The following is a 57,671-nucleotide window of genomic DNA, read 5'->3' as shown; positions in this document are numbered from 1 at the left end:
CTCGGGCGACTTGTCATCGCACATCGTCGTCAATTCCACCGATGAAACGGGCCGCCTGCTGGGCGCCTTGAAAGCCATGAACACCAGCCTGCTGGGCGTGGTGGCGCAAGTGCGCAACGGCACGGATGCGATCTCCACGGCATCGAGCGAAATTGCCGCCGGCAACCTCGACTTGTCCTCACGCACGGAAGAACAAGCCAGCTCGCTGGAAGAAACGGCGTCGGCCATGGAAGAGCTGACCTCGACCGTGAAGCAGAACGCGGACAATGCGCGCCAGGCGAACCAGCTGGCGAAAAGCGCGTCGGAAGTAGCCGTGCGCGGCGGCAGCATCGTTTCGCAAGTGGTCGACACCATGGGCACGATCAACGCCTCGTCGCGCAAGATCGTCGACATCATCGGCGTCATCGACGGCATCGCTTTCCAGACCAACATCCTGGCCTTGAACGCGGCCGTCGAAGCGGCGCGCGCGGGTGAACAAGGACGCGGTTTTGCCGTCGTGGCGTCGGAAGTGCGCAATCTGGCCCAACGATCGGCTGGCGCAGCGAAGGAAATCAAGGAATTGATCGCCGCCTCCGTCGCCAACGTGGACACGGGTTCGCGCCTCGTCAATGAAGCAGGCCAGACCATGGGCGACATCGTCGACAGCATCGTCCGCGTGACCGACATCATGGGCGAAATCACGTCCGCCACGCACGAGCAGACCATCGGCATCGAACAGATCAACATGGCCATTGCCCAGATGGATGAAGTAACGCAGCAAAACGCGGCCCTCGTGGAAGAAGCGGCGGCCGCCTCGCAAAGCATGCAGGACCAGGCGGGCGAACTGGCGCATGTGGTCGGCTTCTTTAAAACCGGCAACCATGTCGCCAGCGCAGCCAAGCTGGCGCCTGTACGCACGGCACCGGCAGCGCACGCCATCGCACGCCCCGCGGCCAAGCCAGCGCCAGTGCGCAAGGCCGTCGCGGCCGCGCCGGCACGCCGCAGCAATGCGGCGGCAGAGAGCGAATGGGAAGAGTTTTAATGCACGAGTTTTAACCCTCAGCAACATCGCAACGGGGGAAGGCCAGGCAGGAAGTTGCTGCCTGGCTTTTTTTCGTCTGCCAATACCACTTTTTTTGCCGTAAAGCCCGCGCAATAGACAAAAGTGCAAAACGTGCGCCGCGCATACGCTTTACAATCCTCGCTCGCTTTACAAAATATTGGTCATCATGAATCAGGCAGAACAGCAGCGCCTCCTGGCTATCCTGGAGTATTGGCACAAGATCGAATTCTTTATCCCGTTTGACCTGAATCAAATCACGGACGTTGAAGACCAGTCCACCGTGCGTCTCCTGCACCGCGAACAGCTGGCGCAATTGCCGCCGCAGTTCGCCACACAATGGCAAGTAGCGTCCGACCGCGAGATCGACGGCTTCTCATTGTTCCTTGGCGTGTTCGACAAGGCTGAAATCAACAAGGCTTGTCCGCCAGCCACGGGCCCGGAAAACATTACCGAAACAGAAAAAACAGAGTTGCTGGGACGCTCGTGCTTTGCCCGCCTGAACCTCAATGCGCTGGGCGAGCCGCAGTTCGACCCCGTGTCCGTGTCGACCTTGCCATGGGCGCTCGGCCGCGCACGCACGCCGGACTGGTCAGGCCTGAGCCTGGACGCCTTCAGCGACAGCCAGCTGGCGCTGCAAGACAGCCTGCGCAACTTCGCGGCAAGCCGCACGCCACAGCAAGTGACGGACGAGGCCGGCAATGTCTCGTCTCCCCTGTCCGGCATGGAAATCGCGGCCCTGGCCGACCTGCTGCGCGACTGGGCCGGTTTCCACCCGTCCGCCGGCCAGCCGCTGGCCGTGCTGGAATTGCGCACGCGCAAGAAACGCGCAACGGCGACGGAAACCGATGCGCTTGACTCCAGCCAGAACCGCAGCCTGGACTTTGGCGACGCGGCGGAGCCATCGATCGATATCCTCAACAGTTTTTACCTCGATGACCTGGAACAGATCATTCGCGCCTTGCGTGGCGGCAAGTTGCCGGCGACGGTCGCCGCCTACCTGACGCCGCTGGCACAGGATGAGCGCATCGACCTGTACAGCCCGGCAGGACGCCAGGCGCTGGCCGCCATGCTCAATCCCGGCAATATGAACCGGGGACACTGGCTGGAAGACGCCAGCTACGCCATGAGCCTGATGCAGCAGTTCGCCATCCACGGCGCGCGCACGGGCTTGCACGAACGGGGCATCTTTTCCGTCAATGGCCCGCCGGGCACGGGCAAGACAACCTTGTTGCGCGAACTGTTCGCCGACAACATCGTGCGCCGCGCCAGCGTGCTGTCCTGCCTGGACCGCGCGGGCGACGCCTTCATCGGCAAGGTGGCCGTGGCCTTCGAAGGCGTGCGCGACCCGATTACCATCGCCCGCTTGCGTCCGGAACTGACGGGCTTTGAAATGGTCGTCGCCTCGTCGAATAACGCGGCGGTGGAAAACATTTCCGGCGACCTGCCAAAACCGAAGCAGCTGGGCAAGGAATGGGCGCGCACGCGCTACTTTGAAAGCGTGGCGCGCCGGGTCGTGGCCGACGGCAATGGCGCCAACCGCGCCCTGGGCGAAGCGGAAGCGCCATGGGGCTTGATGTCCTGCGCGCTGGGCAATAGCGCGAACCGGCGCCGCTTCGTCAGCAATTTCTATGACGACGACCGGGACAAGACCACGGCGCGCAAGACGCCGAATGCGCAGAATATCCGCCAGTGGCTGGCCAGCCACCAGGGTGTGAGCTTCGCGCAGGCGGCGCGCGAATTCCGCGAGACGGAACACGTGGTGGAAAAGGCGCTGGCCGAGCACGCCCAGTACGCGGCCCTGTGGCAAGCCGTGGGCACGTGCTCGGAAGCCGACTTCATCCACAGCAGCCAGCAAGCGCTGATCGCTGCCGAGCAAGAGATGGACGCGGCGCATGGCGCCCTGTCCGATGCGCTGGCGCAGCAGGACACCCTGCTCGCCAGCAAGAAGGAGTTGCTGGAAGAGGAACGCCTGGTGGCGCTGACGCAGCCCGGTTTCTTTGCCCGCTTGTTCCGCACGGCACCGGCACGCGCCTACAAGGATGCCGTCGTGGCCAACGCCGAAGCGCAGCGCCAGGCCGCGCGCGACGTCTCCGCCATCAAGCTGCTGCTGAAGGGCGAGCTGGAGCCGCGCTGCGAGCGTGCCCGCAACAGCCTGCACATCGCCCTGCGCACGGCGCAATCGCGCCAGCGCGAATGGGATGACAGCACGGAACTGCTGCGCCGCGCGCGCATGCGCTTCCCCACCATCGCCGCGCCGGCCACCCTGGACGAGCTCGATGGCGACGCCTTGCAAATTGGCGGCCTGTGGCATGAACCGGCCCTGGCGCGCCTGCGCTCGCGCCTGTTCGCCAAGGCCCTGGCCCTGCACGAGGCATGGCTGGCGGAAGTGGCAAAAAAAGGTGGCCCCGGCTTTGGCGGCAACTTGCTGGCCGTGTCCAAATTGCTGAAAAACAAGCGCGCCTACGACCAGTCGCACATCGCCATGGTCTGGCACAGCCTGTTCATGGTGGTGCCCGTCGTGTCGACGACGTTTGCCTCGTTCGCGCGCCAGTTCCAGGGCATGGGTCCCGAATCGCTGGGCTGGCTGTTCATCGACGAGGCGGGCCAGGCCGTGCCGCAAGCGGCGCTGGGCAGCCTGTGGCGCGCCAAGCGCGCCGTCGTCGTGGGCGATCCGCTGCAGATCGAGCCCGTGTTCACGGTGCCGGGCCGCCTCGTGCAAACCCTGTCCGCCCTGTCGCCGCACACGCAGGATGGCAGTTATGCGCCGACAAGCGTGTCCGTACAGACATTGGCGGACAAGGCCAACCGCTATGGCGCCGTCGTCGGCGCCGGCAGCGCACAGCCCTTGTGGATAGGCAGCCCCTTGCGCGTACACCGCCGTTGCGTCGAACCGATGTTCTCGCTGGCCAACAGCATCGCCTACGAAGACAAGATGGTCTATGGCTTGAGCGAGCGCACACCGCCGGCCGGCGCGCGGGGACTCACGAAAGGCCCCAGCCGCTGGATCGACGCCATCGGCGCCGTCAGCTACAAGCAGGTCGTGCCCGTGCAGCTCGATTTTGTGCTGGAAGTGCTGCTGAAACTGTACCGCCGCGACGGCAAGCTGCCCGACATGTATGTGATCACGCCGTTCAAGGCCGTGCGCAACGAATTGCGTTCGCGCATCGTCGACATGGACTGGGACCGCCGCCTCGGCTACGGCAAGGCGCCGACGGCGCGCGAATTGCGCCAGTGGAGCAGCCAGATGGTGGGCACCGTGCATACCTTCCAGGGCAAGGAGCAAAGCGTGGTGATGCTGGTCCTCGGCGCCGACGACAGCACGGTGGGCGCCGCGCAGTGGGCGGCGGCCACGCCGAACTTGCTCAACGTCGCCCTGACGCGCGCGCAGCATTATGTGTACATCGTCGGCAACCCGCTGCTGTGGGGCCAATTGCCGCATTTCGCGCCCGCGTGCGCGCAATTGCCGCATACGGGCATGCATGAGTTCTTGGTGGAGATGGGCTAATTGGCAGGCGTAGATACTGTTATCCCCGTCAAGCGGCGTGCAAGGCCGGATCAAATATTTTTCCCGACCTGAGCACGCCGAATGCCACGTGCACCAGCTTGCGCATCATGGCGCCGATGATCAGCTTGGGCGCCTTGCCTGCGTCACGCAGGCGCTGACCGAAGCGCCGGCCCCAGGGCGTCTTATGCACCGCCACCATGGCCGGCATGTACAGTGCCTTGCGCAGGAAGCCATGGCCGACCTTCGACATGCGTGGCTTGCCACGCACGCTGGAACCCGACTCGTGCTGGCGCGGATCGAGGCCCGCAAACGCCACCGCCTGCTTGGCGCTGTCGAAGCGCCCCGGATTGGCGTAGTAGGACAGCAGCACGGGAATCGTGCGCTCGCCCAGGCCAGGAATGCTATCGAGCAGCTCGCGCTTGCCGCGTAAATCCGGGTCGTCATCGATATGGCGGCGGATCGCCAGGATCAGCGCCTTGATCTCGGCGTCGAGCCAGGCAATATGATCCTCGATCCCCTGGCGTACCGCCTCGCGCGCCACCTCAAGCCGGTTGCTTTCCTGCTGGCGCATGGCTTGCAATGCATCCAGGCGCAGCACCAGCGCGCGCAGCGATTGCTCTGCAGGCGATGGCGCCAGCCAGGGCTCCGGCTGGCGTTCATGGGCGAAGTCGGCGATCAGTTGTGCGTCGACCTTGTCGGTCTTGGTGCGCACCAGGCGCGAAGCGCCGAAGGCCTTGATCTGGGCCGGATTGATGACACTGACCACCATGCCAAGTCCGGCGAGATATTCGGCAACCCCTTCCCAATAGGTGCCCGTCGCTTCCATGCACACCCTGGGGCTGCCGGCAGCGTGCTTCAGCAGCCATGCGTGGAGCGCGGTGAATCCTTGGTGGTTGTTCTCGACAACCTTGTTACGATGCTTGCCGTTGGGCAGGCGCAGCGCGCAGTCGAGCTTGGCCTTGGCAACGTCGATTCCTAAATTAAACATGCTGTGGTCCTCTTGCGATCTACCTTGCAAATACGGGCTAACCGGCATGCCGGTGCCAAAGATACTGTCCGATCTTGACATGGAGGATGGGTAACTGGAGCGAGATCTACGGCGCTGGCTCGGGGCCTAAGGGCGGATACGGCATCCAGTTACCCGGTCTTGATATGCCTACCAAGATTTTGACAGCGGTCGATACCGTTCGCAATACCACGAACGGCATGAGGGGAATAATACAAGGTCGGATTAGCGCGGCAACGCCGCGCGTAATCCGACATCTGCGCTACCGCCAACCCTACGTCGGATTACGGCCCTTGGCCTAATCCGACCTACGCTGCTGGAACGGGAACATCAGGGTAAACGTCGTGGCGGCCGCGTCGGACGCGACCGTCGCGCTGCCGCCATGCAACTGCATGATGGCTGCGACGATGGCCAACCCTAATCCTGTCGAAGCGGCCGAGTCGCTGCGGGCCGGGTCGGCGCGGTAGAAGCGCTCGAACAGGTGCGGCAAGTGGCGCGCGGGGATGGCGGGGCCGAGGTTGCTCACGCTCAATTCCACACCTGCGTTCGTCGCATGCGAACGCAGCAGTATCGTGCTGCCCGGCGCCGCGTGGCGGATGGCGTTCGACAGCAAATTGCCCAGCGCGCGGCGCAGCAGTTGCGGCTCGGCCGTCACATTGCCGCTGCCGTGGCAAGCCAGCGCCAGCTCGCGCTCTTCGGCCAAGCCTTCAAAGAAATCGGCCAGGCGCAAGAATTCGTCCTGCACGGGTAGGACGTGCTTGACGAGCACCATTTCATCCTGCTGCGCGCGCGCCAGAAACAGCATGCTGTCGATCATGCGCGACAGCCGTTCCAGCTCTTCCACATTCGACGACACCAGCTGTTCATACTCGTGCGCGCTGCGCGGGCGGGCCAGCATGACCTGGCTTTGTCCCAGCAGATTGGTGACGGGCGTGCGGAATTCATGCGCCAGGTCGGCGGAAAACTGCGACAGCCGCGCATAGCCTTCCTGCAGCCGCGCCAGCATGGCGTTCAGGGCGTGGATCAGCGGCAAGAGTTCCGTGGGCGCGCCGCGCGCATCGAGTTGCTGCTCCAGCTTGCCCGGCCGCACGAGGGCCGCATGGGCGGCGATATTGCGCAGCGGCCGCAGTCCCCGCAGCAGCATCAGGCTCGCCAACAGTGCCGCCACCAGCGCGCTGACGGCCACCGAGACGACGATTTGCCAACGGTAGGCGGCGAACATGGCCGTGCGGTCGCCGTAGACCCTGGCGACGGCAATATCGGCCATCTGCGCCGGGTCGCCGATGCGCGCGCTGGCTGCCACCACGCGTGCGGGATAACCGTCGCGGCTGGTCCAGCTGACGATGTCGTTGTTTGTCACGGGCGCATCGACGGCCACGGGAACAGGATGCGCCACCGCCTCGCCGTTCGGGTTGACATCGATCAAACGCGTGCCATCGGCGCGCACGATGCGCACCAGGGAATTTTCTTGCCCGCTCATGGTGTCGCGGAAATACTGGGGCCGCTCGCGGATGATGTCGAGGGTGCCCGCATTGCCCAGCAGCTGCTGGATCTGCCGCAGTTTTCCCAGCAATAAAATATCGTCGCGGCGCTCGATTTCCGCCACGAACGAGCGGTACAGATGCATGCCCAGCCCGGCCGATACGAGCGCCACGATCAGCACGAAGACGAGCGTGACGCGCAGGGTCAGCGAGCGGCGAAGTTGCGCCAGCTTCATGCGGCCGCGCCGCTGTCAGCCACTGTGGGCGCGCGCAATTCGCAGACATAGCCCATGCCCCGCAAAGTGTGGATCAGCTTGGGTTCGAACGGGTCGTCGAGCTTGCTGCGCAGGCGGCGGATGGCCGCGTCGATGACGTTGGTGTCGCTCTCGAAATTGATGTCCCACACTTGCGAGGCGATGATGGAGCGCGACAGCACCTCGCCCTGGCGCCGCGCCAATAAATGCAGCAAGCCGAATTCCTTGGCCGTCAGGGTGATGCGCTGGCCTTGCCGGCTCACCTTGCGCTTCATCACATCGATTTCCATGTCGCCGATGCGGATGACGTCGTCTTCACGCGGCGGCCCGCGCCGCAGCAAAGTGCGGATGCGCGCCACGAGTTCCGCAAACGCGAACGGTTTCACCAGATAATCATCGGCGCCCAGTTCCAGCCCCTTGACCCGGTCCTGCACTTCGTCGCGCGCCGTGAGGAAAATCACGGGCACGTCGGCGCCGCCCTCCTGCAGCCGCAGCGCGCGCAAGACTTGCCAGCCGTCCATGATGGGCAGCATGACGTCGAGCACGATGAGATCGGGTGACTCCGTACTTGCCATGTGCAAGCCGTCGCGGCCATTGCGCGCCAGGCTCACCGTAAAGCCGGACTCGGCCAGGCCACGCAGCAGATAGTCGCCCGTCTTCGGTTCGTCTTCGATGACCAGGATACGCATGGCAGCTTTCTAAGGAGAATATAAAACCATTCTACGCCGCGCGCCGGGCGCCGCGGATGATAAAAATGTCATGCGGCGATCATCTTCTCGTAGGGCAAGCCTGGCCATACTGGCGCCACCTTATCAACGGACAGCCACATGAAAACCCTGTTACTCGGCAGTACCCTGCTGTGCCTGCTGGCCGGTCCAACCCATGCCCAGCTGCGCAAGGTCGATGATCTTTCTCTGGCAATGGCCAACAAGCTGGCGAATGCCGCCATGGCCGCGTGCCAGGCGCAAGGACGGCACATCGTCGTCAGCGTGCTCGACCGTGGCGGCAATGTCGTGGCCGTGCAGCGCGCCGATGGCGTCGGGCCGCACAACACGGAGGCCAGCCGGCGCAAGGCCTACACGGCCCTGTCGACGAAAAACGATACCCAGGCGCTGGCCGTGGCCGCGCGCGGCAATCCCGACATGGCCAATTTGACGACCGTGCCGGAACTGTTGCTGCTGGGCGGCGGCCTGCCCTTGCGCGCCAAGGGCGAAGTGGTCGGCGCCATCGGCGTGGCCGGCGGCGGCGGCGCGCAGCAAGACCGCGCCTGCGCCCTGGCCGCCCTGGCCGCCATCCCTGAACTCGATTCCCCTACCCTTTAAACTGAAAGATACGACGATGAGCACACTGAAACAAATCACCGCCGCCCTGGCCTTCGCCAGCCTGTCCGGCATGGCCCTGGCCGCCGCCAATCCCTTGAGCGTGCACATTCTCGACTTGCAGAGCGGACAGCCGACGGCGGGCGTAACGGTCACCCTGGAGCAAAAGAACGGTGAAGGCTGGCAACAACTGGGCAGTGCCGTGACGAATGCGCAGGGGCGCATCGCGGCCATGTATCCGGTGGATGCGCCCATGCAGGCGGGCGACTACCGCATCGTGTTCAAGACAGGCGAGCACTATGCGCGCCTGAAACAGGAAACCTTCTTCCCGGAAATTCCCGTGCAATTCCACGTGGAAAAGACTGAGCAGCACTATCACATTCCCTTGCTGCTCAGCCCTTTCGGCTTTTCCACGTACCGGGGAAATTAAGCTTGGCCGATGGTCTTGGCCGTCTGCCCGAACAGCACGCTTTTCGCGTCGCCGCTGACGGTCGGCTGCACATTGATTTCCGCCGCCCGCGCATACGCGCGCACGGTGGCGGGACGGGCGGCAATGGCCGCGAACCAGCGCGCCAGATGCGGGAAATCTTCCAGCTTCTGGCGCTGGCGTTCGTGCGGCACGATCCACGGATAGATCGCCATGTCGGCGATGGAGTAGCTGTCGCCGGCCACGAATGCACGGTCCGCCAGGCGCTTGTTCAGCACGCCGTATAGCCGGTTCGTTTCGTTGACGTAGCGCGTGATGGCGTAGTCGATCGGTTCGGGCGCGTATTGCACGAAATGGTGATTTTGCCCCGCCATGGGGCCAAGGCCGCCCATTTGCCAGAACAGCCATTGCATGACTTCGGCGCGTCCGCGCACGTCGGCCGGCAGGAATTGCCCGCTTTTCTCGGCCAGGTATTGCAAAATCGCGCCCGACTCGAACAGCGACAGCGGCGCGCCGCCATCTTCCGGCGCCTGGTCGACGATGGCGGGGATGCGGTTATTCGGCGCGATGGCGAGAAACTCGGGCTTGAACTGCTCACCCTTGCCGATATGCACGGGAATGAGGTTGTAGGGGATGCCCGCTTCTTCCAGGAACATCGTCACTTTGTGCCCGTTGGGCGTGGTCCAGTAATACAGGTCGATCATCGTGGTCTTTCCAGGTAGATAAGTAGGGGCCGGCGAACTTGGCATAACTATTGTCGCGCCGCAACTGATATGCATGGATATAATGCCACGTAAGCGAAAAACAAGGCGGCGCAAGCACCCACTAGCGCCGTCACGCAGGCATCCCGACATTCCCGAGCACAAACAAAGAAAGCCGACCATGCGCAAACTCCTGATCGTCACGCTGTCCGTCCTGCTGTCAGGCTGTGTCCAGGACTTCGCCATCTACATGTTCGATGGGCAAGACCATTCCCTGACCGTGCGCCGCCAGCAACGTTATTTTTGGCAAGATACTGTGGAAGTGCAGCTGATGGCGACGAATCTGCCGCAATGCCAGCGCCTGCATACCCTGTCGACGGATGCGCCGGCCGACATCACGGTCGAGCTGTTCGCGGCCGGCGATGGTATCTGGAATATCCGCATGGGCAAGCAGTTGTGGCAGGCGGAAACGAATACCTGCAATGAGCTGACGGAAATGGAAAACGACCCGAAAGCCGACCTGGGCCAGCCGGTCGGGCAATTCGTGGTCGTCGATGACAAGCTGGAATTCGAACCGGCGCCGCCAGCGGCGGCACCGGCCCGGTAAATCAGCGCGCCGCCAGGCTGCGCAACGGCTTTTTCGCCACGGCGCGTGGCGCGCCAGCCGAAGTGGCCGCCAGGCGCGGCGCCGTGCCCGATTCCTGCGCCGACAGTTTGAAGCGCGCCACCAGTTGCGCCAGCACGGCCGCCTGGTCCTGCATGCTCGACGCCGCCGCCGCCGCCTCCTCCACCAGCGCCGCATTTTGTTGCGTCACGCTATCCATTTCCGTGATCGCCTGGTTGACGTGGCCGATGCCCGTGCTTTGCTCGTGCGAGGCGGCCGTGATGTCGGCCATGATGTCGGTCACGCGCGAAACGGAAGCGACCACCTGATCCATGGTTGTGCCCGCCTGTGCGACGAGCGTGCTGCCGGCCGCGATGCTGTCGACGGAAGCGCCGATCAGCTCCTTGATTTCCTTCGCGGCACCGGCCGAGCGTTGCGCCAGATTACGCACTTCCGACGCCACGACGGCAAAGCCGCGGCCCTGTTCTCCGGCGCGCGCCGCTTCCACGGCCGCGTTCAAGGCCAGGATGTTCGTCTGGAAGGCGATGCCATCGATGACGCCGATGATGTCGACGATCTTGCGCGACGAGGCGTTGATGGTGTCCATGGTGCCGATCACTTGCGCCACCACGGCGCCGCCCTGGCGCGCCACGGCGGAAGCGGACTGCGCCAGCTCATTGGCCTGCACGGCGTTGCCCGCGTTTTGCGTCACGGTCGAGGTCAATTCCTCCATCGAGGCCGCCGTTTCTTCCAGAGAACTGGCTTGCATTTCCGTGCGCGCCGACAAGTCCATATTGCCGCTGGCAATCTCGCTTGAGGCCGTGGCGATCGTCTCGGCGCTATGGCGGATTTCACTGATTGCATCGACCAGGTTGGTTTGCATGGTTTTCATCGCGTACAGCACGCTGTGGCGGTCGTTGGCATGCGTGCGCACGACGCCGCTCAAATCGTTATTCGCGATCTTTTCCGCCACGTCGGCCGCATACTCGGGATCGCCGCCCAGCGCATGGCGCAAGCTGCGGTTGATCACCACGACGACGGCGGCCAGCAGGCCGCATACCAGCACCAGCACGCCCAGCGAGGTCAGCAGTGACTGGCGGAAGGCCGCGTCGATATCGTCCATGTACACGCCCGTCACGATGGTCCAACTCCACGGCTTGTAGGCCACCACGCGGCTCATCTTCGGTTCGGGGGTCTTCTGGCCGGGACGGGGGAAATAATAGTGGACGAAGCCCTTGCCCGTTTCACTCTTGCCGACAGCCACGATGTCGCGGTACAGATAGGTGCCGTTGGCATCCTTAAAATCCGACATGTTCTTGCCATCGGTTTGCGGCGCGGCAGGATTCATCACGACGACGGCGTCGAGGTTGATGATGGACAAATAACCGGTCTCGCCGAAACGCATGCTCTTGATGACGGCCGTGGCCTGCTTTTGCGCTTCTTCCTTCGTCAAGGCGCCGCTGGCGGCCAGGTCGCCGAACATCTTGACGGCACCCAGGCCCAGGTCGGCGGCATTGCTCAGGTCGGCACTGCGTTCTTCGATGCGGATCTTGCGCACTTCCAGGGCGTTATAGACAAAAATAACGGTGATGCACAACAGACTGCAAATCAGGGGAATCCATAACTTCTGCTGGAACGTCAATTTCTTCATGCTGTGTCTCCAACTATCTATATGCGGCGAAAGGCGTGGCCCGCTTCCAGCTCGGCAGGCCAGGAATGCGGCGGCGACGGTGCTCGGACGGCACCGTTCAGACGACACCAGCATACGCTTGAAATACCGATATTTACAATGCTGGGAAGCAATGATTTTTGCCGGGTGTTGTTAATGCGTTGCGACAATTGATGAGAATTGATGCTGCATTGCAGTAAAAAAGCATGCAGATAGGGGGTGGCAAGACAGGCGGGGGGCGCGTGCCTGTGTCAAAATGCACGCCGGATATACGATGAATCACGAAAGCACAGCATGACCAAGAATGAAGCCATGAAACGCATCAACGACCGCCTGGGCAAACCCACCTTGACGGACAAGAACACGCATTTTGCCAGCGTCGCCAGCTATGGCACGGACGAAGGCTGGTGGCTGAAGATCCCCTTCCTGACCTTCAAGCAGGAATTGCATTTCATTCTCAACAATGAAAAAACGAAAAGCTTCCAGCACTTGAAAATCGGCGCCAACCAGATCCTCAGCCCCGGCATGAAATTTCGCAGCACGGGCGGCGCCGCCGACGCCTTCATGTCGGCCTCGGCGCCGAAGCGCCTGGTCGACTTGCTCGACGGCGGCAGCAAGTACAATTTCACCAAGCATCTGGTCAGCGAATACCGCTACTGATGCGCGGCCGTGCCGCCGTCGGCTGGCGGCAGCCACGCCTTGATCAAATGCTGGGCGATGTCGAGCGCGTCGTCGCGGCTGGTGCCGAAATGCAGGGGATAACCCCAGAACTTGCCGAACATCACGGCAAAGGCCTTGCCGGCCAGGCGCTTGGCGGCGCTCGGTTCGACCAGCACCATGCCCTGGATATACGCGCGGATGGCCGCCTTGTTCTGCTTCATCCAGAGTGACGCCCGCTTGCGCTCTTCCTGCGGGTGTTCATGCCCATCCTCGTCAAAGCCTTCCTCGCTGAGAATGACAAACGCCTGGCGGCGCGCCAGCAGCGCGTCAAACTGGGCAAACAGAATATCGGGCTGGGCAGGCGCTGCCTCGCGGCGCATCCAGACAAGGGGAAAAGCGGATAGATCAAGCTGCATGATGATGACTCCTTCAAGGGGTTGCCGTTCCTCCTTACCTTCATCAGAACACTGGCGGCGGCGGTTGCCGTTGAAGCGGGGCTGCGGATGCCCATACGATAGCGCTGGCGGTGCTACGCGTCATTGCATAAAATAGCCACAATATTATTCAATCCAGCCAAAGTGTTCCCATGCCCCATCCCCTCTTGCCCAGTGCGCTGACGGCCCAGTTGGGCCTGGACCCTGGCGCCTCCCTCATGGATTTCGACATCGATGGCGTGTTGCGTCCGCTGCTGGCCGTGGGCCTGGCCAGCGTGTCCGAGGAGGCGGAGCAGGCGCCGCACCAGCACCGCAAGGGGCAGTTGCTGTATGCGACGCGCGGCGTGATTCATTGCGAGGTGGACAGCGGCGTGTGGATCGTGCCGCCCCAGTGCGCCGTGTGGATACCGGGCGGCCTGATGCATTCCGCGCAGGGCGTGGGCGAGGCCCAATGTTATTGCCTGTTTGTCGAGCCGGCCATGGCGCCGGCCTTGCCGGCCGTCTGCTGTACCGTGGCCGTTTCCCCCCTGCTGCGCGAACTGATCGCCAAGGCGGCCGCTTTTCCCACCCTGGCCACGCTGCATGGCGCGCAGGAACGCCTGGTGCTCACCCTGCTCGATGAACTAGCGGCCGCGCCCGTGGAAGACTTGCACTTGCCGATGCCGCGCGATGCGCGTTTGCGCCGCCTGGCCGCCCTGCTGCTGGCGCAGCCAGCCGACAAAAAGACCCTGGCCGAGTGTGCCAGCCACATCGGCATGAGCGAGCGCAGCATGACCCGGCAGTCATTGGAGGAAATGGGCATGAGCGTGGGGCGCTGGCGCCGGCAATTGCACGTCATCCTGGCCTTGCGGCGCATGGCGCAAGGCCACAGCGTGAAGGCGGTGGCGCTGGAACTCGGTTATGAAAACACCAGCGGTTTCGTCACCATGTTCCGCAAGGCCGTGGGCAAGCCGCCGGCACGCTACCTGGCGGAACGGGAATCGGAAAGAATATGAAAAAAGGCGGCATCTGCCGCCTTCGTCACGCATCGCCGCCGAAAAATCAGCTTTCGCGTGCCAAGGCCAAAAACTCCGTGCGCAGCGCCAGGTTCGGCTGCATCTCGCCCAGCATGGCCGAGGTGATGGTTTCTTCGCCCGGCGTACGGATGCCGCGGCTTTCCATGCACAGGTGGCGGCAGCGTACGACCACGCCCACCGATTTCGGTTCCAGCACTTCCATCAGGGCATTGGCGATCTGCATCGTCATGCGTTCCTGCACTTGCAGGCGCTTGGAGAAGCAATCGACGAGGCGCGTCAATTTCGACAGGCCGACGATCTTGCCGTTGGGCACGTAGCCGATGGTGGCCTTGCCGAAAAACGGCGCCAGATGGTGTTCGCAATGACTGTAGACGGGAATCCCGCGCACGACGATCAACTCGTTGTACTGTTCCGCGCCATCTTCAAACGCTTTCAGCAAGTCCACCGGATCCTGACCATAGCCGGACGTCCAGTGCTTCCACGCCTTGGCCACGCGCGCCGGCGTTTCCAGCAAGCCGGGACGCTGCGGATCTTCACCAAAGCTGCTGATCAGCCGGCGCCAGTCGTTTTCGGAGAATTCTTCTTGAGACATGCTACACCACCCTAAAATTTTCAATTGCCGCCAGTATATAGAAAATGCGGCAGGCTGCCCGAGCAACCCCGGCTTTCTATGCCGTTGACGGACGGTGCGCGGCGACCAGCAACGCGGAAATCGACACGCTCGAACTCGCTTCCGGCCACGTATCGCCGGGACCGAACCAGCGCGCTTCGGCAATCTCGTTCTCGTCGAGGCGGATCTCGCCATCGAGGTAATCGGCTGTAAACGCGATCATCAGCGAATGGGGAAACGGCCAGGACTGGCTCATGAAGTACTGCAGCTTATGCACGCGCAAGCCCACCTCTTCCATCACCTCGCGGTGCACGGCTTCCTCGATCGATTCGCCCGCTTCCAGGAAACCGGCCAGCGGGCTGAAACGCTGCGATGGCGAGTGCTTGTGCATGGCCAGCAACACCTGCTCGCCCTTGCGGATGAGTACCATCATGGCCGGCGAAATGCGCGGGTACGCGAGCATGCCGCAAGCGGCGCACGTGAAACAGCGTTCGCCGCGCGTGCGTTGCATGGGCGTGGCGCACACGCCGCAATGGCGGTGCGTGCGCGCCCACTCGGCCAGTTGCACGGCGCGGCTGGCCAGGCCCAAGAAAGCGTCGTCGACGGCATTGAACAGCGAGCGCATGCCGTGCCAGGCCAGGCCGGCACCGACGGGCAGCTCCTCGTCGGTCCAGACCGTCTGGCAATAGCGGCCCTGCCACAAGCCCACGGGCTGTGCGCGGCTCAGGTCGATATCGAACGCGGCCGCCTCGGCGGCCGTGGGCAGGGATAACTCGGGCGTACGCAACAACAAACGCCCGCGGTGAAAGACAAACGTCAGCGTATCTGTGGCGGCCGGGGCCGGTTCGGGCGCATCGATCAGGGGGACAAAGGCATCGGGAGTCTGCAGCATGCTTGGCGGAAATTTGTAAAGGTTGCTCATCATACTCCCGCCGGCGAACGCTTGCGCGCATAGCAGCGGCCGGGCCGCAAAGCAAGCATTCATGGGCCATGACAGTGTTTTTTTTGCGGCACGCCCAATCCGTTGCGTAAATGATACTGATAACGATTCTCATTTACGAAATAGCGCCCAGTTATTACAATATGGCCTATTCCGTCTCCATCGCCAGCCACTTGCCCGCGTGCCCAAGCACTGCGGCGCAGAGCCAGCCAGGAACCACTACCCTGACCTTTTCGAAAGAGCAAGATGGCAATCAAGAGCCGCAAACACGCCCCCACCCGTTTCAACCAGCACATCGGCGCCGCCCTGGCCGTGATGCTGCTGCCCGTCGCCGCCCAGGCGGCCGACCCGGCCGGCCAAAGTGCCCCGGCATCGCAGCAAATGCTGAACGAAGTCAAGGTCATTGGTTCCAAGGAAAATGATTTCAAGGCCGAAAAAGCCTCGTCGCCGAAATACACGGAAGAGCTGGTCAATACGCCGCAAACCATCGTCGTGATCAAGAAAGAATTGATCGAGCAGCAAGGTGCGCTGACCCTGACGGACGCGCTGCGCAACACGCCAGGCGTAGGTACTTTTTTCCTCGGTGAAAACGGCAACACGAACACGGGCGACGCCGTCTACATGCGCGGTTTCGATTCGTCGGGCAGCATCTATGTCGATGGCGTGCGCGACGTGGGCTCCATCTCGCGCGACGTCTTCAACATCGAACAGATCGACGTGCTGAAGGGCCCGGCGGGCACGGACAGCGGCCGCGGTTCGCCGACCGGCTCAATCAACCTGGTCAGCAAGACGGCCACCATGGAAAACAAATTCAATTCGCTGCTGACGGCGGGCAGCGGCAAGCAGAAACGCGCCACGGCCGACTGGAACCGCGTCCTCGACAGCGACTCGGGCACGGCATTGCGCCTGAACCTGATGACGCAGGACAGCGGCAACGCGGCGCGCGATGAAGTCAAGAACAAGCGCTGGGCCTTCGCGCCCACCATCACCTTCGGTATCGGCAAGCCGACGCGCATCACGGCCAGCTACCTGCATGTAGACCAGGACAACGTGCCCGACGGCGGCGTGCCGACCATCGGCTTGCCAGGCTACTCGACACCGGACGTCCCCACGAAGGAGCAACCGGTCATCCGCACCTTCCTGAACAGCGCAGCCAAGGTCGATCCGAAGAATTTCTACGGTTCCACTGCGGACTACGACAAGATCAAGGCCGACATGGGCACCTTGCGCATCGACCATGATTTCTCGCCAACCGTGCAGATCCAGAACACCACGCGCTACGGCAAGACCAAGCAGGACTACCTGCTGACGGCCTTCATGGGCAGCATGGCCAACCTGAAGACGCCGGTCACCACCGATCCGTCGACCTGGACCCTGGCGCGCTCGCTGCGCACCGTAAAGGACCAGGAAAACACGATTCTGACCAACCAGACCGTGGTCAGCGCGCAATTCGACACGGGCGTGCTGAAGCACTCCCTGGTGGCAGGCGCCGAGTTCACCAGCGAAAAACAGACCAACTACAGCTATGTGCCCGCCACCCTGGGCACCTTGCCGGCAGCGAACCTGTACAACCCGAATCCGCGTGACACCGTCACCGGTCGTAACCCCGTGCGTAGCGGCGCCTTCACCGAAGGCGAAGTCAACACGCAAAGCCTGTATGTGTTCGACACCATCAAGTTCGGCGACAAGTGGCTGTTCAACGGCGGCGTGCGTTTCGACCATTTCAACACCACGTATGACGCCGTCGCCCTGCAAACGGCCGTGACCGCGCCCGCGGTACAGCCATTGCCAGTGGGCACGCCGATTCCGACCCATCTGACCCTGAGCGACACCTTGGTCAACGGCAAGATCTCGGCCATGTACAAGCCGACGCCGGACAGCAGCGTGTACGCCTTGCTGGCCACGTCGAAAGCGCCACCTGGCGTCAACTTCGCCCTGAGCGCCTCCGCCAACAGCGCGCAAAACCCGAACTATGACCCACAGGAAACTATCACCAAGGAAATCGGCACCAAGTGGGACTTCCTGAAGCAAAAACTGTCGCTGTCGGCCGCCGTCTACCAGACCACGGTCAAGAATGAAGTGGAACAGGATCCCGTGATCGCGACCCTTTATTACCAGACCGGCAAAAAACGCGTGCAAGGCCTGGAACTGGGCGTGGTGGGCGAGATCATGCCGAACTGGCTGGTCAGCGCCGGCTACACCCGCATGAATACCAAGGTCGAGTCGAACAAGGTATTCACGGCCAGCGGCGACAAGAACCTCACTTACACGCCAAAACAGGCGTTCACCAGCTGGACCTCGTACACCCTGCCATTCGGCCTGAAGATCGGCGGCGGCGCGCGTTACGTGGGTGAAATGCTGCGCGGCACCGACGGCGCCGTCGGCACGCCGGCACGCGTGGATGCCTACTGGGTCTTCGACGCCATGGCAACGTATCCGGTCAACAAGAACCTCGACTTGCAGCTGAATGCCTACAACCTGGCCGACAAAACCTATGTGGCGGCCATCAACAAGTCCGGCTTCCGCTACACGCCAAGCCAGCCCCGTTCGTTCAGCCTGACGGCCAATATCAAGTTCTAACGTCAAGAAAACAGGTATTGCAATATCAAGCCCCTCTTCGGAGGGGCTTTTTTATTGTCCTGATAATCTTGTCTTTTTGGCGCAGCGCCGCCCTGCCGCGACTAGCGTATGAAAAGTCATACAGCGATGGCCCGCCGCGTCCAATATTTCGCGCAAGCGTCCAAAGTTGCAACATCTAAGCAACAAAAAAGCTTCCTCAAATCAACAACTTAAGAAGTTCGGTTCCAAATTCCCATTTCAGGCATATCCTTTGCTATGTACAGGTTTTGCTGCAAATAATCGCTGGCACGCAAGGGCTTGTTTTTGAGAAATATTGACTCCAAGCTTGAGTTGCTCGCAATCAATAATCCGCTCACAGCGGCGTTTCACCGGAGGAGTCATAATGAAAAAGAAACGGCCATTAACCCTGTACATCCTGATTGCCATGATCCTCGGCATTGCCGTCGGTTATGGATGCCATTCCGCTTTCCCCGATGCGGACATGAGCAAGCAAATCGCTGGCAATATTTCCATCGTCACCGACGTCTTCCTGCGCCTGATCAAGATGATCATTGCGCTGCTGGTGTTCTCCACCCTGACGGTCGGCATCGCCCACATGGGCGACGGCAAGACGGCCGGCCGCATCGGCCTGAAAGCCATGTGCTGGTTCGTCGTTGCCTCGCTGGTTTCGCTGGCGCTGGGCATGGTGCTGTCGAACCTGATGCAGCTCGGTACCAACCTGGGCTTGCCATTGCCGGACGTACACGCTTCGACGAATTTGAAAACGGCCGCCTTCACCTTGAAAGACTTCTTCACGCACCTGGTGCCGAAGTCGCCGATCGAGGCCATGGCCAACAATGAAATCCTGCAAGTGCTGGTGTTCTCGATCTTCTTCGGCGGCGCACTGGCCGGCCTGGGCGAATCGGGCAAGACCCTGACGGCCGTCGTCGATCAGCTGGCGCAAGTCATGCTGCGCATCACCGGCACCATCATGAACCTGGCCCCGCTGGCCGTGTTCGCCGCGATGGCGTCCGTCATCACCACGCATGGCCTGGGCGTGCTGGTCACGTTTGCCAAGTTCATGGGCGGCTTCTACCTGGGCCTGATGTGCCTGTGGGCACTGCTGATCGGCGCCGGCTTCGTCGTCATCGGCCCGCGCGTCTTCAAACTGGTCGGCCTGATCCGCGAACCATTCCTGCTGGCATTCTCGACGGCCAGCTCGGAAGCGGCCTATCCAAAACTGCTGACGGCGCTCGACCAGTTCGGCGTGGACCGCAAGATTTCCAGCTTCGTGTTGCCGATGGGCTACTCCTTCAACCTCGATGGCTCGATGATGTACTGCACCTTTGCCGTGCTGTTCATCGCGCAAGCCTACGGTATCGACCTGTCGATCGGCACGCAGATCACCATGCTGCTGCTGCTGATGCTGACCTCGAAAGGCATGGCCGGCGTGCCGCGCGCCTCGCTGGTGGTGATTGCCGCTACCCTGAACCAGTTCAATATTCCGGAAGCGGGCCTGCTGCTGCTGATGGGCGTCGACCAATTCCTCGACATGGGCCGTTCGGCCACCAACGCGGTCGGCAATGCCGTCGCCACGGCTGTCGTCGCCAAGTGGGAAGGTGGCCTGGCCACCGAGGAAGAAGCAGCCGCGGCCAACGCGGCCAGCCAGAACACGGAAAGCCATTGGGGCGAAGCGGATCACGCTAGCAAAGCCTGATAGCGCCATGGCCCGCCACAAGCGGGCCATTTATTTGTTGTCGATGTTGAGTAACAAGCAGTCAGGTAGTGCGATCAGTAGTCATTCCAACTTATTAGAGAGATTTTCATGAAAAAAGTCCTGTTTACCCTGCTGACCCTCGGCGCGGCCTCCACCGGCGCCCTGGCCCAATCGAGCGTGACCATGTATGGCGTGGCTGACGCCGGCCTGGTGTTCGACAAGGATGCGGCCGGAGACCGCCTGAACCGCGTCGCTTCCGGCGTCGCCTCGGGCTCGCGCATCGGCTTCAAAGGCAAGGAAGACCTGGGTGGCGGCCTGGCCGCTACCTTCGTGCTGGAAAGCGGTTTCAATATCGATACCGGTACCTCGGGCCAGGGCGGCCGGCTGTTCGGCCGCCAGGCATATGTCGGCCTGACCGGCAGCGCCGGTGCCCTCACCCTGGGCCGCCAATATACGCCGTACTACCTGGCCCTGCGCGACGTGGCCGATCCGTTTGTCATCGGCCTGGCCGGCACGGCATCGAACATTATGGCGACGAATTATCGCATCGACAATATGGTGCAATACACCACGCCGACCTGGAGCAAGCTGTCGGCCGACCTGGCGTATGGCTTTGGCGAAGTGGCCGGCGACAATGCGAAAAACCGCAGCATGGGCGGCGCCGTGCACTACATCGACGGTCCGCTGAACGTGACCCTGACACACCACCGCCAGGAAAATGCGCTGGCGACCCAGCAAACGCGCAACACCTTGCTGGCCACGCGCTACGACTTTGGCGTGCTGCAAGGCAACTTCGGCTACGCCGACAACCGCGCCCTCGACGACAGCAAGAGCAATGACATCCTCGTTGGCTTCAGCGCCCCGTTCGGCGCCACCAAGCTGGTCGCGTCGTACATCCGCCACAACGACAAGAGCAATGCCAACCGTGACGCCCATCAGTGGGCCATCGGCGCCTTCTATGCGCTGTCCAAGCGCAGCGACCTGTACACAGGTTACGGCCACATCAGCAACAAGAACGGCGCTACCTACAAGGTTGGCAATGCCACGGACGATGGCACCGGTAACAGCGGCTTTAACCTCGGCATGCGCCATACGTTCTAAGGACGTCGGCCAAAATCTACTGCGCGGCGCGCTTTGCGGCCGGCGATGCTCACCGGCTCGGCGCCCCCGTACTAAAGTACGGTTGCGCTTCTCGGCCACAAATCACTGCCGCTCGCTACGATTTTGTCGGACGTTGAGATGTCCGTAAAATAGAAGTGTGGGCCGCCGGATGCACATCCGGCGGCTTTTTTATTTCCGCGATTACTTAAATGCGATACTGTGGGTTCTTGCAAGTTGGCAGCTGATTTTATGAATAGCAGTAGTAAACCCTCCCTTTCCTGGCGCCAGCGCCTGTCGCAACGGTCGGGCCGCGAAACGCTGGCCTGGGGCGTGGTGCTGGCCGCCTGCCTGGCCACCGTCTGGCTCGTGTATTTCTGGACTGAACGCATCGCCATCGGCAAGCTGCAGGCCAGCGGCGCACAGCGCCTCGAGGTGTATGTCAGCAGCCTGGAAAATGCGCTGGAAAAATACGACTTCCTGCCCAAGACCCTGGAGCTGAACCGCGACGTGATCCGCCTGCTGCAGCATCCCGAAGACCCTGTGCTGGTCGATACGGTCAACCATTACCTCGAGCAGATGAATGCCCAGGCGAAATCGTCGACCATTTTCATCAGCAACCTCGATGGCAACACGCGGGCCGCCAGCAACTGGCAGCAGCCCGACAGCTTTATTGGCGACAATATCTCGTTCCGCCCCTACGCCCAGGACGCGCTGCGCGGCACGCCGGGCCGCTTCTATGGCGTCGGCACGACACGGCTGGAACCCGGTTACTTCTTTGCCCACGGCATCTACCAGAATGGCCACATGTTGGGCCTGGCCACGGTGAAGGTGAACTTGGAAACCCTGGAAAAACGCTGGGTGCAGGGCGCCGACAAGGTCATGCTGGCCGACGAGCACGGCGTGATCTTTCTCAGTTCCATGGCGGACTGGAAGTACAAGACCCTGGCGCCGCTGTCGCCCGCCATCGTCGAAGAACTCAACCGCACGCGCCAGTACTATTCGAAGCAGCTCGCTGCCATCCCTTTCGTTTCCGACCGCCAACTCGGCAATGGCGCCCGCGTGATCAGCGTGCGCGAGCAGGAACACGCCGACACGCCGCCGAAGATCAGCTCCAGCGTGATGACGCAGATCAAGCTCAAGTCGCCGCAAGGCTGGACTTTTATTTACCTGTCCGACCTGGCCCAGGCCAAGGCCAGCGCGCGCGCGGCCGCCGCCTTCTCGTGCGTGCTGCTGGGCTTTTTCATGCTGCTGTTCTTTTACCTGCGCCAGCGCCGCGCGGCCGTGGCGCAAAAATTGCGCGCCCGCGAAGACTTGCAGCATGCCTATGACAATCTGGAAGCCATGGTCGAGGAACGCACGTCGGAACTCAATGCCATGACGCAAAGCCTGAGCCAGGAAATCGACGTGCGCAGCAAGGCCGAGCAAAAGCTGCACATCACGCAAAATGAACTGTTTCAGGCCGGCAAGATGGCCGTGCTGGGGCAAATGTCGGCCAGCATCACGCATGAACTGAACCAGCCGCTGACGGCGCTGCGCACCATGTCCGACAACGCCGTCATCCTGCTCGAACGGGGACGGCTCGACGATGCGCGGCGCAACCTGGCGAAGATATCGCAAATTGCGGCCAGGATGGGGACCATTACGGGCCAATTGAAGATCTTTGCGCGCAAGTCGACGACCAGCCTGACCTCCGTGTCGATCCCCACGGCGATCAGCAATGCCCTGTTCCTCGTCGAACGGCGGCTGCAGGTGGAAAATGTGCGTTTTACTTTGCAACTGCCGCCCGAAGACATCTTCGCCATGTGTGAAAGCAACCGCCTGGAACAGGTGCTGGTGAATCTGTACGCCAATGCGCTTGACGCCATGAATGGCAGCGAGGTGCGCAGCCTGCGCGTGGCCGTCGAATGCACGCCCGAACACGTACTGATCCATGTGGCCGACACGGGCCCGGGCCTGTCGACGGAAGTGTATGAGCACCTGTTCGAACCGTTCTTCACGACAAAACCGCAAGGACTGGGACTGGGCCTGGGACTGGCCATTTCCGAACAGATCACGCGCCAGTTCGGCGGCGTGCTGCGCGCCGAAAACGCCCCCGGCGGCGGCGCCATCTTCACCATCGAACTACAGATTGCAACGCAGGAGGAAAAACATGTTTGACGGCTTGAAGGTCTTGCTGGTCGAGGACGACCCCACCGTACGCGAAGGCAGCGAGCAGGCATTGCAACTGGCCGGCCTGGACGTGCTGGCCTTTCACTCGGCCGAGCTGGCCTATAAACTGCTGACGCCCGATTTCCCCGGCATCGTCGTGAGCGACGTGCGCCTGCCCGGCATGAGCGGCCTGGAATTGCTGCAAGCGGTCAAGACGCTCGATGCCAACCTGCCCGTGATCCTCGTCACGGGCCACGGCGACATCACCATGGCCGTGCACGCCATGCGCACGGGCGCCTACGATTTCATCGAAAAACCGTATTCGTCCGACCAGCTGGTCGACGTCATCCTGCGCGCGCTGGAAACCCGGCGCCTGACGCTGGAAGTGCACAGCCTGCGCCGCCAGCTCGAGGACGGCGGCGGCATCGAAGCGCGCCTATTGGGCAATTCCGTGGCGATGCGCGACATACGGCGCTTGATACTCGACGTAGCCGACGAACCGGCCGATGTGCTGATCTATGGCGACACGGGCACGGGCAAGGAAATGGTGGCCCGCTGCCTGCACGACTTCAGCCACCGCCGCAAGCACAACTTTGTCGCCGTCAACTGCGGCGCGATTCCTGAAAGCATATTCGAAAGCGAAGTCTTCGGCCACGAACCGGGCGCGTTTACGGGCGCGGCCAAGCGGCAGGTGGGCAAGATCGAGCACGCGGACCAGGGTACTTTTTTCCTCGACGAAATCGAAAGCCTGCCCCTGTCGCTGCAAGTGAAATTGCTGCGCGTGCTGCAGGAACGCTATATCGAGCGGCTCGGTTCGAACGTGGCCACGCCCGTCGACGTGCGCGTCATCGCGGCGGCCAAGCTGGATCTGGAAGACCTGTCGCAGCAACAGAAATTCCGCAGCGACCTGTACTACCGCTTGAATCTGATCGTGCTGCACCTGCCGCCGCTGCGCGAACGGCGCGAGGATATTCCCATCCTGTTCGAACACTTCGTGCTGGCCGCCGCCGCCCGCTACAACCGCGCCGCGCCCGTCGTCTCGAGTGCGCAGATGCGCAACCTGATGGCCCATTCGTGGCCAGGCAATGTGCGCGAACTGCGCAATATCGCCGACCGCTTCGTGCTCGGCATCGCCGGTGGCGCCTCGAGCCTGCTGGCGAGCGGCCAGGCCAGCCCGCTGTCGCTGGCGGAGCAGGTGAACGGCTTCGAACGCTCGCTGATCGAGCAGGAACTGCGCGCCTATGCGGGCAACGTCAGCGAAGTGAGTGCGGTGCTCGGCTTGCCGAAACAGACCTTGTACCACAAGATGCAGAAGTACAACCTGGTGGCGGAAGGGTTCCGCTAGGGAGCGGCATGCTGGCAGGCTTGTCAAAAAGAGCAGCAATATATTGCCGCATGGCATATATTGTTTCTTTTGATAATTTAAAATTCATAATGAAAAACCTTGCCGTCCTGTTTTCCCTGCTACTCAGTGCCTCCGGTTTTGCCCAGAATGCCGCCACCACCGAAGCACCCGCAGCTGCCGCTACCGAAGCGGCCAGCGCGCCAGCTGCGCCGGCAACATCGACCATCAGCCGCCTGCGCCTGTTCGGCCAGAATGGCGCCACGGCCTTCCTGTACCGCGACAGCAGCTGCATCCGCGGCATGTTCAGCGATGGCGTGGAAAAGGCCAGCGGCGGCATGGGTTCCGCCTTCGGCTCCCTGATCGGCAGTGTCAGCAATGCCAGCCTGGGCATCGCGGAGACGGAAACGTCGAAAAACCTGTCGCGCAAGGATGGGATTTTCTCGAAAGCCTATTTCCGCGAATATGAAGTTCCCGCCGACAAGCCCAGCAGCCTGAGTATCGGCTTCCGGGACGTTTCGCCATTTTATGTGGTCAACGGCATCAACTATGAAACGGTGTCGCCCAGCTGCAGTGGCGACATCACCTTCACGCCGCGCGCCGGCGAAGATTACGAAGCGGCGTTCTCGTGGGAAGGCAAGCGCTGCAGCATCAGCATCAACCGGATAGTCGCCAAGGACGGCAAGACGGAACTGGTGCCCGTGCCCGTCACGCGCGCCCCAAGCTGCTAAAGCGCTCAGGCGGCGCCGACGAATCCCGTGCGCAAGGGCGTGACCCAGTCGGGCCGGCCGTTGGCCAGCGCCAGCCGGGCCGCCTTTTCCCAGTCATATTCCACGGCGTATAACTGCGCCGTCCAGCGGCCATCGGTTTCTTGTTCGGCAATCGCATAGCGTGCGTGCGGCGTGCCGTTTTCCATCACGTGCGGATAGCCATGATCGTCGTCGTAGGCCTGCAAGCCGACGCTGCCCGGGTTGACGATCAGCCGCCCATCATCCAGGCGTACCTGGCGCGGCATGTGCGTGTGGCCGCACAGGATCAAGGCCGCGTCGGCCTCACCGGCGCGTTCGGCCACTTCTTGCGGCGTGGCGGCGCGGCTGCCTTGCGGCGTGACGCTGTCGAGAAAATACACGAGGTCGCTGGCGGGCGTGCCATGCACGAGCAGCACATCGTGCCGCAGGCGCAAGGTGGCGGGCAGCGCCGCTATCCACGCGAGTTGTTCCGGCAGCAGTTGCGCGCGCGCATAGGCGTCCGACACGCCCATGCGGGCCGGATCGCCCAACAGCTGGCGCTCGTGGTTGCCGCGGATGGTGGGCAGGCCGAGCGCCATCAGGCGCGCCGCCGTGGCGCGCGGCTGCAGATGGCCCGAGACGATATCGCCAAGGTTGACGGTCACATCCACGCCACGCCGGGCGATGTCGGCCAGCACGGCGTCAAGCGCGTCGAGGTTGCCGTGGATATCGGATATGGCGGCGATTCTCATGCGGTGTCTCCTCCTTGTGTAGACCATTCTGCCCGCATCTGCCGTTGCAGGCAATGCTGGTGTGCGTACCAGCTGTTACACGCGGTAGGACAAGTCCGACGGCAATTTGCGCCGTGCGGCTACGTAAGTTAAAAGTAACAATTGCTACCATTTCCTCATTGCACTGCCGCCCAAAGCGTCGCGACAGTTTTCACTTTATTTTGAGGAGTTGCCCCATGTCTGCCATGTCCGTGTCCACCCGCCTGTCCCCACCACGCCCGCACCACCTCGCCTTGCGCGGCGCCATGATGCTGGGCGTGCTGGGCATCGCTACGGCGGCCGCCACTGCACGGGCCGAGCCATCGCCCACCCTGGATCGTGTCAGCATTTCAGTAGGCGCCTTTGCCGCCGATCCGCGCATCAATATCGGCGCCGACACGCAATTTGGCCGCATCGACGCGCCCGAATCGAAGCCTGGACACACCACAATTCCCCGCGTAAAAGCGGACTTGCTGATCGGCGACCGCCATGGCCTGGCGTTCGATTACTACCGCTACGACAAATCCTACACGCCCACCTTGACGGGCGAAACCATCATCAATGGCCAGCCCGTCACGGGCACGGCCACGGCGAATGCCGATCTGAAGCTGGACCTGGCCAAGCTGGCGTATAAATGGTGGCTCGGCAGCGGCAACGACACCTTTGGCATCGGCCTGGGCGCCGCCTACTACCATGCCAACCTGAAAGGCACGGCCACCGGCGTCGTCAATGGCGAAACGGCCACGGCGCGCGATTCCATCGGCGAGCACGCGTTTGCACCGCTGCTGGAAGTGGGCTGGCGCCATGCCTTCACGCCGGACTTGCGCATGTACGCGGAAGCGTCGGGCATCAAGAAAAACGGCGGACGCATCAACGGTCACATCTACGGCGGGAATGTCGGCGTGGAATGGTTCCCGTTCAAAAATATCGGTTTCGTGGCCGATTACGGCATCTCGAAAATCAAGCTGCACCGCGACAGCGAACGCGATGCCGACCTGAACATCCGCCTGACGGGACCGTCGGCGTATGTGAAAGTACGCTTCTAATCCAGCTCAGGCCGCCGGTTTCAGCAAAGTCAGCTGAAACTGCGACAAGTCCGGATCGTCCCACGCCTCGACCCTGGCAAACGGCAGGCGCGCAAACGCCTGCCGCCAGAACGCGCAGGCGGCGGCATCGGCGCGGAACGTCGCCACCATCCACGTTTGCTCGCTGCCCAGCAGCACGCGCCGCACCACTTCCAGCGCCAAGCCCCGGCGCCGGTACTTATTCAAAATAAAGAAATCGCTGAACTCCTGCACCGGCAGCTTGCCCGCCATGCCGGGCTCGGTGATGAAAAAGCCGGCCAGCGCACCGTCGACCTCGATCCAGACGGCCGCATGTCCGGGCGCATGCACATACTCGGCCAGCCCGGCATCGCACACGTCGTAGCGGCCATCGGCCAGCACGTCTTCGCCGCTCCAGGCGGCGTTGTCGTAACAGTACAGCTGGAACAGCTGCGCCAGCGCCCTTTCTTCGCCGGGGGCAACGGCGCGCAATGTCATGTTCTGGGCTATCGGCATGGTCCGTCTTTCCGACGCATGGCGTCGCTGAAATGGCGAGTGTAGCACCACGTCTCTCCTCCCTCCTCCCCGCCGAGGAAGCCCAGAAGAGGACCCTGAAACGCTATCTGCAGGGCAAGAACGGCCCGCTGCATCCCCGTTCATGGCATCAACGGTACACCAATCCCCCATCGATCAGCGGCGCCTGCCCCGTCATGTAATCGGCATCGGGCCCGGCCAGGAAGGAGACGAGCCCTGCCACGTCGTCCGGCGTCTCGGCGCGTCCCAGCGCGATGCCATCCACATATTTTTTATACGTCGCGCCCAGCTCTGCACCCGTCACTTCGGCCATGCGCTTGTCGATCTCGGTCCACATGTCCGTGCCGACGACGCCAGGGCAATACGCGTTGACGGTGATGCCGTCGGCCGCCAGTTCCTTGGCCGCCGCCTGCGTCAGCGCGCGCACGGCAAACTTGGTGGCCGAGTACACGCCCAGCAAGGCAAAGCCGTCATGCCCGGCGATGGAGCAGGCATTGATGATCTTGCCCTTCTGCTTGCGCTTTTTGAAGGTCTTGGCGGCCGCCTGGATGCCCCAGAGCGTCCCTTGCACATTGATGCGCATGATGCGGTCGACCTCTTCCGGCGTGACGTCGAGCAGCGGCTGCACTTGCGCGATGCCGGCATTGTTGACGATGATGTCGAAGCCGCCCAGTTCCTGCTCGGCAAACGCGACCGCTTCGGTGACCTGAGCGAGCTGCGACACGTCGGCAATAAAGGTGACGGCGCGGCGGCCCAGCGCGCGCACTTCGGCGGCGGCCGTGTCCAGCTTTTCCTGGTTCAAATCCACCAGCGCGATATCGGCACCATCCTTGGCCAGGCGCAAGGCGATGGCCTTGCCGATACCTTGCGCGGCCCCCGTGACGAGCGCGACTTTTCCGGAAATACCCATGCTGCGTTCCTTTCAGAGTAGTGAGAAGAGACGCTTCAGCCTACCTGAATTTCGTCTTTTTCCGCGCCTTGAAACGTGCGCGCCCGGAAAAAGCACACAGGTCAAGAAAGGAGAAAAGAAATGCACCGGCACACGCTATGCGAGCGCTGCCGTACTGGCCAATGGCGGCACCTGGGGTAACATGGACAGCATCGCCGGCGAGCGTGCTGGCACCACTTCAAAGGACGTCCCCATGCCGCATCGCCACCTGCCCATCCGCGCCAGCCTGCTGCTGGCGGCCCTCGTTTTCACCACGCCCGCCTGGAGCGCCGACCCGGTCCACAAGGAAACAGTGGAACTGACGGCAGGAAAAACCGTGCACAGCGTGAAAGGCAAGATCAAGGGCTACGCCACAGCCGAATACAAGGTGACAGGCAAGGCCGGCCAAACCCTCAGCGTCAAGCTCAAGACCAATCAACCGTCGAATTACTTCAACATCCGCCAGCCAGGCCAGGATGAAGCCCTGTTCATCGGTTCATCCGGCGGCAATAGCTACCAGGCAAAACTGCCGGCCGATGGCGAGTACACGGTACAGGTTTACCTGATGCGCAACGCGGCGCGCAGGAATGCCGTGGCCAGCTACAGTCTGGAGATGGGCTTGCGCGATTAAGCAAGAGAGCAGCCGACGCGGTCGATACGGCCCGCATAACAGCCCCGCTTGGCATTGTGAACATGAATATAACTGACGTCCGCATTGGCGAATAGCCGTGCAATGAGGGCTTCCATGGCAGTGCCGTCCACCACGTCGGCATCGAGCATCATGCCATCGGCAGCATAGGCGCGCAGCGACAACAGGCGCAGCCGCATCGATTCCGGCACCTGGTTGACGGCATCGTACGCTTGCGTGGCGCCCTCGCGGACAAAAATGGCGTGGCAAGCCCGGTAAGGCGTCATGGCGGGCTGGCACACATGATTCAATAACAGCACGGTCTCGCCCAGCTCGGCGTCCATCAGCGTTACACGGTCCGGAAATCCGGGGTGTTGGTCGACCACCTGGCGCCGCATGCCGAGCGCCGTTAACTCGGCATCGGACAAGGAAAAAAAGGGCAGAAAAGGTTCGGGCGACAAGCCCGTAATACGAAAATCCATGCTGTTCTCCGGCGTCGTCAAAACCACCATCAGACCAGCATCGGGACGGCGCCGCCATCCGCTTCTTGCTATGGAATGTGACCATGCGTCACGGATCGCCTTCTAGCGCCCGTGCGCATAAAAAAAGCCTGCTTCACGGCGGAAGCAGGCTCTTGTCGACAGTGTCTGACGGCAGGCGTCAGAACGGCGTATTTAGAACGGAATGTCGTCATCCATATCCGAGAAGTTCGGAGCTGGCTTCGGTGCCGGGCGTGGCGCCGGTGCCGGAGCTGGACGCGGGGCTGGCGCCTGGCGCGGGGCCGGGGCGTCGTAACCGCCGCCACCGCCACCACCGTAGCTGTCATCGCCACCGCCGGCGTCGCCGCCCATGCCGGAACGGCCGCCCAGCATTTGCATCTGTTCCGCGATGATGTCGGTTGCGTACTTCTCGACGCCGTCCTTGTCCGTGTATTTACGGGTTTGCAGACGGCCTTCGACGTAGACGGACGAGCCTTTTTTCAGGTATTGGCCGACGATTTCCGCCAGGCGGCCGAAGAACGAGATACGGTGCCACTCTGTCAATTCTTTTTGTTCGCCCGTGTTGCGGTCCTTCGATTTGTACGAAGTGGCCACGGCGATGTTGGCGATCGCGTCGCCGCTAGGCATGTAGCGGATTTCCGGGTCACGGCCCAGATTGCCGACGATGATGACTTTGTTGACTGATGCCATGAATAACTCCTGATGAACTGCAGCGGGAGCCGGTGTCCCGCGCGTTAGTTTAGTGTACTAAACGAGGATTATAAGCGACCACGCGACGCAAAGCACCCGCTTTCTGGCGGACGCCTTCTCCCGTGCGGCAGCACGTTTTTTTCACGGCAGAGGAAAACAAGAAACTTGAATACTGGTATTATATACAGTATTCAAACGTCAGTACGCATCTGCATCAAACTTTGTCAGGGCACGTTCGCCCGGCGGCGCAATCCGCCCATGGACGCCTCAGGCATGCAGAGCAAAACCCGGCTATAGTTACAGGTTGACCCGTTGTGGCTCCTCATCCGCACCCAGGCACAATGCGCCGGCCGCACCACTCACTGAAAGCAAGGCAATCACATGGAACAGATCCGCATTCGCGGCGCTCGCACGCATAACCTCAAGAATATCAATCTCGATTTGCCGCGCAATAAGCTGATCGTGATTACCGGCTTGTCCGGCTCCGGCAAGTCGTCGCTGGCCTTCGACACCTTGTATGCGGAAGGCCAGCGCCGCTATGTCGAGTCGCTGTCGGCCTATGCGCGCCAGTTTTTGCAATTGATGGAAAAGCCCGACGTCGACCTGATCGAAGGCTTATCGCCGGCCATCTCCATCGAACAGAAGGCAACGTCTCACAATCCGCGCTCGACCGTGGGCACCGTGACGGAAATCCACGATTATCTGCGCCTGCTGTATGCGCGCGTGGGCACGCCCTACTGCCCCGACCATCCGGAAAACGCGCTGGCCGCGCAATCCGTGTCGCAAATGGTCGATGCCGTGCTGGCCATGCCGGAAGACACCAAGCTGATGATACTCGCGCCCGTCGTCGCCAACCGCAAGGGCGAGCACGTGGATCTGTTCGAGCAGATGCAGGCGCAGGGCTTCGTGCGCTTTCGCGTACAGAGCGGCACGCATGCGGCCAAGATCTATGAAGTCGATGACCTCCCGAAACTGAAGAAAACGGAAAAACACACGATCGACGTCGTCATCGACCGGGTCAAGGTGAACCAGGAGATCAAGCAGCGCCTGGCGGAAAGTTTCGAGACGGCCCTGCGCCTGGCCGATGGCCGCGCCATTGCCTACGAAATGGATACCGCCCAGGAGCACGTGTATTCCAACAAGTTCGCCTGCAATGTGTGTGGCTATTCCCTGCAGGAACTGGAACCGCGTCTGTTCTCGTTCAACAACCCCATGGGCGCCTGCCCGGAATGCGACGGCCTGGGACACATTGAATTCTTTGACCCGAAACGCATCGTCGCGTTCCCGAACCTGTCGCTCGCTTCGGGTGCCGTCAAGGGCTGGGACCGCCGCAACCAGTTTTACTTCCAGATGCTGTCGAACCTGGCCGCGTATTACGAGTTCGACCTGGACATGCCGTTCGAGCAGCTGGACTTGAATGCACAGCAAGCCGTGTTGTATGGTTCCGGCAAGCAAGTGATTCCGTTTACCTATGTCAACGAACGGGGCCGCACCGTCATCAAGGAACACACGTTCGAAGGCGTGGTCAACAATCTGCAGCGCCGCTACCGCGAAACGGATTCGATGGCTGTCAAGGAAGAACTGGCCAAGTTCATCAATGAAAAATGCTGCCCCTCATGCGATGGCGCGCGCCTGCGCGTGGAAGCGCGCTTCGTCAAGGTCGGCACGGGCAAGCAGCAGCGCGCCATCTATGAAGTGGCGGGAAAACCGCTGCGCGAGACCCTGGAATTCTTTGAAAAGCTGAAACTGACGGGTGCCAAGAAAGAGATCGCCGACCGCGTGGTCAAGGAAATCATTTCGCGCCTGAAATTCCTCAACAATGTGGGCCTCGACTACCTGTCGCTGGACCGCAGCGCCGACACGCTCTCCGGCGGCGAAGCACAACGCATCCGCCTCGCGTCGCAAATCGGCTCCGGTTTGACGGGCGTCATGTATGTGCTCGATGAACCGTCGATCGGCTTGCACCAGCGCGATAATGACCGCCTGATCGAAACCTTGAAACACTTGCGCGACATCGGCAACAGCGTGCTGGTGGTCGAGCATGACGAAGACGCCATCCGCACGGCCGACTACATCGTCGACATGGGCATCGGCGCGGGCGTGCACGGCGGCGAGATCATCGCCGAAGGTACCTTGCAAGATATTCTCAAAAACAAGAAATCGCTGACGGCGCAATACCTGAACGGCAAGCTGAAAATCGCCGTGCCAGCCAAGCGCCACGCCAGCAATCCGGAAAAGCAGCTGGTCATTACTGGCGCGACGGGCAACAATCTGAAAAAGGTATCGCTGAGCTTGCCGGTGGGCTTGATGACGTGCGTGACGGGCGTGTCCGGTTCGGGCAAGTCGTCGCTCGTCAACGATACCCTGTATCCGGCCCTGTCGCGCCATTTGTATGGTTCGCAGACGGAACCGGCGCCGCACGAGTCGATCAGCGGCCTGGAACACTTCGACAAGGTCATCTCCGTCGACCAGGCGCCGATCGGCCGCACGCCACGCTCGAATCCCGCCACGTACACGGGCTTGTTTACGCCGATCCGCGACTTGTTCTCCACTGTGCCGACGGCCAAGGAACGCGGCTACAGCGCTGGCCGCTTCTCGTTCAACGTCAAGGGCGGACGCTGCGAAGCGTGCCAGGGCGATGGCGTGATCAAGGTCGAAATGCATTTCTTGCCCGACGTCTACGTCCCGTGCGATGTGTGCCACGGCAAGCGCTACAACCGCGAAACCCTGGAAGTGCAATACAAGGGCAAGAACATCACGGAAGTGCTGGGCATGACGGTGGAGGAAGCGCATGAATTCTTCAAGCCCGTCCCCTTGATCGCGCGCAAGCTGCAAACCCTGCTCGACGTGGGCCTCGGCTACATCAAGCTGGGCCAGAGCGCCACCACCCTGTCCGGCGGCGAGGCGCAGCGCGTGAAACTGTCGCTGGAACTGTCCAAGCGCGACACGGGCCGCACCCTGTATATCCTCGATGAACCGACGACGGGCTTGCACTTCCACGACATCGACTTGCTGCTGAAAGTCATCCACCGCCTGCGCGACCAAGGCAACACTCTGGTGATCATCGAGCACAACCTCGACGTCATCAAGACGGCCGACTGGATCGTCGACCTCGGTCCGGAAGGCGGCGCCGGCGGCGGCCAGATCATCGCCACGGGCACGCCGGAAGACGTGGCCGTCAATCCGGCCAGCGTGACGGGTAAATACCTGGGGCCGCTGCTGAAGCAATAAGCTGCAGCACTTAAAAAAACGGCGCGGATTGCTCATGCAATCCGCGCCGTTTCTCTTTTTACTAGCACCCCAGTCATTGCCGGCGTGTCATTTATCGCACGCCAGTCTTTGCCGGCGTGTTCTCCCCCACTACAACTCTCAACACCTGACAAGCTACTGCGCGGCGCGCTTTGCGGCATGCGATGCTCACCGTGCTTCAGCACGGTTGCGCTTCTTAGCCACAAATCACTGCCGCTCGCTACGCTTGTCAGATGCCGCTTTACGCTAACTTAATTACGCACTCAGCCGCTTTTCCAGCGCAGCCTTGTTATCCGCCAATTCCTGCGGCAGATGATACGCGAGTTTTTCAAACAACTCCGTATGCAATTTCAACTCTTCCACCCACGCGGCCTTGTCAATCGAGGTGATGGTGTCGAACTGTTCTTGCGTGAATGGCAAGCCATCCCAGTTCAGGTCGCCATACTGCGGTGTCGTGCCGAACAGGTTTTCCACACCGCCCGCCTTGCCTTCGATGCGGTCCAGCATCCATTTGAGCACGCGCATGTTGTCGCCAAAGCCAGGCCAGACGAACTTGCCAGCCTCGTCCGTACGGAACCAGTTGACGCAATAGATCTTCGGCAGGGCAGCCGGGTTCACTTTGCCCACCTTGACGCCCATGTCCAGCCAGTGCTGGAAGTAATCGCTCATGTTATAGCCGATAAATGGCAACATGGCAAATGGATCGCGGCGCACGACGCCCATCTGGCCCACGGCAGCGGCCGTCGTTTCCGAGCCCATGGTGGCGGCCATGTAGACGCCTTCGATCCAGTTGCGCGCTTCCGTGACCAGCGGCACAGTGGTCGAGCGGCGGCCGCCGAAGATGAAGGCCGAGATCGGCACGCCGGCCGGATCGTCCCAGGCCGAGTCGATGACAGGGTTTTGCGTTGCCGCCACAGTGAAGCGGGCGTTCGGGTGCGCCGCCTTGGTACCGGACGCCGGCGTCCAGTCCTTGCCCTGCCAGTCGATCAAATGGCTAGGTGCTTCCTTGGTCAAGCCTTCCCACCAGACATCGCCGTCGTCCGTCAGCGCCACGTTGGTGAAAATCGTGTTGTCGCGCATGGACGCCATGCAGTTGTAATTGGTTTTTTCGTTGGTACCCGGCGCCACGCCGAAGTAACCCGCTTCCGGGTTGATCGCATACAAACGGCCATCGGCACCTGGCTTGATCCAGGCGATATCGTCGCCGATGGTGGTCACTTTCCAGCCATTAAAACTTGCCGGCGGGATCAGCATGGCGAAGTTGGTCTTGCCGCAAGCCGATGGGAATGCTGCCGCGACATAATGCTTCTTGCCTTCCGGCGATTCCACGCCGAGGATCAGCATATGTTCGGCCAGCCAGCCCGGGTTGTTGTCCGATGCTTGCGCTTCCTGGTAGCCCATGTTCGAGGCGATGCGCAGGGCGAAACATTTCTTGCCCAGCAAGGCGTTGCCGCCGTAGCCGGAACCGAAGGACCAGATTTCGCGCGTTTCCGGGAAATGCACGATGTACTTGGTGCTGTTGCACGGCCATTTCACGTCGGCCTGGCCGGCAGCCAGCGGTGCGCCCACGCTGTGCACGCATGGAACGAATGCGCCATCGGTGCCCAGCACGTCGTACACGGCACGGCCCATGCGGGTCATGATTTTCATGTTGACGGCGACGTAAGGCGAGTCGGACAGTTCCACGCCGATGTGCGCGATTGGCGAGCCCAGCGGGCCCATCGAGAATGGCACGACGTACATGGTGCGGCCGCGCATGCAGCCATCGAACAGGCCGTTCAGGGTGTGGCGCATTTCGCCAGGCTCGGTCCAGTTATTCGTCGGGCCGGCCGCTTCTTTCGTTGCCGAGCAGATATACGTGCGGTCTTCGACACGGGCCACGTCGCTCGGGTCGGAGCAGGCCAGGTAGGAATTCGGGCGCTTGTCGGCATTGAGCTTTTTCATGGTGCCGCTGGCAACCATTTCGGCGCACAGGCGCTCGTACTCTTCTTGCGAACCATCGCACCAGTAAATGCGGTCCGGCTTGGTGAGCGCGGCAATGTCGGCCACCCAGTTGATCAGTTTCTGTTGTTTAATATAAGCTGGAACGTTGAGTGCGGCGACGCCACCCATGACGGGCTGATTCATATTACCTCCAATACCAATAAAAGAAATTCTGGTCGTTCCGGCAAGACAGGCAGCATCGTTGAGAGGTGGCTGCGGCTCACTGCGGGCGGCGTGCTCACGCGGGCAGGGCTCTGGTGTCGTGTCCGCCGCGGCGCTCGCGCCGGCGGCATTTACCTGGATCATGCTCCCGGACTGCAGGAACAGTTTTGCGCTATCACTATAATCAGGAAGCTGCAAAAGTGCCGGCGATTGTACACCCGCGTAACGGCTATTCTCGCAAAAATGTAGGAGAATAGCTTGACTAATGTAGTAGGCTATTCGGCATTTCCCGTATCCTGTTATTTCCCTACCAAATCCTCACTAAAATCGGCCATCCACCATGAAAATTGCCATACTCGATGATTACCAGGATGCCGTGCGCGGCCTCGATTGTTTCCAGTTGCTCGACGGCCACGAGGTCAAAGTGTTCAGCAATACGGCGCGTGGCCTGGGCCAGCTGGCGATCCGCCTGGCGCCGTTCGACGCGCTGGTACTGATCCGCGAACGCAGCAGTTTCAACCGGGCCTTGCTGTCGAAACTGCCGAATCTGAAACTGATTTCACAAACGGGCAAGGTCAGCGGACACATCGATGTGGCGGCCGCCACCGAGCTGGGCATCGCCATCGCGGAAGGCATCGGCTCGCCCACGGCGCCAGCCGAACTGACATGGGCGCTGATCATGGCGGCGCAGCGCAAGATCGTGCCGTACGCACAACATTTACAAGAAGGACTGTGGCAGACGTCGTCGCTGGAACCGGCACGCAACACGCTCGGTACGGTATTGAAAGGGCGCACCCTGGCGATCTGGGGCTACGGCAAGATCGGGCAATTGCTCGCCGGCTATGGCCGCGCCTTCGGCATGACCATCCTCGTCTGGGGCAGCGAAGCGAGCCGTGCGGCGGCCGTGGCGGCCGGCGATACGGCCGCCACATCGCGCGAGGCCTTCTTCGAGCAGGCTGACGTGCTGAGCCTGCATTTGCGCCTGTCCGACAAGACACGTGGCCTGGTAACAGCCGAGGACCTGGCGCGCATGAAACCAAACTCGCTTTTCGTCAACACCAGCCGCGCCGAACTGGTGGCCGAAGGCGCGCTGGAAGCGGCCCTGCCGCAGGGGCGCCCGGGCGCCGCCGCGCTGGACGTGTTTACGGACGAGCCGCTGCCGCCAGGCTCGCCATTACTGCAGCTGCCGAACGTGCTGGCCACGCCCCATCTGGGCTACGTCGAGCGTGACAGCTATGAACTGTATTTCCGCTACGCCTTGCAAAACATCGTCGATTTTGCGCAGGGTCAATGCACGCGCCTGCTCAATCCCGAGGTGTTGCAGCACGCGCGGCAAGTTCCTCAGGAACGCTGAAAGCCTTTCAGCAAGTCCGGCTCGCCCGTGATGCGAATGGCGGGCGCCGGCAGCACGTGTCGGCCACGCCACAGCCCGGCCCAGCCGGGCGGCCAGGCGATCTGAGGGCCTGCATATGGCGCCACGCCGGCGCGCACGGCCACGACCGGCACGGGCGGCATGTCTTGCAGGGGCTCGCCTGCGGTGCGCTGCATATCCAGGCTGTACATGTAATTGGGCAATAAAGCGTCGCAGACGCGGCCAAACCACTCGCTATGGTCGTCGTCGCGACCCAGCGCCTGCGCCAGCCCTTGCGGGTCGAAGCGGGCCAGCGCATCGATCAGCTCGCCAGTGGTGGCGCCCGGGGAATCGCCCCAGCCCATCACGGGGTTGACGTTGTAGTCGGCACCCGAGCCATACCAGCCTTCGCGCCAGGGCCGCTGCATCCAGTCGCGCGGCCCCGTAAACAAATGCCAGCGCCAGTGCAGGCCGGACGGCTTGGGCCAGGAATACAGATACAGTTTTTGATAGCCTGCCTGGTGCAGTTCGCGCACCATGGCCATCAGGCGCGCGTGCGGCATGCGGTCCGGCGGCGCGCGGCGAAACAGGATCGCTTCGCCATCGGCAAACTGCACGTCGTCGGTCGACAGGTTCAGGTCCAGGGTACGCGCTTCGCTGCCGAAACGGGCGGCGATCCAGCCGGTCAACAGATTGACGGACGTGATCACCCCGTAACCGCGGTGGCGGTGAAAAATGACGGTGCCGGGAGCGAGCGCTTTCATACGGAGTCGGGGGTGGCAGGCAAACAAAGAAACCAGTGTACTCACAGATGGCCAAATTTTCCAGATGCGATCTGCAACGGCCCGCAGCGGGCCCGCCATTCACGCAACGCTGCCAATCCACGCTATCATGCGCGTCATTCTCCACTGACATCGTGACCACATCATGACATTGCGCATACTCGCCACCGGCGGCACTTTCGACAAGCACTACAACGAATTGAACGGCACCCTGGGCTTTTCCGACAGTCATTTGCCGGCAGCGATCGCCCGCGCGCGCATGACGGCGCCCGTGGCGCTGGAGCAATTGCCACTGCTCGATTCGCTCGACATGCAGGATGCGGACCGCCAGCGCGTGCTGGCCTCGTGCCGCGCGGCGCACGAGAAAGCCATCGTCATCATCCACGGCACCGACACCATGCGCGAAACGGCCCAAGTGCTGGGCGCGGCGAACCTGCAGCAAACGGTGATTTTGACGGGCGCCATGATTCCCTATGAAATCGACAACTCCGATGCCCTGTTCAATCTGGGCTTTGCCTGCGGCGTGGCGCAAACCTTGCCAGCCGGCGTGTACGTGGCCATGAATGGCCAGATCTTCGCCTGGGACAATGTGCAAAAGAATCGCGCCGCCGGCGTGTTCCAGCCCTTGTAAGCCGATGGCGGGGCGCAAAAGCCGAGCGGCCAACGCTCTGACTGACACTCTGTCACAATTCGACCAGCCCGCTTTCAGCGGGCTTTTTTACGTTTTTTCGCTTTGCATAAATTCCGCAATACAACCTTTTTCATCTAATTATTGCTGGCAAAACATCAAATTGCCAATACAGTAATTTTATGTTGCAAAAAAACGCCATCGATCATTTTTAAAAACGTAGATATTTATAAATATAAAATCCATATTTAACATTTAAATCAAATATTCTTCAGTATCTCGAATTTATTGCCAAATCCGACACGGTTGAGGTGCATTTTTTCTTGCTGAGACGACATAATGTTTGCCTCGACAAGTTAAAAGTGCATTTATAACAATATTGCGCTAAGTAGTCTTCCACCTCCCACCGACGTGGTTCCGCCTACCGTACACGAGCACCGCAGACCATCTACCCGATGGCTATATCGGTGCTCGTGTGCCGCTTGTCGTTATTAAAACTACTACGGAGTAATTGTTACAATGGCATTTAAAGAAAAAATTGGCGTACGCAGCGTACGTCTGGCCCTGACCGTCCTGGCAGGTAGCGTCTTGTTCTCCGGCCAATCCATGGCGGACGAAGCAATCCAAAAAGTTGAAATTACCGGTTCGAGCATCAAGCGTATCGCCGTCGAAGGCGCCTTGCCTGTGCAGCGCCTGTCGCAAGAAGCGATCGCCCGTACTGGCGCCACCACCGTTGCTGATCTGGTACAAAGCCTGCCAGCAATGCAAGGTTTCACCATCGGCGCCGTTGCCGCCGGTTCCAACTCGGGTGGCCGCACCAGCGCGTCGATCCATGACATCGGCGAAAGCTACACCCTGGTTCTGCTGAACGGCCGCCGTATCGCGCCACAAGGCTCGGGCACCTCCGTCAACCTGAACGCCATCCCAATGAGCGCCGTTGAGCGCGTCGAGATCCTGACCGACGGCGCTTCGGCCCTGTACGGCTCGGACGCCATTGCCGGCGTGATCAACTTCATCCTGAAGAAAAACGTCCAAGGCGGCACCCTGGAAGCCACCTACGGCGGCCCGGAAGATAAAGGCGGCAACGCCTGGAACACCAACGTCACCTACGGCTTCGGCGATCTGGACGAAGACCGCTTCAACGTGCTGGTATCGTACCGCCACGATGAGCAATCGAAGCTGAAGGCAACGGACCGCAAGTTCGCCCGTTCGTCGTACATTCCTGTCAGCTACGGCGGCAAGAACTACATCTACGACCGTACCAGCTCCTCGACGGCACCGGCCAATGCCACGGTTGCGTTCAACGACAAGAACACGCTGCCAATCACGTTCAGCCCGTACCTGGCGGCCAACAAGGGTTGCGCGCCAAACAACTACGTCATGGCAAACAATGACCAGGCTTGCGGCTTCGACGGCGGTTCGACCGTTGAAATCGTTCCAGAATCGAAACGCGACAGCCTGTTCGCACGCGGCACCTACAAACTGACGGAAAACCTGAATGCGTTTGCCGAAGTTGCCCTGTCGCGCTACGACCTGACCGCACGTATCGCCGCCAACCCGGTGCCGATCAGCATCGCCAAGGGCAGCGCGCTGTACAACCAATACGTCCGGCCTAACCTGACGCCAGCGCAGCAAGCGGACGTCAAAACCGTCACCGCCAACTACCGCATGGTCGACTGGGGCACCCGCGCCAGCAACACCATCACCGACACCAAGCACTTCGTGGTCGGCGTGGAAGGCGAAGTAGGCGAGTGGAACGTGGAATCGGCCCTGACGTGGTCGCAGAACGCGATCGACGAGCGCTATGTGGGTGGCTACGCCAAGAACGCCGAGTTCAAGGCCATGCAAAGCAATCCATTGTTCAACCCGTTCCTGCCAGCCGGCAACGCAACGCCAGCACTGCAGAACCTGATCGACAATTCGCAATTCAACGGCTCGATCCGTACGGCATCGACCACCATGCGCGGTATCGACGCGCACGGTTCGCGTGAACTGTTCACCCTGCCAGGCGGCAAGGCGAATATCGGTATCGGCGGCGACTACCGCGAGTACAAGTACGAGCAATCGCCAAGCGCCGGCGCCGACACCAGCACGATCTACAACTTCAACACCTCGGCTCGCTACGACCTGAGCCGCGAGACCTATGGTGTGTTTGCCGAATTGCTGGCACCCGTCACCAAAACGATCGAAGTAAGCCTGGCCGGCCGTTACGATACCGTGACGAAGATCGACAACGGTGTCGTGAACAAGTCCATCGGTAAAGACCAAAGCGCCAGCACCTACAAAGTGACGGCACGCTGGCAGCCAGTCCAGCAATTGCTGGTACGCGGTTCGTACGGCACGGGCTTCAAGGCACCAAGCATGCTGGACATCGGCCAGCCGCTGGTCAACAACGGCTTCACCGCAAAACCATGGAACTGCCCGTTCCCAGGCGATGCCATGTGCCGTCCACCAGCAACCCAGTACAACCAATTGGCTGGTGGTAACGAAAACCTGAAACCGGAAAAATCGAAGCAGTACACCGTCGGTTTCCGTATCGAGCCAAGCTCGGCGTTCTCGTTCGGCGCCGACCTGTGGGATGTGAAGATCACCGACGCGGTTTCGGCCGTAAGCGAATCCCAGGCCTTCAACAACCCAAGCCTGTACCGCGACCTGTTCGGCACCTACACCGAACCATCGACCGGCAATACCTACTATGCATTCAAGTCGCTGTCGCTGAACATCGGCCAGACGCATAACCGCGGTATCGACTGGGACATGACGGCACGCAAGAAGTTCGACTTCGGTAACTTCACGGCGAACCTGAGCGGCACCCACATGCTCAAGGCCGACTACACCGTGCCAGGCACCAAGGACCAGTGGACGACCAACATGAACTACTTCGGCATCACCGATGCAGTCACGTTCCGTAACCTGGCCAAGCTGAACCTGAGCCTGGAAACAGGCAAGCTGACCAACAGCGTCGTCGTCAGCTACCGTAACGGCTATACCGACGCTTCGGCCGAGGTAATGGATGCAGCGACCAAGAAACTGGAGAAGATCCGCCTGGCCGTGCCTTCGTACACCACCATCGACTGGCAAGGTCGTTATGTGTTCGACAGCAAGAAGTCGATCCGCGCCGGTATCAAGAACCTGTTTGACCGCGCACCGCCATTGTCCCTGCGCACGTCGTCGGGCCACCAGGTTGGCTTCGACCCACGCTACGCCGATCCAATGATGCGTTCGTTCTACATCACGGGCCAAATCAAGTTCTAAGTTGACTCCGTCAATCTGAACTGAATGGCAAAGGGCCTTGCAACTGCAAGGCCCTTTTTCTTATGCCGCGCCTGCGGCCTGCGCAGGCAAAAAAAAAGGAGCCGCAGCTCCTTTTTTCGTACCGGCATGACGGCTGTTACGCCGTCGCTTCGCCGCCCAAGGCTTCGACCACGTCGGCCATCAGCTTGGAGAGCTCGCCCGTCATCAGCATCACGTCGCCGTCGAAACGCTCTTCGTCGTTCTTCGTGCTCGATTCCGTTTCCTTGATCACGTCGAGCGGCTTGACGCTCTTGATGGCCAGCGACTCCGTCAGCACGAACGAGATCTTGTCGTTCCACGTCATGGCCAGGCGCGTGCACTGTTTGCCGGCCGCGATGTGGCGGCGCACGTCGTCCGCTTCCAGGGTGTGGCGCACGTAGCGCACGGTGGCCTTGCTTTCGCCCGTGGCGCGCAATTCCGTATCCATGTCGACCGTGAAGCCGGCAGGCGCATCGTCGGCCTGCAGCCATTCCGTCATCACCGCCACGGGCGAGCGCTGCACGCGCAGGCTTTCCAGCGGCAGTTTGTCGACGGCTTTCAACAGCAGCTTGATGACTTCATCGGCTTTCGCCGGGCTGGCGGCATCGACCACCAGCCAGCCATTGACGGGGTCGATCCACGTCCAGACGTTGCTGCGGATGCTGAAGGCGCGCGGCAGCAGTTCGTCGGCCACGCGTTCCTTCAATTCCTTCATGGCTTTCTTGCCTGGGGCAAAGCCTTGCGCTTCTTCCATCTCGGCGGCGCGGGCCTTGGCGACCTGGTTGATGACGGTCGCCGGCAGCAGTTTCTTTTCCGTGCCCAGCAAGATCAGCATCTGTTTGTTGACCACGTGGACCAGGCCGCCGTTCGGGCGTGGCGTATCCCAGCCCTGGCGCATCAGATCCATGCTGGTCGCCGGCGTAAATTTGTTCGAGGACAGCGCCTCTTCCAGTTGTTCTGGCGTGTAAGCCCACGGTGCGGGCAGGCGGTAAATCTGAAGATTCTTGAACCACATAGTTTTTGTCTTCCGTTTGTTTCAGTAGTGCCAGGGGAACGCCATTCTACACTTTCGACACGGGAATGCCGTCAAAAGCGCGGACTGGCGCGGTGTTGTTGCTGCGTGGGGAATACCGCTACAGGGCGGGAAACAGCTCCGCCTGGGCCGGCGCCTGCCGCGTCACGAGGGCCGGGTCGGACAAGGTCGAGATGCGCACGCCCAGCAGGCGGATTTTCTTGTCAAACGGCACGCGCCGCAGGCAGTCGCGGCTGGCGCGCAGGATGGCGGCGGCATCCGCCGTGGCACTGGGCAGGGTGATGTCGCGCGTGACGGTGCTGAAATCCTCGAAACGCAGCTTGATGCCCACCGTGCGCCCCGCCAGCGACTGTTTATCGAGGTCGCCCGCCACGCGCGTGCACAGGCTTTCCAGCTTTTCCGACAGGGTGGCGCGGTCGCGCACCACCTGCAAGTCGCGCTCGAACGTCGTTTCGCGGCTGACGGACTTGGTTTCCCGGCTCGTCTGCACGGGCCGCTCGTCGATGCCCAGCGCCGCCTGGCGCAGCCAGCCCGTGTACAGGTCGCCGAACTGCGTGCGCAGCATGGCCATGTCGGCCCGGGCCAGCTCGCCGATGGTGAAAATACCTAGCGCTTCCAGCTTGGCCGTCGCTTTCGGACCGATGCCATTGATCTTTTTCGCCGGCAAGGGCCACACGCGCGTTTCAATATCCTCCGGGTTCAGGATGGTCAGGCCGTCCGGTTTTTCCAGGTCGGAACAGATTTTCGCCAGCAATTTGTTGGGTGCCAGGCCGATCGAGCACGACAGGCCCGTCGCTTCGAACATGGCCGCCTTCAGGCGCGCCGCCATGGCCGGCGCCTGCTCGCCGTATTCGGTGAGATCGACATAGATTTCATCGATGCCCACGTTCTGGATGATGGGGCACAACTGGGCCACGGCCTGCTTGAAGCGGGCCGAATACTCGCGGTAGGCTTCGAAATCGGCCGGCAGCAGGATGCTGTCGGGCGCCAGCTTGGCCGCCTTCATGATGCCCATGGCGGAAAACACGCCGAACACGCGCGCCGCATAGGTCGACGTGGTAACGACGCCGCGCCCAACGTAGTCGCGCATGCGCGCAAACTGCCGCGTGCCGTCTTCCTGCAGCACGGGCTGCTGCAAGCGTCCGCCGCCGATGACGACGGCTTCGCCACGCAGTTCCGGATATTTCAACAGTTCCACGGAGGCAAAGAAGGCGTCCATGTCCAGATGGGCTATCCAGCGGCGCGCGGTGGGTGGCTCGGGAACGGGGGAGGCAGATGTGGTCAAGGACACCTCGCGGCGGGATACTGTAATTATATACAGTATCGCTGGAAATGCCCATGGATGCAAGTTGAAACGCACGCGCAAGGCGGTTGCTTTTCCCAATAGCAAGATTACAATCCTGACACAACTATTCAAAGGAGTCGCCTTGTCTATCGCCCATCACGCTGCGCGCCGCCGGTCCGCCTGGTTATCCATCCTGCCGGTCCTGCTGCTGTCCTCGCTGGCGCCATCCGCGCTGGCCGCCGACGCCGCCACTGTCGCTACCGCCACCGCACCTGTCGCCGCCAAGACGGCCTGGCAGGAAACGCGCCACGGCACGGTCGTCACGGACGACTACCGCTGGCTGCAAAAGAAGACCGATCCTGCCGTGATCGACTATCTGAATGCGGAAAATGCCTACACGGCCGCCGTCACGGCCCCGATCCAGCCGCTGGCCGACAAGGTGACGGCGGAAGTGAAGGGGCGCATGCAGGAAGTGGACTTGTCCGTGCCTGCGCGCCAGGGCAATTTCTACTATTACACGCGCACGGAAGCGGGCAAGCAATACCCGATTCACTGCCGCCGTCCTGTCGGCAAGAACGGCGCCTACGATGCGCAAGCGGTTGAAGAAATCCTGCTGGACCAGAATCAATTGGCAGAAGGCCACAAATTCTTTGCCGTACGCGCGTTTGCCATCAGTCCGAATGAACAGTTGCTGGCCTACACCACCGACACGACGGGTTTTCGCCAGTACGAACTGCATGTCAAGGATTTGAAGACGGGCAAGCTGCTCACGGACACCATGCCGCGCGTGACCTCGCTGGCCTGGGCGGCCAATAACGCCACCCTGATGCTGACGCAGGAAGACGCCACCACCAAGCGCGCGGACCGCTTGTTCCGCCTGCCTCTGGGCGGCACCTTGCAGCAGGTCTACCACGAGCCAGTGGAACAGTTCGCCATCGGCGTGAGCCGCACGCGCGACCATCGCTACTTCGTGCTCACTGCGCGCAGCACGGATACGAGCGAAGTGCTGCTGCTGCCAACGAGCAAGCCGGAAGGCAGTTTCCAGTCCGTGCTGAAACGGGAAAAAGGCCACCGCTACGGCATCGAGCACCGCGACGGCCAGCTGTATATTCTGACCAACAAGGAGGCGAAGAATTTCCGCGTCGTCAGCGCGCCGGTGACCGCCCCGCAGCCGAAGAACTGGAAGAGCGTCGTGCCGCACAACAAGGATGCCGTGATCCAGTCCATCGACGTCTTCCAGGGCTACCTGGTGGTGATGGAAAAGGCCCGTGCCCTGAACCGCGCGCGCATCCATGATTTCGCGCGGCATAACTGGAAGACGGTGCAGTTCGACGATCCCGTCTACCTGGCCACGGCGGCCGGTACGCCGGAGTTTTCCGCCACACAATTTCGCATGTCCTACCAGTCGCCCGTCACGCCGCCCACCGTCATCGACGTCGGCATGCAAGACGGCAAGCGCACGGTGCTCAAGCAGCAGGAAATCGTCGGCGGTTTTGACGGCAGCCGCTACACCACGCAGCGTCTGTGGGTGACAGCGCGCGATGGCGTGCAAGTGCCGCTGTGGGTCGTCTACAAGAAGGGCGTCAAGCTCGACGGTTCCGCGCCGCTGCTGCTGTACTCGTATGGCTCGTACGGCATTTCCACGGAAGCCAGTTTTGCCATCAGCCGCATCAGCCTGCTGGAACGGGGCGTCATCTATGCGCAAGCGCATATCCGCGGCGGCACGGACATGGGCGAAGCGTGGCATGAAGACGGCATGCTGATGAAGAAGAAAAACACCTTCAATGACTTCATCGACAGCGCCGACTACCTGGTGCGCGAAAAATGGACCAGCCCGAACCGCCTGATCATCCAGGGCGGCAGCGCCGGCGGCCTCTTGATGGGCGCCGTCGTCAACATGCGCCCCGAGCTGTTCCACGCCGTGCACGCGGCCGTGCCCTTCGTCGACGTGATGAACACCATGATGGACGCCAGCCTGCCGCTGACCACGGGCGAATACCTGGAATGGGGCGACCCGAACCAGAAGGCGGCCTACGACTACATGCTCAGCTACTCGCCCTACGACAACATTGCGCGCAAGAATTACCCGGCCATGCTGGTGACGACGGGCCTGAACGACAGCCAGGTCATGTACTGGGAACCGGCGAAATACGTGGCCAAGCTGCGCGCGTATAAGACGGACGGCAATCCCCTGCTGCTGAAAACGAATATGGGCGCCGGCCACGGCGGCGCTTCGGGCCGCTATAACGCCATCGCCGAGAATGCGTTCAATATGGCGTGGATGCTGTCGCAGTGGGGTATTACAGAGTAAAGTAAAAAAAGCGCTTGCAGAAGGATTTTGTCCGTCCTATAATAGCGCCTCTTCCAGACGTGGTGACAAACGTCGGGATGGTTTTCTGAGACAAGCAACGGGTGCTTAGCTCAGTTGGTAGAGCGGCGCCCTTACAAGGCGTAGGTCGGGAGTTCGAGCCTCTCAGCACCCACCAAATCAGAAAACTGTCCAGTGCTTCATGGATCAGCAATACAGATCATACGAGCTTGGAGTGGTAGTTCAGTTGGTTAGAATACCGGCCTGTCACGTCGGGGGTCGCGGGTTCGAGTCCCGTCCGCTCCGCCAATAAAAGAAAAGCCCTTTGGTTCTCTGAACCGAAGGGCTTTTCCCATTTCAGAAGCAGAAAACACGTCAGCTCCCCCCTTCCCTGAATATTTTTGCGCTTTTCAGCAAAAAAACTGCTGTTCACCCTCAAGAATAGTTGCACAAGCACGAAAGCGCCCCCTATAATAGTGCCTCTTCCAGACGTGGTGACAAACGTCGGGATAGTTTTCTGGGTATGCGGGTGCTTAGCTCAGTTGGTAGAGCGGCGCCCTTACAAGGCGTAGGTCGGGAGTTCGAGCCTCTCAGCACCCACCACCAATACAGAAAATTATCCAGTGCTTCATGGATCAGCAACACAGATCATACGAGCTTGGAGTGGTAGTTCAGTTGGTTAGAATACCGGCCTGTCACGTCGGGGGTCGCGGGTTCGAGTCCCGTCCGCTCCGCCAATAAAAGAAAAGCCCTTTGGTTCTCTGAACCGAAGGGCTTTTCCCATTGTGGGACCGCAAATGCTCTAGAATCAGCGCTACCCCGATTCTGCCCCTGCCCCGCAGCTTTTCCCCCTACCTCATCCTGCGCCTGGCCCCGTATCCGGGCAGCGACCAGTCCCTGCTGAACGACGACCTGAGCACGTTTGCCATGACGTCCGCCTTGCAGCAAAGCATCACCGCCCTCTCGCTGGGCCAGCACAAAAAGCTGCAACTGGCGCTGGCCTTGCTCGTGCCCTTGGCAGCGACGGTGCAATTGTGAAATAGGACTTTGCAGATCCGACAAGAAACGCTTAGGATGCCGTGTTGCAAAAACCGGCGATCCCGGTGCAGCCACAACGACAACACGGCGCGGCCACTCGCTGCGCCAGGCTTATTCTTGGAGATGACTATGTTGAACACCCACCGCAGCGCCCTGGCGATTCTGTGCGCCGCTTTTGCCACCCTTGCCGCCTCGGCCATCGCCGCCGGCCCCACGGGCACGGCCGCCGACTACGGCAGCAGCGCCCCGCACGCGGCCGCCCAGCGCAGCATCGAGCTGCAACCCGATACCCGCCACATCAACGTCACGCGCGGCGAAACCGTCACCATCGCGCGCGCCGGCCAGCGTTTTACCTGGCACGTGCAAACCTTCAGCAACAAGACCGTCTTCGCCCTGGCCGAGATCGCGCCGAAGGACATGCCCGTCGACGGCGTGCAAGTGTATGTGGCCGCCAATCCCCAGTACGCGGGCAGCTAAGTTTCTTCTACGCATAAAAAAACCGGAACCACCTCGCGGCCGTTCCGGTTTTTTGCAGCGTAAAGATTTACGCCGTCAATGCTTCTTTCGATGCGGACTCTTCCACCACTTCCTCGTCGTCCGAGCGGATCAGGTGGTCAAAGGCGGACAAAGCCGCCTTGGCGCCTTCGCCGGTGGCGATGATGATCTGCTTGTACGGCACCGTGGTGACGTCGCCTGCCGCGAACACACCGGGGATCGAGGTCTGGCCGCGGGCGTCCACTTCGATTTCGCCGTGGCGCGACAAGGCTACCGTGCCTTTGAGCCACTCCGTGTTCGGCACCAGGCCAATTTGCACGAAGACGCCTTCCAGCTCGACCTTGTTCGACTCGCCGCCGACCCGGTCCGTGTAGCTCAGGCCATTGACGATCTTGCCGTCGCCGTGGATCTCGGTCGTTTGCGCCGAGGTGATCACGGTCACGTTAGGCAGGCTGTGCAGCTTGCGTTGCAGCACCGCATCGGCGCGCAGTTCCGCGCCGAACTCGATCAGGGTCACGTGTTTCACGAGACCGGCCAGGTCGATCGCCGCTTCCACGCCCGAGTTGCCGCCGCCGATCACGGCCACGCGCTTGCCCTTGAACAGCGGGCCATCGCAGTGCGGGCAGTAGGCGACACCGTGGTTGCGGTATTCCTTCTCGCCCGGCACGTTGATTTCGCGCCAGCGGGCGCCGGTGGCCAGGATGACGGTCTTGGCTTTCAGCACGGCGCCATTCGCCGTTTCAATCTCGATCAGCTTGCCCGGCGTCAATTTCGCGGCGCGCTGGGTGTTCATGATGTCGACGTCGTATTCCTTGACGTGCTGTTCCAGCGCCATGGCGAACTTCGGACCATCGGTTTCCTTGACGGAAATAAAGTTTTCGATGGCGAGAGTGTCGAGCACCTGGCCGCCGAAACGCTCGGCCAAGACGCCCGTCTTGATACCCTTGCGGGCCGCGTAGATGGCCGCTGCCGCACCGGCTGGGCCGCCGCCGACGATCAGCACATCAAACACGTCTTTCTTGTTCAGCGCTTCGGCCTGGCGGGCGCCGGCGTTGGTGTCGAGCTTGGCGAGGATTTCCTCGACATTCGTGCGGCCCTGGCCGAAGTGTTCACCATTGAGGAACATCATCGGCACGGCCATGATCTGGCGCTCTTCCACTTCTTGCGGGAACACGCCGCCATCGATGGTAGTGACCTTGATGCGCGGGTTGATCACGGCCATGGCATTCAATGCCTGCACCACTTCCGGGCAGTTATGGCAGGAAAGCGAAATAAACGTTTCAAACTCATAATCGCCGTCGAGGTTGCGGATCTGTTCGATCACGGCCTCGTCGAACTTGATGGTGTGGCCGCCCACTTGCAGCAGCGCCAGCACCAGGGAGGTAAATTCGTGGCCCAGCGGCACACCGGCGAAACGCACGCCGATGTCGGAGCCTGCACGGTTGATGCTGAACGACGGGGCCCGTACGCCAGCGTCAAGGCGCTCGACCAGCGTGATCTTGTCGCTCAACAGGACTATCTCCTGGAGCAATTCCTTCATCTCGCGGGCTTTTGCGCTGTCATCGAGAGAAGCGACCAGCTCAAGCGGATACACCACTTTTTCCAGGTAGGATTTCAGTTGGGTTTTGAGGGTGGCGTCTAACATGATTTTTTCCTTTTCTACAAATATTTAGGCGAATGCCGGGCCGGACACCCGGTCCGGCATCGCGGTAACTACTTGTTTGCTGCTGTGTACTTCAAGGCGTCAAGACTTAGATCTTGCCAACCAGGTCCAGCGATGGGGTCAGGGTTGCTGCGCCTTCCGTCCATTTGGCTGGGCACACTTCGCCTGGGTGAGCGGCAACGTATTGAGCGGCCTTAACTTTGCGCAACAGTTCCGATGCGTCACGGCCGATGCCGTTGTCATGCACTTCCAGCACTTTGATGAAGCCGTCCGGATTGATGACGAAGGTACCGCGCAGTGCCATGCCTTCTTCTTCGATCATGACTTCGAAATTGCGCGACAGGGTACCGGTTGGGTCGCCGATCAGTGCGTATTGCACTTTCTTGATCGCGTCCGAGGTGTCGTGCCATGCTTTGTGCGCGAAGTGCGAATCGGTCGAGATGCCGTAGACATCAACGCCCAGCTTCTGGAATTCAGCGTGGTGATCGGCCAGATCTTCCAGTTCGGTTGGGCAAACGAAGGTAAAGTCGGCTGGGTAGAAGACGAATACCGACCACTTGCCTTTCAGCGACGCTTCCGTCAGATCGACGAATTTGCCATTGTGGTATGCGGTTGCCTTGAATGGTTTAACTTGGGTATTGATCAGCGACATTTCATTTCCTCTCGTGTGGTGAATCAGTAAGACTCTAGTGTAAGGGGTTTTAACCCATATGCAAAATTGATTGTCACAATAGTTTCAATTGGTTTTAGCTATCATGACACTATGGGAACTCCATGATAGGCAGTTCCCACGCGATTGGATAGCGGTGACAGTGGATACCCCTGCCGCCGCCAGGTGTTTAGTTCTTGAGTTCTTCCGGTACCTTGCCGCCGTTTTCGGCCAGCTTGATCATCACCTGGCGGTGCAGCCAGATATTCATGCTGGCCGAATCGTTGGTGTCGCCCGTGAAGTGCAGCTCTTGCGCCAGTTCCTTGCGCGCGGCCAGGCTGCTGTCGAGTTGAAGCAGTTTCATCAGGTCGACGATGGACGTGCGCCAATTGAGTTTTTCCGCGTTCTTGCTGGCCAGGTCGACCAGCACCACTTCCACGTCCACGACGGGCGCGGCGGCAGCAGGAGCGGCAGCAGGAGCGGCAGGTGCCGCTGCCGGTGCCGTCGCGGCGGCGGCCGGCGTGGCAGCCGGTGCTGCATCGGACGAATGGTGGAAGATCTTGTTGTAGATATTGCTGAAAATGCCCATGAGGTCACCTCGAGTTGAGTGAATGGAAGAATATTGCCTGCGCACCCGGTGTAGGTACCGGTGACAGCAAAGCCGGGCGCAGGCGCCAGCCCATCGAGTATAAGCCCGTTCAAGCCGGGAGCCCCGTCCCGCAGGCCCGGATGAAATCTGGTGGCAGGCTGGGCCTGTTTCAAGGGCGCAAGGGCCGCCGGGCGTGCAGCAGCGCGTCGAACGCTTCGATGGCCAGCGCTGGCGCAAACAGCTCGCCTTGCGCGAAATCGCAGCCGATCTCCAGCAGCCGCGCGCGCTGCTCTTCGGTCTCCACCCCTTCGGCAATGACCTGCAAGCCCAGCTTGTGGGCCATGGTGACGATGGCTTCGCACAGCACCAGTTCGCTGGCGCCGGCCGCCAGTTTGCGCACCAGCACGCCGTCGAGCTTCAGGTAATCGATGCCGCATTGCTGCAGCTGCGTCAGCGAGGCATGGCCGCTGCCGAAGTCGTCGAGGGCGATCTGCAGGCCCGCTTCGCGCATGTGCTGCAGGCGTGGCGCCATGCTATTGCCGTTGGGTAAAAGTACATCTTCGCGCATGTCGAGCACAATGGCCGAGGCCGGCACATCGAGCGCCATCAGCTGGCGCAGCCAGGTGCCGGGCGCCTCCACTTCGCGCTGCAATTCCAGCGGCGACTGGTTCAGGCACAGTTGCAGTCCCGGTAAACCGATGGCCTGGCCCTGCGCGCGCCAGTGCAGCAGTTGCGTGGCCGCCGTACGCAGCACCCAGTCGCCGATCTCCACGATCAGGCCGCTGCTTTCGGCCAGCGCGAGGAAATCGGGCGGATACACGATGCCACGTTGCGGATGGTGCCAGCGCAGCAAGGCTTCCGCTTTGGCAATATTACCGCTGTGCAGTTCGACGATGGGCTGGAAATACAGCTGCATCTGCTGTTCGCGCAGGGCCGTGCGCAAGTCCGCTCCCATGCGCATGCGGTTGACGGCCGCCACCTGCATGGCCGGCGTAAAGTAGCTGTAGCGGTTGCGCCCCGCGCCTTTCGACACATACATGGCCTGGTCCGCCTGCTTGAGCAAGTCCTCGATCGTGCCCGCATCATCGGGATACAGGGTGATGCCGATCGAGGCCGAGACGAAGGCCTGCTCCTGTCCCAGCAGGAATGGCGCCAGCAAGCCGTCGAGTATCTGCCGCGCGATGCGGTCGACTTGCTGCAGGTCGTCGATGTCGGACAGGATCACCGTGAATTCATCGCCGCCCAGGCGCGCCACCGTGTCCGTCTCGCGCACGCCCACGCGGATGCGCCGCGCCGCCTCGATCAGCAAGATATCGCCCTGGTGGTGGCCGAGGGTGTCGTTGACTTCCTTGAAATGGTCGAGATCGATGAACAGGATGGCCACGCGGCTCGCATCGCGCCGCCCCTGGGCCAGCGCCAGGCGCAAACGCTCGTGGAACATGCGGCGGTTCGGCAATTGCGTCAGGGTATCGAAATTGGCTTGCTGCCAGATCAGCGCTTCCGTTTGCCGCTTGTCCGTCACGTCTTCCAGCATGCACAAGTGGTGCGGTCCGCCATGGCGCGCCGTGGCGATGGCCGTCACCGAGGCATCGACCCACACCACGCCGCCATCGGGACGCACGATGCGCTTGGCGTGGCGGAATCCCTGCAAACGCCGCGCCAGCAACTGCGCCACGTGCGCCTGCTCGCCGGCCACATCGTCGGGATGGCTGATCTCCATCCAGCTCGTTTGCTTCATGTGTTCCAGCGTGCGTCCGGCGATGGCCAGATAGCGCGGATTGATATCGAGAAACTGTCCGCTCACGGTATCGATCAGGGCGATGCCCATGGGCGCTTCCTCGAACATGGTGCGAAAGCGCAATTCCCCCTGGCGGATGGTTTCCTCCGTGCGGCGGCGCTCGCGCGCTAGGTTGTTGAAGTGGAAGCCGGCAGACACGGCCAGCAAACTGCCCGCCAGGCCCAGCGACAAATACAGCCAGCCCAGGTCGGCGCCCGGCACGGGGCGGTACAGGAAGCCCTTGTAGGCGCGGCTGTCCGTGGCCTTGGGCGGCAGCACGCCCATGGCCGCATACGTGTCGGCAATATGCTGCCAACGCTGGGGATTCATGTAGCCGAGCTCCACCAGCACGGGCTGCAGCAGCAATTCCATCTGCTGCGCCTCGTACAGCAGGTGCGCGCGGTCGTGGCGCTGGCTGTATTTGACGTGGATCAGTTGCGCCATTTCCTCGCGATGCGCCATCGCGTATTGCCAGCCGCGCAGGCTAGCCGCGCGGAACGCTTTGACACGCTCGGGATGGCGGCGCAGTTCCTGCTCGCTGGTAAACAGGTTGTCGCCGTAGAAATCGATGCCGGCCGTGCGCGGCGTAAACTGGTAATAGGAAAATCCCGCCCGGTCCAGGTAGTCCGGTTCGTTGGTGGAGTACGCGGCAATCGCATCGACCTTGCCATCGATCAAATCCTCGATCCGGTAGCTGGGCGGCAAGTGACGCATCTGCTGCGGCGCGACGCCCATTTTCCCCAGGAATAGCGACACTTCATCGGAGGCGGCCGCCACATTGACGGCCGCACCGATCATCACGGGCGCCCCCACTAGCTTGCGCACGTCGGGCGCGCCGCCCTGCTGGCGCATCAGCAGCACGCTGGGCGAATGCTGGAACACCACGGCCAGCACCACCACCGGCTTGCCCGCCAGGCGGCTGAGCAACAAGGTGCTGTTGCCCACGCCATATTCGGCCTGGCCCGCCAGCACGGCCGCCTCGGCAGGCGGCACGCCGCTGCCTTCGACCAATGTCACCTCCAGCCCCGCCTCGCGGTAATAGCCTTGCTCGATGGCCGCGTAATAGCCGGCGAACTGGAATTGATGCGTGAAATTGAGGTGCAGGGAGACGGCTTCCAGCGCCCGGACGGGCGTGGCCAGGCACAGCAGCAGAATGAAACAGCAGCGGAAAGCGTCGGATGCTTTCATCGGCATGGCGGAACACCACAGGAAGCTGCCGAGCTGGCAGGGGTAAGGCTATTGTAGCCGCCCCTTTTGCCGATGGATAATTATTTCAGTGTGGACAATAGCGTTGATGTTTTTGGCAAACAATCGCGCCATTGTTTGCGCTAGAACACGACGCCAGCCACCAGAACGATGTTGGCGTACGGACTGCACTCGCCCGTGCGCACGATGGCGCGCGCGCCCTTCGACAATTGCTTGAACTCGTCGTGCGTCACCTGACGCGCATCGGGCAAGGCCAGGGCCGCCACCTGCGCCGCCATGGCCGGATTATGCTGCGGCAACTCGCTGGCGAGCAAATGGTATTCCACCTGCATTTCGCTCAGCACGGTGTTGACGGTATCGATGAAGCCGGGGATGCCGCGCGTCAGGGCCAGGTCGATCAGGGGCACGCCCGGCTGCGACGGCAAGCCCGCGTCGCCGATGACGAGCATGTCGCCATGGCCCAGCGACGCGATCAGTTGCGACAGTGCGATATTAAGCAGCGGTGATTTTTTCATGGTCTCAGAACAGCTCGTGCAAGTGGGGGATCGACGTTTGCGCGCCGGGCTTGGTCACGCTCCAGGCGGCCGCGCGCTGGCCTTGCTGGATCGCTTCCGCCTCGTCCATGCCGGACGCCAGGCCCGCCACAAAACCGCCGATAAACGTGTCGCCGGCGGCCGTCGTGTCGACGGCTTGCACCGCTTCGGCCGGGAACGTGAAATCGCCGCCATACAGGGCCGCGTGCGCGCCCTTGGAACCCAAGGTGATGATGACGTTGTCGCTGCCCAGCTTTTGCAGCGCGCCGGCCAGCGCCTTGACGTCCGCGCATTCCGGGCTGACGCCGGCCAGCATGGCCGCCTCGATTTCATTCGGAATCAGGTAGTCGACCAGTTCCAGCACGCCTTCCGGCAAGCTGGCCGCCGGAGCCGGGTTCAGCACCACGGTCTTGCCCAGCGAACGGGCCAATTTGATCGCGTGCACGACGGTGGCCATCGGGGTTTCCAGCTGCAGCACGACGATGTCGGCCTGCTCAATTAACCCTTGCGCCGCGTCGATGTGCGCGGGGCTCAATAAATCGTTGGCGCCGCCGGCGATCACGATACTGTTCTGGCCGTTGTCGTCGACGAGGATCGAGGCGATGCCGGACGCGACACCGGGCAAGGTCGTGATGTGGCTGTCGATGATGCCGTCGCCGACGAGCGCCGCGCGCAGGGTCGCGCCAAACGCATCGTCGCCCACGCAAGCGACCATGGCCACTTGCTGGGCACCGGCCACTTTGCCGCTCAGGCGCGCGCAGGCCACGGCCTGGTTGGCGCCCTTGCCGCCAGGAATGGTTCTAAACGCGCCGCCCGTCAGGGTTTCGCCGGGGAGGGGCATGCGCGGCACGCGCAAGACCAGGTCCATATTGATGCTGCCGATAACCACGATCATGATGTCATTCCCATCAGTTCAGTTGCAGGTGAAGAAGTAGGTGCGGTGGAAGTTGCAGCGGCGGCGATGCTGGAACCGCGCACGTGCAGTGCCGGCGCGATACTGCGCTGCTGGCGCGGCAAGGCGGGGTCGGCGATGCGCGCCAGCAGGCAGGCGGCCGTGATGTGGCCCAGCTCGCGCGTATTTTGCGCCACGCTGGTCAAGGCCGGATGCACGAAGCTGGCCAGGTCGATATCGTCGAAGCCGACGACGGCCAGTTCGCCCGGCACGGCAATACCCCGCTCGGCGGCGGCGCGCAGGGCGCCAAAGGCCATCAAGTCATTGCAGCAGAACAAGGCATCGGGGCGCTGGCCTGGCGGCAGCGCCAGCACGTCCAGCGCGGCCGCATAGCCGCCCGCGCTCGTAAAATCGCTATGGCGGCACAGCGCGTCGTCCAGGGCCACGCCCGCGTCCGCCATGGCGCTGCGCACGCCGTCGATGCGCTCGTTGGAAATGCTCACTTCACGGGGACCGGCGATGCAGGCGAAACGCCGGCGCCCCAGGCCCAGCAAGTGGCGTGCGGCCAGCTCACCGCCGGCGCGGTTGTCGACGGCCACGGCATCGATGGACAGGTCGCTGGGCGCGCGGTCGAGCAGCACGGCCGGCACCTTCATCTTGCGCAGCAATTCGCCGTCGCTGTCGGCCAGCGCGGACAAAATCAGACCGTCGCAGCGCTTGGTCAAGAGCACGTTCAGATAGTCGCGCTGCTTGACGGGGTCGTCATCGGAATTGCATAAAATCACGCTGTAGCCGGCCGCGTAGCAGCTGTCCTCGATGCCGCGCGCCACTTCCGAAAAATACGGGTTCGTATTGTTGGGGATGATCAGGCCGATGGTGCCCGTGCTGCGGCTGCGCAAGGAGCGCGCCAGCGCGCTGGGCACGTAATGCAATTGTTCCACGGCCGCCAGCACGGCGCGGCGCGCCTCGTCGCTGACGGGACGGGTATTGTTGAGGACGTGCGACACGGTGGTAAACGACACCCCCGCCGCCTGCGCCACTTGTTTGATGGTTGCCATGGGCCAGTATTATGAACGCTCGCCGCGGCGGCGGTAGGTGTCGAGCACCACGGCCGCAACGATCACCAGGCCCGTGACGATGCGTTTCACGGGTTCGGACACGCCCACTTGCGCCAGGCCCGCTTCCAGCACGGAAATGATCAACACGCCGATAAAGGTGCTGATGACGGAACCGCGTCCGCCCATCAGGCTCGTGCCGCCGATCACGACGGCGGCGATCACCTGCAATTCCATGCCCACGCCGCCGTTCGGGTCGGCCGCTTCCAGGCGCGACACCTGGAACAGCGCGCCCACGCCGGCAAGAAAGCCCATCAGTGCAAACACCAGCACCTTCGACGGTTTTGTGTTGATGCCGGACAAACGCACGGCTTCTTCATTCGTGCCGATGCCGATCCAATGGCGGCCCAGCACCGTGCGCGTGAGCACCAAATGGCCGATGACGACAATGGCGATCGAGGCGATGAAAGCGGGCGACAGGCCGAACGCGATCGGCGAGCTGATGCCGTCAACGGCGCTGCCGATGTATTCCGTGCGCGAGTTCGTCACCTGATACGCCATGCCGCGCGCCATTTCCAGCACCCCCAAGGACACAATGAACGAGGGGATGCGCCAGCCGACGGAAATGAGGCCCGTCGTGGCGCCGCACAGGGCGGCGACGAACATGCCCAGCAGGGCCGCACTCCACACGGGCCAGCCCCAGTGCACGACGGCCAGCGACAGCACGGAAGCGGCCAGCGCCATCACGGAACCGACCGATAAATCGATGCCGCCGATGATCAGCACGAACGTCATGCCGACGGCCATCACGACGAGGGTCGGGATATTGTTCGACAAGGTGCTGAGGGTAGCCAAAGTAAAAAAGTTTTCGCTGGCAAACGAGAACAGCACGCACATGGCGAGCAAAGCGCCGATCAGGCCCGCATAGTTTTTCAGGTCGGCCAGGCTGCGCTGCAGATACGAAGGAGAGGAGTGGGTGGTCATGGGAATCTTTCCGGCGGATCAGGCCGCAGCTGGAGTGGAAGTGGGGGTCAAATAGCCGGAGAAGGCGGCCGACAGCAGCGCGTCCTGGCTCCAGGCGCCGCGCTCGAAGGTGTCGACGATGCTGCCCGCGCTCATGACGGCGATGCGGTCGCAGATCAGCATCAGTTCGCGCAAGTCGCTCGAGACGATGACGAGGCCCTTGCCCTGGCGCGCCTGTTCGGCCAGCACCTGATAAATATCAAACTTGGCGCCGATATCGATGCCGCGCGTGGGCTCGTCGAACAGCATCACGGGGCAATCGCGGTACAGCCAGCGGGCGATCACGACCTTTTGCTGGTTGCCGCCGGACAGCTCGGCCACCGTTTGCGCGCTGTTGCGCG

The 57,671-nt window shown here is 61.7% G+C and carries 48 protein-coding genes and 4 tRNA genes (2 of these 52 cut by a window edge); 26 read left to right on the top strand and 26 right to left on the bottom strand.

All coding sequences use genetic code 11. The features are described from left to right. Both IGS55_RS22685 and IGS55_RS22680 read left to right on the top strand, forming a co-directional pair. On the top strand, positions 1–1,021 hold the 3' portion of the coding sequence (locus IGS55_RS22685) for a methyl-accepting chemotaxis protein (RefSeq protein WP_230519366.1). It extends 686 nt beyond the left edge of the window; only the last 1,021 of its 1,707 coding nucleotides appear in the window; its start codon lies beyond the left edge, outside the window; it ends in the stop codon at positions 1,019–1,021. A gap of 187 nt (positions 1,022–1,208) precedes the next feature. Next, positions 1,209–4,547, top strand: a complete 3,339-nt coding sequence (locus IGS55_RS22680; RefSeq protein ID WP_230519365.1) for a DEAD/DEAH box helicase — start codon at positions 1,209–1,211, stop codon at positions 4,545–4,547. A 28-nt stretch (positions 4,548–4,575) separates the two neighbouring features. Here the strand turns inward: IGS55_RS22680 and IGS55_RS22675 are convergent, their stop codons facing one another. From IGS55_RS22675 to IGS55_RS22665, 3 genes are all read right to left on the bottom strand, one after another. Beyond that, positions 4,576–5,535, bottom strand: coding sequence for an IS110 family transposase (locus IGS55_RS22675; RefSeq protein ID WP_230537285.1), 960 nt, complete (start codon positions 5,533–5,535; stop codon positions 4,576–4,578). A 316-nt stretch (positions 5,536–5,851) separates the two neighbouring features. Next, entirely contained in the window at positions 5,852–7,270 is a 1,419-nt protein-coding gene (locus IGS55_RS22670; RefSeq protein WP_230519467.1) for a heavy metal sensor histidine kinase, read from the bottom strand. After that, complete coding sequence (locus IGS55_RS22665; RefSeq protein WP_230519468.1) at positions 7,267–7,977, bottom strand: heavy metal response regulator transcription factor; 711 nt, start codon at positions 7,975–7,977, stop codon at positions 7,267–7,269. The genes IGS55_RS22670 and IGS55_RS22665 overlap by 4 nt, the downstream gene beginning before the upstream one ends. Before the next feature lie 138 nt (positions 7,978–8,115). On the opposite strand from IGS55_RS22665, the gene IGS55_RS22660 reads away from it, so the two are divergent. Together IGS55_RS22660 and uraH are read left to right on the top strand one after the other, a co-directional pair. Next, positions 8,116–8,610, top strand: coding sequence for a GlcG/HbpS family heme-binding protein (locus IGS55_RS22660; RefSeq protein WP_230519469.1), 495 nt, complete (start codon positions 8,116–8,118; stop codon positions 8,608–8,610). Positions 8,611–8,626: 16 nt separating this feature from the next. Continuing rightward, the gene (gene uraH, locus IGS55_RS22655; protein ID WP_230519470.1) at positions 8,627–9,037 is read left to right on the top strand and encodes a hydroxyisourate hydrolase; all 411 of its coding nucleotides are present in this window, start codon (positions 8,627–8,629) and stop codon (positions 9,035–9,037) included. Here uraH and IGS55_RS22650 read toward each other — a convergent pair. After that, entirely contained in the window at positions 9,034–9,738 is a 705-nt protein-coding gene (locus IGS55_RS22650; protein WP_139091987.1) for a glutathione binding-like protein, read from the bottom strand. The genes uraH and IGS55_RS22650 overlap by 4 nt on opposite strands. A 178-nt stretch (positions 9,739–9,916) precedes the next feature. Between IGS55_RS22650 and IGS55_RS22645 the strand changes: the two genes are divergently transcribed. After that, positions 9,917–10,342 (top strand): hypothetical protein, encoded by a 426-nt coding sequence (locus tag IGS55_RS22645; RefSeq protein WP_100428518.1) that lies wholly within the window; start codon positions 9,917–9,919, stop codon positions 10,340–10,342. A gap of 1 nt (position 10,343) precedes the next feature. Here IGS55_RS22645 and IGS55_RS22640 read toward each other — a convergent pair whose 3' ends face one another. Continuing rightward, positions 10,344–11,990, bottom strand: coding sequence for a methyl-accepting chemotaxis protein (locus tag IGS55_RS22640; RefSeq protein WP_230519471.1), 1,647 nt, complete (start codon positions 11,988–11,990; stop codon positions 10,344–10,346). 312 nt (positions 11,991–12,302) lie between these two features. Between IGS55_RS22640 and IGS55_RS22635 the strand changes: the two genes are divergently transcribed. Next, on the top strand, positions 12,303–12,668 hold the full coding sequence (locus IGS55_RS22635) for a hypothetical protein (protein ID WP_152255945.1): 366 nt from the start codon (positions 12,303–12,305) through the stop codon (positions 12,666–12,668). Here IGS55_RS22635 and IGS55_RS22630 read toward each other — a convergent pair. Continuing rightward, positions 12,662–13,084, bottom strand: coding sequence for a hypothetical protein (locus IGS55_RS22630; protein WP_230519472.1), 423 nt, complete (start codon positions 13,082–13,084; stop codon positions 12,662–12,664). The two genes, IGS55_RS22635 and IGS55_RS22630, sit on opposite strands and share 7 nt — an antisense overlap. 170 nt (positions 13,085–13,254) lie before the next feature. Between IGS55_RS22630 and IGS55_RS22625 the strand changes: the two genes are divergently transcribed. Beyond that, positions 13,255–14,097, top strand: coding sequence for an AraC family transcriptional regulator (locus IGS55_RS22625; RefSeq protein WP_230519473.1), 843 nt, complete (start codon positions 13,255–13,257; stop codon positions 14,095–14,097). A 46-nt stretch (positions 14,098–14,143) separates the two neighbouring features. Here the strand turns inward: IGS55_RS22625 and folE are convergent, their stop codons facing one another. Together folE and nudC are read right to left on the bottom strand one after the other, a co-directional pair. Further along, complete coding sequence (folE, locus tag IGS55_RS22620) at positions 14,144–14,710, bottom strand: GTP cyclohydrolase I FolE (protein ID WP_034754386.1); 567 nt, start codon at positions 14,708–14,710, stop codon at positions 14,144–14,146. A 76-nt stretch (positions 14,711–14,786) separates the two neighbouring features. Continuing rightward, positions 14,787–15,620 carry an NAD(+) diphosphatase gene (gene nudC / locus IGS55_RS22615; protein WP_230519491.1) on the bottom strand — a complete coding sequence of 278 codons (834 nt, stop codon included), beginning with the start codon at positions 15,618–15,620 and terminating at the stop codon, positions 14,787–14,789. Positions 15,621–15,914: 294 nt separating this feature from the next. Between nudC and IGS55_RS22610 the strand changes: the two genes are divergently transcribed. The 6 genes from IGS55_RS22610 to IGS55_RS22585 all read left to right on the top strand — a co-directional run bounded on the left by IGS55_RS22610 (position 15,915) and on the right by IGS55_RS22585 (position 25,266). Beyond that, positions 15,915–18,248 carry a catecholate siderophore receptor Fiu gene (locus tag IGS55_RS22610; RefSeq protein WP_230519474.1) on the top strand — a complete coding sequence of 778 codons (2,334 nt, stop codon included), beginning with the start codon at positions 15,915–15,917 and terminating at the stop codon, positions 18,246–18,248. Positions 18,249–18,630: 382 nt separating this feature from the next. Then, on the top strand, positions 18,631–19,944 hold the full coding sequence (locus IGS55_RS22605; protein WP_230519475.1) for a dicarboxylate/amino acid:cation symporter: 1,314 nt from the start codon (positions 18,631–18,633) through the stop codon (positions 19,942–19,944). A gap of 108 nt (positions 19,945–20,052) precedes the next feature. Continuing rightward, on the top strand, positions 20,053–21,045 hold the full coding sequence (locus IGS55_RS22600; protein WP_230519476.1) for a porin: 993 nt from the start codon (positions 20,053–20,055) through the stop codon (positions 21,043–21,045). Between the two features lie 249 nt (positions 21,046–21,294). Next, positions 21,295–23,202, top strand: coding sequence for a sensor histidine kinase (locus IGS55_RS22595; protein ID WP_230519477.1), 1,908 nt, complete (start codon positions 21,295–21,297; stop codon positions 23,200–23,202). Further along, positions 23,195–24,538, top strand: coding sequence for a sigma-54-dependent transcriptional regulator (locus tag IGS55_RS22590; protein ID WP_230519478.1), 1,344 nt, complete (start codon positions 23,195–23,197; stop codon positions 24,536–24,538). The genes IGS55_RS22595 and IGS55_RS22590 overlap by 8 nt, the downstream gene beginning before the upstream one ends. Before the next feature lie 89 nt (positions 24,539–24,627). Then, on the top strand, positions 24,628–25,266 hold the full coding sequence (locus tag IGS55_RS22585; RefSeq protein ID WP_230519479.1) for a hypothetical protein: 639 nt from the start codon (positions 24,628–24,630) through the stop codon (positions 25,264–25,266). Between the two features lie 5 nt (positions 25,267–25,271). Here IGS55_RS22585 and IGS55_RS22580 read toward each other — a convergent pair whose 3' ends face one another. Further along, positions 25,272–26,015 carry a metallophosphoesterase family protein gene (locus IGS55_RS22580; RefSeq protein ID WP_230519480.1) on the bottom strand — a complete coding sequence of 248 codons (744 nt, stop codon included), beginning with the start codon at positions 26,013–26,015 and terminating at the stop codon, positions 25,272–25,274. Between the two features lie 215 nt (positions 26,016–26,230). Here IGS55_RS22580 and IGS55_RS22575 point away from each other — a divergent pair, with 215 nt between their 5' ends. Beyond that, positions 26,231–27,079: an OprO/OprP family phosphate-selective porin gene (locus tag IGS55_RS22575; protein WP_230519481.1), complete on the top strand. Its 849-nt coding sequence runs from the start codon at positions 26,231–26,233 to the stop codon at positions 27,077–27,079. A gap of 6 nt (positions 27,080–27,085) precedes the next feature. On the opposite strand, the gene IGS55_RS22570 is transcribed toward IGS55_RS22575, so the two are convergent. Continuing rightward, positions 27,086–27,592, bottom strand: a complete 507-nt coding sequence (locus tag IGS55_RS22570) for a hypothetical protein (protein WP_230519482.1) — start codon at positions 27,590–27,592, stop codon at positions 27,086–27,088. Between the two features lie 148 nt (positions 27,593–27,740). Next, a complete protein-coding gene (locus IGS55_RS22565; protein WP_034754412.1) occupies positions 27,741–28,520 on the bottom strand; it encodes an acetoin reductase in 780 nt (259 codons plus the stop codon). 232 nt (positions 28,521–28,752) lie between these two features. Here IGS55_RS22565 and IGS55_RS22560 point away from each other — a divergent pair, with 232 nt between their 5' ends. Beyond that, entirely contained in the window at positions 28,753–29,169 is a 417-nt protein-coding gene (locus IGS55_RS22560) for a hypothetical protein (RefSeq protein WP_230519483.1), read from the top strand. Here IGS55_RS22560 and IGS55_RS22555 read toward each other — a convergent pair. Both IGS55_RS22555 and ssb read right to left on the bottom strand, forming a co-directional pair. Continuing rightward, positions 29,166–29,678, bottom strand: a complete 513-nt coding sequence (locus tag IGS55_RS22555) for a DUF1203 domain-containing protein (RefSeq protein ID WP_230519484.1) — start codon at positions 29,676–29,678, stop codon at positions 29,166–29,168. The two genes, IGS55_RS22560 and IGS55_RS22555, sit on opposite strands and share 4 nt — an antisense overlap. Before the next feature lie 162 nt (positions 29,679–29,840). After that, the gene (gene ssb / locus IGS55_RS22550) at positions 29,841–30,356 is read right to left on the bottom strand and encodes a single-stranded DNA-binding protein (RefSeq protein WP_034754418.1); all 516 of its coding nucleotides are present in this window, start codon (positions 30,354–30,356) and stop codon (positions 29,841–29,843) included. Between the two features lie 381 nt (positions 30,357–30,737). Here ssb and uvrA point away from each other — a divergent pair, with 381 nt between their 5' ends. Further along, the gene (gene uvrA / locus IGS55_RS22545) at positions 30,738–33,587 is read left to right on the top strand and encodes an excinuclease ABC subunit UvrA (RefSeq protein ID WP_230519485.1); all 2,850 of its coding nucleotides are present in this window, start codon (positions 30,738–30,740) and stop codon (positions 33,585–33,587) included. A 273-nt stretch (positions 33,588–33,860) separates the two neighbouring features. Here uvrA and IGS55_RS22540 read toward each other — a convergent pair whose 3' ends face one another. After that, positions 33,861–35,732, bottom strand: a complete 1,872-nt coding sequence (locus IGS55_RS22540) for a phosphoenolpyruvate carboxykinase (GTP) (protein ID WP_230519486.1) — start codon at positions 35,730–35,732, stop codon at positions 33,861–33,863. 358 nt (positions 35,733–36,090) lie between these two features. On the opposite strand from IGS55_RS22540, the gene IGS55_RS22535 reads away from it, so the two are divergent. Further along, complete coding sequence (locus tag IGS55_RS22535) at positions 36,091–37,104, top strand: D-2-hydroxyacid dehydrogenase family protein (protein ID WP_230519487.1); 1,014 nt, start codon at positions 36,091–36,093, stop codon at positions 37,102–37,104. Here IGS55_RS22535 and IGS55_RS22530 read toward each other — a convergent pair. Continuing rightward, on the bottom strand, positions 37,092–37,865 hold the full coding sequence (locus IGS55_RS22530; protein ID WP_230519488.1) for an L-asparaginase: 774 nt from the start codon (positions 37,863–37,865) through the stop codon (positions 37,092–37,094). The two genes, IGS55_RS22535 and IGS55_RS22530, sit on opposite strands and share 13 nt — an antisense overlap. A 163-nt stretch (positions 37,866–38,028) precedes the next feature. On the opposite strand from IGS55_RS22530, the gene IGS55_RS22525 reads away from it, so the two are divergent. Further along, a complete protein-coding gene (locus IGS55_RS22525) occupies positions 38,029–38,514 on the top strand; it encodes an asparaginase domain-containing protein (protein ID WP_034754431.1) in 486 nt (161 codons plus the stop codon). A 603-nt stretch (positions 38,515–39,117) separates the two neighbouring features. Continuing rightward, complete coding sequence (locus tag IGS55_RS22520; protein ID WP_230519489.1) at positions 39,118–41,766, top strand: TonB-dependent receptor; 2,649 nt, start codon at positions 39,118–39,120, stop codon at positions 41,764–41,766. 136 nt (positions 41,767–41,902) lie between these two features. Here the strand turns inward: IGS55_RS22520 and IGS55_RS22515 are convergent, their stop codons facing one another. Beyond that, a complete protein-coding gene (locus tag IGS55_RS22515) occupies positions 41,903–42,799 on the bottom strand; it encodes a recombination-associated protein RdgC (protein ID WP_034754435.1) in 897 nt (298 codons plus the stop codon). A gap of 118 nt (positions 42,800–42,917) precedes the next feature. Further along, positions 42,918–44,102, bottom strand: a complete 1,185-nt coding sequence (dinB, locus tag IGS55_RS22510; protein ID WP_268992080.1) for a DNA polymerase IV — start codon at positions 44,100–44,102, stop codon at positions 42,918–42,920. A gap of 142 nt (positions 44,103–44,244) precedes the next feature. On the opposite strand from dinB, the gene IGS55_RS22505 reads away from it, so the two are divergent. The 7 genes from IGS55_RS22505 to IGS55_RS22475 all read left to right on the top strand — a co-directional run bounded on the left by IGS55_RS22505 (position 44,245) and on the right by IGS55_RS22475 (position 47,925). Continuing rightward, entirely contained in the window at positions 44,245–46,413 is a 2,169-nt protein-coding gene (locus tag IGS55_RS22505; protein WP_230519490.1) for a S9 family peptidase, read from the top strand. Positions 46,414–46,512: 99 nt separating this feature from the next. Beyond that, positions 46,513–46,588: transfer RNA gene (locus IGS55_RS22500), tRNA-Val, on the top strand. Between the two features lie 54 nt (positions 46,589–46,642). Continuing rightward, positions 46,643–46,719, top strand: a tRNA-Asp gene (locus IGS55_RS22495). Between the two features lie 218 nt (positions 46,720–46,937). Then, positions 46,938–47,013, top strand: a tRNA-Val gene (locus tag IGS55_RS22490). A gap of 57 nt (positions 47,014–47,070) precedes the next feature. After that, positions 47,071–47,147, top strand: a tRNA-Asp gene (locus IGS55_RS22485). Between the two features lie 46 nt (positions 47,148–47,193). After that, positions 47,194–47,448 carry a hypothetical protein gene (locus IGS55_RS22480; protein ID WP_230518899.1) on the top strand — a complete coding sequence of 85 codons (255 nt, stop codon included), beginning with the start codon at positions 47,194–47,196 and terminating at the stop codon, positions 47,446–47,448. Positions 47,449–47,577: 129 nt separating this feature from the next. Further along, positions 47,578–47,925: a CzcE family metal-binding protein gene (locus tag IGS55_RS22475; protein WP_230518900.1), complete on the top strand. Its 348-nt coding sequence runs from the start codon at positions 47,578–47,580 to the stop codon at positions 47,923–47,925. 67 nt (positions 47,926–47,992) lie between these two features. On the opposite strand, the gene ahpF is transcribed toward IGS55_RS22475, so the two are convergent. The 9 genes from ahpF to IGS55_RS22430 all read right to left on the bottom strand — a co-directional run. Beyond that, on the bottom strand, positions 47,993–49,588 hold the full coding sequence (ahpF, locus tag IGS55_RS22470; protein WP_230518901.1) for an alkyl hydroperoxide reductase subunit F: 1,596 nt from the start codon (positions 49,586–49,588) through the stop codon (positions 47,993–47,995). A 106-nt stretch (positions 49,589–49,694) separates the two neighbouring features. Beyond that, complete coding sequence (ahpC, locus tag IGS55_RS22465; protein ID WP_034753905.1) at positions 49,695–50,258, bottom strand: alkyl hydroperoxide reductase subunit C; 564 nt, start codon at positions 50,256–50,258, stop codon at positions 49,695–49,697. A gap of 187 nt (positions 50,259–50,445) precedes the next feature. Then, entirely contained in the window at positions 50,446–50,844 is a 399-nt protein-coding gene (locus IGS55_RS22460; RefSeq protein ID WP_230518902.1) for a DUF3597 domain-containing protein, read from the bottom strand. 169 nt (positions 50,845–51,013) lie between these two features. Continuing rightward, a complete protein-coding gene (locus IGS55_RS22455) occupies positions 51,014–53,815 on the bottom strand; it encodes an EAL domain-containing protein (RefSeq protein WP_230518903.1) in 2,802 nt (933 codons plus the stop codon). 134 nt (positions 53,816–53,949) lie between these two features. Further along, positions 53,950–54,342 carry a D-ribose pyranase gene (rbsD, locus tag IGS55_RS22450; protein ID WP_230518904.1) on the bottom strand — a complete coding sequence of 131 codons (393 nt, stop codon included), beginning with the start codon at positions 54,340–54,342 and terminating at the stop codon, positions 53,950–53,952. 4 nt (positions 54,343–54,346) lie between these two features. Beyond that, on the bottom strand, positions 54,347–55,255 hold the full coding sequence (gene rbsK / locus IGS55_RS22445; protein ID WP_230518905.1) for a ribokinase: 909 nt from the start codon (positions 55,253–55,255) through the stop codon (positions 54,347–54,349). Then, positions 55,252–56,310: a LacI family DNA-binding transcriptional regulator gene (locus IGS55_RS22440; RefSeq protein ID WP_230518906.1), complete on the bottom strand. Its 1,059-nt coding sequence runs from the start codon at positions 56,308–56,310 to the stop codon at positions 55,252–55,254. The genes rbsK and IGS55_RS22440 overlap by 4 nt, the downstream gene beginning before the upstream one ends. Before the next feature lie 9 nt (positions 56,311–56,319). After that, entirely contained in the window at positions 56,320–57,291 is a 972-nt protein-coding gene (locus IGS55_RS22435; protein WP_070219453.1) for an ABC transporter permease, read from the bottom strand. Between the two features lie 18 nt (positions 57,292–57,309). Next, positions 57,310–57,671 carry the final stretch of a sugar ABC transporter ATP-binding protein gene (locus tag IGS55_RS22430; RefSeq protein ID WP_230518907.1) on the bottom strand. It continues 1,192 nt past the right edge of the window, so only the last 362 of its 1,554 coding nucleotides appear in the window; the start codon falls outside the window, past its right edge — the gene reads right to left on this strand; it ends in the stop codon at positions 57,310–57,312.

Source organism: Janthinobacterium sp. EB271-G4-3-2, assembly GCF_020858035.1.
GTDB lineage: Bacteria > Pseudomonadota > Gammaproteobacteria > Burkholderiales > Burkholderiaceae_D > Janthinobacterium > Janthinobacterium aestuarii.
The sequence above is the reverse complement of the archived record's forward strand: the minus strand, read 5'-3'. Positions and strand labels throughout refer to the sequence as shown.

Excerpts from the sequence above, each read along its gene's own strand:
- IGS55_RS22680 (WP_230519365.1), top strand. The coding sequence starts at position 1,209 with ATGAATCAGGCAGAACAGCAGCGCCTCCTGGCTATCCTGGAGTATTGG.
- IGS55_RS22675 (WP_230537285.1), bottom strand. The coding sequence starts at position 5,535 with ATGTTTAATTTAGGAATCGACGTTGCCAAGGCCAAGCTCGACTGCGCG.
- IGS55_RS22670 (WP_230519467.1), bottom strand. The coding sequence starts at position 7,270 with ATGAAGCTGGCGCAACTTCGCCGCTCGCTGACCCTGCGCGTCACGCTC.
- IGS55_RS22665 (WP_230519468.1), bottom strand. The coding sequence starts at position 7,977 with ATGCGTATCCTGGTCATCGAAGACGAACCGAAGACGGGCGACTATCTG.
- IGS55_RS22660 (WP_230519469.1), top strand. The coding sequence starts at position 8,116 with ATGAAAACCCTGTTACTCGGCAGTACCCTGCTGTGCCTGCTGGCCGGT.
- uraH (WP_230519470.1), top strand. The coding sequence starts at position 8,627 with ATGAGCACACTGAAACAAATCACCGCCGCCCTGGCCTTCGCCAGCCTG.
- IGS55_RS22650 (WP_139091987.1), bottom strand. The coding sequence starts at position 9,738 with ATGATCGACCTGTATTACTGGACCACGCCCAACGGGCACAAAGTGACG.
- IGS55_RS22645 (WP_100428518.1), top strand. The coding sequence starts at position 9,917 with ATGCGCAAACTCCTGATCGTCACGCTGTCCGTCCTGCTGTCAGGCTGT.
- IGS55_RS22640 (WP_230519471.1), bottom strand. The coding sequence starts at position 11,990 with ATGAAGAAATTGACGTTCCAGCAGAAGTTATGGATTCCCCTGATTTGC.
- IGS55_RS22635 (WP_152255945.1), top strand. The coding sequence starts at position 12,303 with ATGACCAAGAATGAAGCCATGAAACGCATCAACGACCGCCTGGGCAAA.
- IGS55_RS22630 (WP_230519472.1), bottom strand. The coding sequence starts at position 13,084 with ATGCAGCTTGATCTATCCGCTTTTCCCCTTGTCTGGATGCGCCGCGAG.
- IGS55_RS22625 (WP_230519473.1), top strand. The coding sequence starts at position 13,255 with ATGCCCCATCCCCTCTTGCCCAGTGCGCTGACGGCCCAGTTGGGCCTG.
- folE (WP_034754386.1), bottom strand. The coding sequence starts at position 14,710 with ATGTCTCAAGAAGAATTCTCCGAAAACGACTGGCGCCGGCTGATCAGC.
- nudC (WP_230519491.1), bottom strand. The coding sequence starts at position 15,620 with ATGCTGCAGACTCCCGATGCCTTTGTCCCCCTGATCGATGCGCCCGAA.
- IGS55_RS22610 (WP_230519474.1), top strand. The coding sequence starts at position 15,915 with ATGGCAATCAAGAGCCGCAAACACGCCCCCACCCGTTTCAACCAGCAC.
- IGS55_RS22605 (WP_230519475.1), top strand. The coding sequence starts at position 18,631 with ATGAAAAAGAAACGGCCATTAACCCTGTACATCCTGATTGCCATGATC.
- IGS55_RS22600 (WP_230519476.1), top strand. The coding sequence starts at position 20,053 with ATGAAAAAAGTCCTGTTTACCCTGCTGACCCTCGGCGCGGCCTCCACC.
- IGS55_RS22595 (WP_230519477.1), top strand. The coding sequence starts at position 21,295 with ATGAATAGCAGTAGTAAACCCTCCCTTTCCTGGCGCCAGCGCCTGTCG.
- IGS55_RS22590 (WP_230519478.1), top strand. The coding sequence starts at position 23,195 with ATGTTTGACGGCTTGAAGGTCTTGCTGGTCGAGGACGACCCCACCGTA.
- IGS55_RS22585 (WP_230519479.1), top strand. The coding sequence starts at position 24,628 with ATGAAAAACCTTGCCGTCCTGTTTTCCCTGCTACTCAGTGCCTCCGGT.
- IGS55_RS22580 (WP_230519480.1), bottom strand. The coding sequence starts at position 26,015 with ATGAGAATCGCCGCCATATCCGATATCCACGGCAACCTCGACGCGCTT.
- IGS55_RS22575 (WP_230519481.1), top strand. The coding sequence starts at position 26,231 with ATGTCTGCCATGTCCGTGTCCACCCGCCTGTCCCCACCACGCCCGCAC.
- IGS55_RS22570 (WP_230519482.1), bottom strand. The coding sequence starts at position 27,592 with ATGCCGATAGCCCAGAACATGACATTGCGCGCCGTTGCCCCCGGCGAA.
- IGS55_RS22565 (WP_034754412.1), bottom strand. The coding sequence starts at position 28,520 with ATGGGTATTTCCGGAAAAGTCGCGCTCGTCACGGGGGCCGCGCAAGGT.
- IGS55_RS22560 (WP_230519483.1), top strand. The coding sequence starts at position 28,753 with ATGCCGCATCGCCACCTGCCCATCCGCGCCAGCCTGCTGCTGGCGGCC.
- IGS55_RS22555 (WP_230519484.1), bottom strand. The coding sequence starts at position 29,678 with ATGGTGGTTTTGACGACGCCGGAGAACAGCATGGATTTTCGTATTACG.
- ssb (WP_034754418.1), bottom strand. The coding sequence starts at position 30,356 with ATGGCATCAGTCAACAAAGTCATCATCGTCGGCAATCTGGGCCGTGAC.
- uvrA (WP_230519485.1), top strand. The coding sequence starts at position 30,738 with ATGGAACAGATCCGCATTCGCGGCGCTCGCACGCATAACCTCAAGAAT.
- IGS55_RS22540 (WP_230519486.1), bottom strand. The coding sequence starts at position 35,732 with ATGAATCAGCCCGTCATGGGTGGCGTCGCCGCACTCAACGTTCCAGCT.
- IGS55_RS22535 (WP_230519487.1), top strand. The coding sequence starts at position 36,091 with ATGAAAATTGCCATACTCGATGATTACCAGGATGCCGTGCGCGGCCTC.
- IGS55_RS22530 (WP_230519488.1), bottom strand. The coding sequence starts at position 37,865 with ATGAAAGCGCTCGCTCCCGGCACCGTCATTTTTCACCGCCACCGCGGT.
- IGS55_RS22525 (WP_034754431.1), top strand. The coding sequence starts at position 38,029 with ATGACATTGCGCATACTCGCCACCGGCGGCACTTTCGACAAGCACTAC.
- IGS55_RS22520 (WP_230519489.1), top strand. The coding sequence starts at position 39,118 with ATGGCGGACGAAGCAATCCAAAAAGTTGAAATTACCGGTTCGAGCATC.
- IGS55_RS22515 (WP_034754435.1), bottom strand. The coding sequence starts at position 42,799 with ATGTGGTTCAAGAATCTTCAGATTTACCGCCTGCCCGCACCGTGGGCT.
- IGS55_RS22475 (WP_230518900.1), top strand. The coding sequence starts at position 47,578 with ATGTTGAACACCCACCGCAGCGCCCTGGCGATTCTGTGCGCCGCTTTT.
- ahpF (WP_230518901.1), bottom strand. The coding sequence starts at position 49,588 with ATGTTAGACGCCACCCTCAAAACCCAACTGAAATCCTACCTGGAAAAA.
- ahpC (WP_034753905.1), bottom strand. The coding sequence starts at position 50,258 with ATGTCGCTGATCAATACCCAAGTTAAACCATTCAAGGCAACCGCATAC.
- IGS55_RS22460 (WP_230518902.1), bottom strand. The coding sequence starts at position 50,844 with ATGGGCATTTTCAGCAATATCTACAACAAGATCTTCCACCATTCGTCC.
- IGS55_RS22455 (WP_230518903.1), bottom strand. The coding sequence starts at position 53,815 with ATGCCGATGAAAGCATCCGACGCTTTCCGCTGCTGTTTCATTCTGCTG.
- rbsD (WP_230518904.1), bottom strand. The coding sequence starts at position 54,342 with ATGAAAAAATCACCGCTGCTTAATATCGCACTGTCGCAACTGATCGCG.
- rbsK (WP_230518905.1), bottom strand. The coding sequence starts at position 55,255 with ATGATCGTGGTTATCGGCAGCATCAATATGGACCTGGTCTTGCGCGTG.
- IGS55_RS22440 (WP_230518906.1), bottom strand. The coding sequence starts at position 56,310 with ATGGCAACCATCAAACAAGTGGCGCAGGCGGCGGGGGTGTCGTTTACC.
- IGS55_RS22435 (WP_070219453.1), bottom strand. The coding sequence starts at position 57,291 with ATGACCACCCACTCCTCTCCTTCGTATCTGCAGCGCAGCCTGGCCGAC.